Here is a 57,671-nt window from a genome sequence, read left to right as displayed (position 1 = left end):
CATCAAGAACCGCCCTGCCTTGTCCCGGTGGCATTCAGACTGTGCCGAGAGCTTCGCGGCGTTTGAGAACCCGGGGCGCAGTCTCGAAAAGGACCGCGCGCTGTAGCGGAGCATGCAACGGTGCGCGTGTGCTAAAGCGTCATGCGAAAAACCTGAATCACGTAACGCTGCCTGAAATCAAGGATTTCAACGCGTTACGTGATACTCGATGTTTCAGGTATTTCGTCAGACGCTCTAGGCTAGCCGATTTGAAAACCGGAAACGAACAGTTTTCCGTTGAGGAAGGCTGCGACCCTGTCGCGGAACTCCCATCAAGGCTACTTTTTTCACGCAGCGAAAGAAATGCCGGTTTCGCGAGATACCTGCTGCCCGCGCTCAGTGCGCCAGCGGGCCCTTGATGACGACGATAACCTGCGACACGTGCCAAAGTCAGACGCGGCAGAACAGATAACGCCATGGTGTTGCGCCTTCCGTCGCCCGTCATGGTCATGCAAATGCGCGCACTTCCCAATTATCGCGCGATGAAAGCACGATGAATGACACCTTCAATGGGAGGGTTCGCAGATGTGTTAATTAAAGATCAAAAATAGTGATATGCTGACAGACGCGGCGTGCGACAGGGTCGTTGCCGCGCGATAACGTGAAGGGAGTTTCCACTTGGCGCATGAAATTGGGAAAGAGACGGGGTGCCTTTCCAAGCCCCCTCGGTCCGTCGCAATCATTGGGTGTGGCCTTATCGGTCAGGCTTGGGCGACCGTTTTTCTGCGCGCTGGGATGCGGGTTACGCTTTATGACGCGGCATCCGGACTTGTTGAACAGGCAAAAGCGCAGGTGATTGAGCGGATGACTGAGTTTGCGCGCTTCGATCTTGTCACCCACGAAACGCTGGAGAGGGCCCCTGCACATATTGAACTGGCGGACACTCTGGAGGACGCGGTTTCAGCCGCCGACTACATTCAAGAAAGCGGATCAGAAGCCCTTGATGTCAAAATCGAACTGACACGCGAGATTGACCGTTTTGCAGCGCCCCATGTCGTCATTGGAAGCTCAACCTCGGGTATCACTGCCTCCCGCTACTCCGAGACCATAAAGGGTCGTGAGCGTTGTCTCGTGGTTCATCCGATCAATCCCCCGCATCTGGTGCCGCTGGTTGAGGTCGTCCCTGCGCCGTGGACTGCGCAGTCAGCCGTTGATACGGTTCATGATCTGCTGTCAGCGATCGGGCAGGTGCCAATCCTCCTCAATCGCGAAATAGACGGTTTTGTGGTCAACCGTCTTCAGGGTGCTCTTTTGCGAGAAGCATTTCATTTGCTGGACCAAGGTGTTGCCTCGCGCAAGGACATCGACAAGGCGATCAGTGATGGGCTGGGCCTGCGATGGTCCCTGATGGGACCGTTTGAAACCATCCATCTGAATGCACCGGGTGGTGTGTCTGATTACGTGCGCAGGTTCGGACCGATGTATCGCGATATGTTTGCAGATGATCCTGATCCGGTTGACTGGGAAACTGTGGTCGATGCAGGCTTGGAGGCTGATTTGACCGCATCACAGCCCTTGTCCGGGATTTCAGCCGCGCAGAAAACGCGCGACTCGGCATTGCTGCGCATGCTGGCGCAGAGGTCCCGGAAAGCCAACGCAGCCTCGAAAGACTAGAGACTGCATGCCGACGGATTTGTTCGTCATGCTGACAAAAGCGTCTGGTTTGGTTGATTTGGAAGGCGGCGTGTTTGAGACCGAAAACCAATTCAAAGGGAGAAACGGAACACTAAGGTGGTTGACCGTTTGTGTGCCATGGGCGCGTAGGGTGGCCGCCACTTTGGCCTCAGGTCGACCACAAGGGCGGCAGACATGTCCGATGTGCCCACGTTGACCCCGAAGGATCTGACACATCGCGCAGATAGCGCGAGGCGCATGGATGGACTACTGCGGAATATGAGCGGCGGCGATGTCGGGGGCAACCCTTTCTGGTGATGGTGCCCACAGCGCGAATGAACCCTGTGCATCCGCGCGGTGCCTGCCCCCCAGCGAAATGTATCTCGCTCTGGAAGATGGGCGGAGCTGTTGTGAAGCGGTTTGCGATGCGGGGATGTACGGCCTGATCGGGTCGCATGATCTGGCGGGGCATCATACCTTTCGTCGGCGCACAACTTACCGGGTTTGCTCTGTTGATCCTTTGGCCAGAACTGGTTCTATGGGTGTCACGCGCAGTCTTTGGGAATTGAGAGCATGTCGAAAAATAGAAACGCACCCGCTTTGCCGCCCTTGCCGGGGGTTGCAGGCCAGCACGTGCTGATCACGGCTGGCGCCAGTGGCATCGGATTTGCAATCGCCCAAGAACTACACGCGCAGGGAGCGCGGGTGGCGATCTGTGATGTTGATCGCGCAGCGCTGGCGCATGCAGCGGACAGCTTGACCGGTTGTCTTGCCTGCCATGGTGATGTGACTGACGCCGGCGCAATGGACGCTGTCTTTGGCGACCTGATGCAAAGGTTCGGGCAGCTTGACGTTCTTGTAAACAATGCCGGCATCGCCGGGCCGACGGCGCAAATCGAGGATATTTCCGAAGAGGAATGGCGTGCATGTCTCGACGTGTGTCTCACCGGGCAATACATGGCTACCCGCCGCGCGGTGCCTTTGCTGAAGGCCGCTGGAGGTGGTGCGATTGTGAACATGTCATCGGCGGCGGGAAAGCACGGCTATGCCTATCGCACGCCCTATTCAGCCGCAAAGTTTGGGGTGATTGGCCTCACACAGAGCCTCGCGAAAGAGCTTGGTCCCCACAACATCCGCGTGAACGCGATCTTGCCGGGCTTTGTGGAGGGCCCGCGCATGGATGGTGTGATCGCGCGCAAGGCGGAAGTAGCCGGTTTAAGCGTCGATGCCATGCGGGACGAATATCTGGCGGCGGTCTCGTTGCGCCGGATGGTGAGTGCTCAGGATGTTGCCCGTACTGTCTGTTTTCTGGTTTCAGACGCAGGCGCGAACCTGTCGGGGCAATCACTGGCTGTCGACGGGAATGTCGAATACTTGACGTAAGAGGGAGCGATACATGCCCAAACCAACTGACCAAGGCGGCAAAGTCATCATCACCTGTGCCGTCACAGGTGCAATTCATACACCATCCATGACACCATATCTGCCCATTACACCGGACCAGATCGCCTCTGAAGCCATCGCCGCTGCCGAAGCGGGCGCTGCAATCCTGCATCTGCATGCGCGCAATCCCGAAACGGGACAGCCAGATCAAAGCGTCGAAGGATTTGCCGAATTTCTTCCCCGGATCAAGCAGGCAAGCGATGCCGTTGTCAACATCACAACCGGCGGCAGCCCGTATATGAGCGTCGCAGAGCGCGCCGCCCCCGCGGCGCACTACCAGCCCGAGGTTGCGTCGTTGAACATGGGATCAATGAACTTTGGGCTCTACCCCATGCTCAAGCGATTCAAGACATTTAAATTCGATTGGGAAAAAGCCCATCTGGAAGGTTCCAAAGATTTGGTTTTTCGCAATTCGTTTCAGGATATCGAATACGTTTTGGAGACCTGTTACGGCAATGGGACACGGTTTGAATTCGAATGCTACGACACCTCACATTTGTACAACCTTGCGCATTTTGCGGATCGGGGCCTCGTCAAGGCACCTTTCTTTGTTCAGACCGTGTTTGGTCTCTTGGGGGGGATTGGTACGCATCCCGAAGACGTGATGCATATGAAGCGCACTGCTGACCGGCTTTTTGGCGATGACTTCAGGTGGTCCGTCTTGGGTGCCGGCGCCAGCCAGTTGCGTGTCGCGGCGCAATCGGCTGCGCTTGGGGGGAACATACGTGTCGGGCTCGAGGACAGCATCTGGGCCGGAAAGGGTGAACTGGCAACGTCAAACGCCGTTCAAGTCACCAAGGTGCGTCAGATTGTTGAAGGGCTTGGGTTGACGGTTGCAACGCCCGCAGAAGCGCGGGAGATATTGTCCCTCAAGGGCGGTGACCTCGTGAATTTCTGACGGCATACAGACACAGCAAGATACCCGGTGTGCGTCAACCGCCCGTGCCTGCGCCCGGTGGGGCCATCGCATCCGGTGAATAACCCGTGGCTCGGGCCGTTTCGTTGTGCAAGGGGGCAAGTTGTTCTTCAGGTGTTTCGCCTGAGCCTTTAAAGCGTCATGCGAAAAACCTGAATCACGTAACGCTGCCTGAAATCAGAGATTTCAACGCGTTACGTGATACTTGGTGTCTCAGGTATTTCGTCAGACGCTCTAGCTGCCATCAAGCACCTCACCGACAAGGTGAAGCATGGCTTCAGTGTAGATCACCCGGTCAGCGCCATAGGCAATCTCAAGCGCCGCGCGGTCGAAGGCCGCCGAAAGCAGGTTGGTAAGCGCATCAATGTGCGCCGTTGAATGTTCGGGCAGTGCGCGGGTCAGCCCGTCGTGAAGTTCTTCACTGCCATTTGCACGGGTCAGGGCCACCGCATCGCTATGGCCCAGAACGGCGGGGGCTTCTTCCAGTAACAGCCGCACCCTGCCCGGCACCAGCATTGCTTCGAAGAAGGCGTTTGATCCGATCAGCATGGCTTGCTCGGGATCGGCCACGTCGCGGGTTTCCCGGTCGATGTGAACGGAAATCGCCTGCGCTTCTTCTTTGACAAGCGCCCGGAACAGGTCTGATTTGTCCGCGAAGTGATGGTAGAGCGCACCCCGCGTTACCCCCGCCCGGCGCACAATCTCCGGTGTGGGCGTCTCGGCAAAGCCCACTTCCGTGAAAAGATCACGCGCAGCCGCCACCAACTTTGCCCGCGTTTCGGCGCGTCTGTCCGCCTGGCTGCGTCGTTTGTGTTTTTCCACAGTCATGTCAGCGCCCCTCATCTTCGAACAGAAACACTTTACATACATCTTGCATGTTTTTGCAAACTCATGTTACATACATACTGCATGTAAGTAAGAGGAGTTACAAAATGCGTGTCAAACAATACTACCCCGTCATCCAGTCCAAGGAGGTTGCCACTACAGCCGAGTTTTACAAGCGCCACTTCGGATTTCGTGCGGCATTCGAGGCTGACTGGTATGTGCACCTGCAAAGCGAAGCAGACCCCTCGGTCAATCTCGCGGTCGTCCAGTCCGAACACGAGACCATTCCGGAGGGATCACGGGGTGCAACAAAGGGCATGATCCTCAACTTCGAAGTCGAGGATGTCGATGCCATTGACCAAAAGCTGCGCGGCGAGGGTGTGCCGGTGGCCAAGGCCCTTGTCAGTGAACCCTTTGGCCAGCGCCACGCCATCTATCGCGATCCAAATGGCGTGCTGATCGACGTCATTACGCCTATTCCCCCGTCAGAGGAGTTTCTGGCCCAATACGCGCCTGATGCCGTTCCGGTCTGATCGGAAATGGCCCCGGGTCTCAAGGACTGGTTCAATGGTGATTGCGCGACCTTGCTGGCGTCGCGCAATCAAGGCCACCCAAATGGGATTCGACATCACGTGCCAGCCGCACGGCACCAGCGCGCAGTCTATGGCGACCAGATCGGCCTTGAGGTCACGAGCGGCTTTCATTGCGAACTGCTGCTGGCCCGCTATGTCCGCCCGCTTCCTGATTGTACAATGAACGACGATTGAGTGTCCCATGCCCAATTGTGATTCACAGGGGCGGGGGGAGTCAGCCAGATTTTTGGTGCGTTTGATCCATACCGCCGGGTTTTTTTGCTGTTCGACGTAACCGGACAGGAGTGCTCAAATGCTCGCTGCGCAAAGCTGGGTAACCGATGCCGGAAGAATTGACGGTCACGAATGTGATGTAGGTTACTGAAGCTTTGCGCTGCGGTCGGTACACAGAAGCATTATTCATGAAAAGGAATGTCTGATGTTTAGAATTTTGATTGCGACTGGCGCGCTGTTTTTTTTATCGCTCTCTGCCTCGGCTCAAACGGTGACGATGTATGATGCGTGCAATTATTCCGGTAATTCATATACGTTCGAGGTCGGAAAAACTGACATGAGGGAATTGATTGCCTCAGGTGTTGGAAACGACACAGTTTCTTCCATCAAGCTCAATGGTGCTGAAGTCTCCGTTTTTTCAGATGCTGGTTTTCGAGGTAAAGAGCTCCCCATCAAAGGAGATATAGCTTGTTTTTATCACAGTGACCGCGAGTGGAATGATGTCATTTCCTCTTTCGAAGTTGTTGCCAGTGCCGCGCCTGCGACGAACCTTACGGCTTACTCTGGAAGGCAATGCGTCCATGCAGTTACCGGCATTGGCTTTGCTGTAACGACACGTTGGTACTGGCCCACGGATTTGGTTCTGAACACTGCCACGAATGAGCTGGTGCTTCGTGAAGGCGCAAAAACTTACAAGGAAAGTGATGTTCCTGTTTGGCAGAGCAGTTGCGTGGAAACGGGCCAGAAAATGGTTGCACAACTCTCTGTACTTTGGGGAGATGAATTGAACACGACGGTGACACTCGCCGCAGGTACCGTTGTCGGGGCTGTTGGCGTTGTAGGCAGCACAGTAGGTTGCGTTGGGTCCGCAGGAACGGCTTGCCCGCTTGTGGTTGGCCTTTCGACGGTCGCTGTGAGTGCAACTGTCGGCGCAGTGGGGCAAGCCTTGCCGGACGCTGGTGGAACCTTCTACCTCGGTTCGGCGGAAAATCTCAACGTTTGGGGCACGGCTTGGGACCCGCAAACAGCCGAAGACTAAACCCTGACGTGTTCGGGCTTGCTTCCGTCTGAATGGGTTTCAATGGTTTCGCGCAAGTCGACGGTTTTCACGGAACTTGCAGAAAGCTGAAATGGTCTGGAACTTCGCAGTGTGTGCCACCGAAACAAACGGTGACACGCACTGCAAACATGTTAAGCACTTGATCTGTCGCATATGTGTGCCGCTTCATATGATCGTTGAGGCGACTTTCCATTCGATTGCTACGCGCACGTCGCGCGCTGATTTTTGCGGGCAGAAACTCCGCGAAAGGTCCTGCCGGGATAATGCGATGGACCACGATGGCATTGGCAGGATAAGCGAAAGGCCCGATCCTCTGACCGGGCCTTTTGCGTCTTATTCGGGGCGTTCCTGTCGCACGGCGCGGTCGCGCGACGAGAGTGACAAGGCGTTACGGTTCAAAGCAAGCGCGACCTGCTCAATCTTCCTTGGGCAGGGAGCCGGAGCCATGCCCGGCCATGCCGCCCGAGACTTCTTCGGTCGCTTCGCCTGTCAACTCTTCGGGCAATACCAGATTGAGCACGATTGCGATCAACGCGGCGGGCAAAATCCCGGAGGTTGCCAGAACACGCAACGTATCAGGCAAATGCTGCAGGGCACCGGGTTCAAGCTGCAAGCCAAGCCCAAGGCTGAGCGCGATGGCAAAGATCACCATGTTGCGCCGGTTCCAGTTTACGTCAGACAGCATGGAAATCCCTGCGGCCACAACCATGCCGAACATCACGATCACACCGCCCCCAAGCACTTCAATCGGGATGGAGGAGATCACGGCACCGATTTTCGGGATCAGCCCGCAGAGGATCAGGAACAGCGCACCGACTGTCACAACGCCGCGGCTCATCACGCCTGTCATGGCGATCAGCCCCACATTCTGGCTAAAGGAGGTATTCGGCAAGGCGCCGAAAAAACCCGAGATGGCCGTGCCCACACCGTCCGCATAGGTCGCGCCCTCGATCTCGCGGTCCGTTGCTTCGCGCCCGGCGCCGCCTTTGGTAATGCCGGAAACATCACCTACGGTCTCAACCGCGGAAACAAAGGACATCAGACAAAAGCCGATCACGGCGGCAACCGTGAATTCCATGCCGAAATGCAGCGGGTTGGGCAGGGCAAAGGAGGCCGCGCGTCCCACGTTGCTGAGGGACACTTCACCGAGCAGAAAGGCAAAGGCGTAGCCTGCCAGCAATCCGATCAGCACAGCCGATACCGACAGCATGCCGCGTGCAAAGAATTTCAGCCCCAGCGTGACGAAAATCACCACAAGCGCCATGCTCCAGTTGATCAGCGATCCGTATTCGGGTGTGCCAATCGCCGGAACACCGCCCGCTGCGTATTGAACACCGACCTTGACCAGCGCCAGACCGATCATTGTCACAACCAAACCGGTCACAAGCGGCGGCAGCGCAAAACGCAGCCTGCCGATGAACAGGCCGAGAAACGCGTGAAACAGACCACCGGCCACAATGCCACCCATCAACACGGCAATGGCCTCCACCCCTTTGCCCGCAACAAGCGGGATCATGATGGGAATGAACGCAAAGGACGTGCCCTGAACGATAGGCAGGCGCGCGCCAACCGGACCCAGACCGATGGTCTGAAACAGCGTCGCGATGCCCGCAAAGAACATCGACATCTGGATCATGTAGATCATCTGCGGAAAATCCGGGCTGTTGGAGCCAAAGCCGAACCCCGCCGCCCCGCAGACGATAATCGCAGGTGTGACGTTTGAGACGAACATGGCCAGCACATGCTGAATGCCGAGGGGCACGGCCTTTACAAGCGGTGGCGTGTAATTGGGATCGCGCAGCTGTTCTGCCGTGCCGATAGCTGTATCTGACATCAGTTAAGTATCCTCTGCTGGATGGTCCGGCCTGCTGGCCAGTATTTATTTTGGACTGTCGATCGTTAACGGGTGGTCGAACCAGTATTCTTCAAGATTTGATCCCGGACCGATGCGATCCACGACCGCAAAAAGGCCGGGCGCATGCAGCGGCGTGAGCACGCCGTGCCAGGTACCCTTGTGGTAATTCACGCCCTGACCCGGTTCGGTCAGGAAGGCGCGCATGTTCTTTGGATGCCCGGCCGCATCTTCGGCCACAATGACCAGAAAGGGGTGCATCGACATGGGGATGAAGGCCTGACTTCCCTCTGGATGCCGCTCGACCATCTCAAGTTTCAGCGGCAACTGGCGCGGCTGCGCCGAAAACAGGCTGATACCAGCGCGACCCTGCGTGAAATCCATCGTGGCAAGATCGTGAAACCGGCCACAAAGCCCCTGATTGATGATCTTGTCCGGCGTGCCTGTGGCCTCCAGCACATCGCCAAAGGGCGCGAAAGCTTGCGCGCTCAGCGGTTCGAGGTGCAGTGTCTCGCTCATGCGCCGAACTTGTCAAACAGGCGCAGCGCGGCGATGCGTTCGACCTGCGCGCAGGCTGCGTCAAGCTCCGTTGCGGGGTCGTTCTCGAGCCGTTCGTGAAATGCCGCCAAAATACTGTCTTTGGTGTTGTCCCGCACGGCGATGATGAACGGAAAGCCGAATTTCGACGTATAGGCTTCGTTCAACCGGGTGAAATCAGCGCGCTCGGCGTCCGTCAACTGGTCCAGTCCGGCGGAGGCCTGCTCGGCGGTAGAGTCGGTTGTCAGGCGTTTGGCGGCGGCAAGCTTGCCAGCCAGATCGGGGTGCGCCTTCAGAACGGCAAGCCTTTGGTCGGTGCTGGCGGCGCGAAAGACACGGGCCAGCGCCTGATGGACCCCATGGGCCGTGTCATGGGTCGGCCCCAGTTCAAGCGCATGTGCAGCTTCGGCGATCCATGGGCTATGTTCGAAAATACCGCCAAACTCCGCCACAAAGGTCTCCTTGTTCATCTCAGACGGGGCGGCTCTGTTGACTGGCGGATGCGTCTTTGCCCAATGCTCGGCAATCTCGAGCCTCGTGGCGAACCACACACCATCATGGGATTTGAAATGCTCGATCGCGCGTTTCAGCGCGACGGCACGGCCGGGGCGCCCGATCAGGCGGCAGTGTAACCCGATGGACAGCATCTTGGGTTGACCGGCCATACCTTCTTCGTAGAGCACATCAAAACTGTCCTTGAGGTAGCTTTCGAACTGATCGCCAGCGCTGAAACCGGCCTGAATGGCAAAGCGCATGTCGTTGCAATCCAGCGTATAGGGCACGATCAGCTGGTCACGCGCGCCCTCCCTGATCCAATAGGGCAGATCATCGGCATAGCTGTCCGCGACATAGTCAAACTGACCGGTCTGCGCGACCAGCCGCACGGTGTTGTTTGAACAGCGGCCGGTATACCAGCCGCGCGGCGGCGTGCCGACAACTTCGCGGTGCAGCTTGATGGCCGCCTCGATCTGTGCGCGCTCTTCATCTTCGGGCATGTCTTTATGCTCGACCCATTTCAACCCGTGGCTGGCAATCTCCCAGCCTGCGGATTTCATCGCTGCCACTTGTTCAGGGGCACGGGCAAGGGCGGTCGCCACGCCATAAACCGTCAGCGGCACGTCCTTCAGCAGGCGGTGCAGGCGCCAGAAACCTGCGCGCGCACCGTATTCGTAAATGGATTCCATGTTCCAATGCCGCTGACCGGGCCAAGGCTGCGCACCGGTTATCTCGGACAGGAACGCCTCAGAGGCGGGGTCGCCATGCAGGATGTTGTTCTCTCCGCCTTCTTCATAGTTCAAAACGATCTGAACGGCGATCTTTGCGCCGTTTGGCCATTTCGCATGCGGGGGTGTCTCTCCGTAACCGGACATATCGCGGGGGTAACGCTGCACAGTCATATCCTTCTTGTTTGATCAACGTATAAATCAAAACAATCCAATCTTTTTTCAAAAAAAATGCGAAGCAGCCTTTTGTGAAGGGTCCTTTGCCGATTGCCGGTTACCCTGCATATTAATCAGGCAAAGCAATGCGAGGAAAGTATGACCGGCTATCTGACGACACATGTGCTCGATACGGCACGCGGCTGCCCTGCAAAAGGCATCCGGATCGATTTGTTCCGCCTTGAGGGGGAGTCGCGGCAGCATCTTGTCGCGCTGGTGACAAATGAGGACGGGCGCACCGATCAGCAGATGCTGCCGGCAGAGACGTTTGAGCAGGGCACCTACGAGATCGTCTTTCACGCGGGAGAGTACCTTGATGCAACCGGTGTCGCGCCCGAAGCCCCGCGTTTCCTCGATGTCATTCCGATCCGTTTCGGGATGTCTGAGGCCACGCATTACCATGTGCCGCTCTTGCTGTCGCCGTTTGGGTATTCCACCTATCGCGGCAGCTGAAACGTCGTGCGAAAGACCTGATGCACCCGCCGATGTGCGACATCAGACATTCCGTCAGACGCTATAGGTCGGATCCGATCCTTCGCGCACGGATGCGGCAATGTTTTCGATCACGAAATCCATGAACAGCCGCGTTTTCGGATCCTGCCCTTTTCGGTGCGTGAAGAGGCAGGCCATCTGGCTGGGCTCTGGCGGCGTTTCCACCGCCACCGGCACCAGCCGACCGGCTTTCAGGTGGTCACTGATTTCGAACACGGGCTTGAGCGTGATGCCATGCCCGGCCAGCGCCCAGTCTGTCAGAACATCCCCGTCATCAGATTCGTACCGCCCCGTTACGCGGAATTTCTTCAAACCCTCCGCCGTTCTGAGCCGCCACTGAAACTCCGTCGCGCCGGGAAACCGCAGGTTGAGGCATTCATGCCGGTCCGCAACCAGTTCATCACCAGACATTGGGTTGCCGCGCGCCGCGATATAGCTGGGGGCCGCACAAAGAACGCGCGGCACATCCGCGATTTTTCGGATGCGCAGGGTGCTGTCCGCAGGCTGGCCGAGGAAAAACGCCAGATCCAGCCCCTCGGTGGTCAGATCAACCTTGCGGTCGGTCAGGCGCAGACGGATGCTGACCTCCGGGTAGGCCGCGAGAAATGCAGGCACCTGCGGCGCGATCAGGCGGCGGCCCAATCCAAGCGGCGCCGCAATATAAAGCGCGCCCTTGGGGTTTTCGGTGATGTCCACGACCTGCGCTTCGGCATTTTCGACCGAACTGAGAATTTCGCAGGCCCCGCCGTAGAACGCCTTGCCCTGTTCGGTCGGGGTCAGGCTGCGTGTGGTGCGCTGAAACAGGCGCACGCTGAGGTGGTCCTCAAGTTGCGAGATACGCGAGGATGTCACCGCAGGCGAAATACGCAGGTCACGCCCGGCGGCGGACATGCTGCCTAATTCGTAGACACGGACAAAGGTGCGAATGTTATCCAGATACGACATTGTTTTGATTTTTTTGATGCTCTTTGGTCTTTTGTGACAATAGCAGAATAATCAGGCACCGCATAGACTGGCCGCACCTCATTAACACAGGAGACAGACCATGTACGATCTGGCAATCATTTGGGACTGGATCGCCTTTTCGGTCCGGTGGCTGCATGTCATCACCGCGATGGCCTGGATCGGTGCATCGTTTTATTTCATCGCCCTTGATCTGGGGTTGCGCAAGGCGGCGCAGATGCCTGCGGGATGCCATGGTGAGGAATGGCAGGTGCATGGTGGCGGGTTTTACCACATCCAGAAATACCTCGTTGCGCCGGAAAACATGCCCGAACATCTGATCTGGCACAAATGGCAAAGCTATATCACCTGGGTGTCGGGCGCAGCACTTTTGATGATCGTCTACTGGGTCGGAGGGGAGCTTTACCTGTTGGATCCGACCAAGGCTGAGCTGTCCTTGTGGCAGGGCATCCTGATCTCCGGCGGCTCACTGGCGATTGGCTGGCTGTGTTATGACTTCTTGTGCCGCTCCAGGCTGGGCGAGCGGCCTACCGTTTTGATGCTGCTGTTGTTTTTGATCCTTGTGGTGATGTCGTGGGGATATAATCAGATATTCACCGGGCGTGCGGCGCTGCTGCACCTCGGTGCTTTCACCGCGACGATCATGACCGCGAATGTGTTTTTCATCATCATGCCCAACCAGCGGATCGTGGTCAAAGACCTCAAGGAGGGGCGCACGCCGGATGCGAAATACGGCAAGATTGCCAAATTGCGCTCCACACATAACAACTACCTGACGCTGCCCGTTATCTTTTTGATGCTCAGCAACCATTACCCGCTGTCCTTTGGCACGCAATATGCGTGGATCATCGCCAGTCTGATCTTTTTGACCGGGGTCACGATCCGGCACTATTTCAACACGATGCACGCCACCGGCAAGGGGCCGCATTGGACATGGGCGGTGACAGTCCTGCTGATGATACTCATTGCTGCGCTTTCCACCGTGCCCGGTCACGAAACATGGGAAGAAGCAGAGGCGCGTCCGCTGAGTGCCTATGAGCAGCGGTATGTCGTAGCGGATGGTTTTGAGGCGGCCTATGACACGGTCGTTGGCAATTGTTCGATGTGCCACGCGCGCGAACCGGTCTGGGGGCGCATGCAATGGGCGCCCAAAGGGGTTTATCTGGAGACCGAAGCGGATGTGGCACGCCACGCCGGTCAGATTTACCTGCAAGCCGGGGTCAGCCACGCAATGCCGCCCCCCAATGCCTTGCAGATGGATGCCGAAGCGCGCGAAACGCTTGTGGCTTGGGTCCGTGCGGCCCGCAGCCAGTAGTCGTTTTCCCGGATGTGCCCTTGCTCAAACCATTGATCTGATTGCATCTCGGGTAGCGAGGGGCAGGGCAGGCGGCGCTCTTTTGCGCTGAAAAAGTCGCGAAACGCCGCGCAATGTCACCGTGCGCTGCTGGCGCAGAGATGCACTGCCGTGCAGGTTGTATTTTGAATTTTCACGATTTCGGCTTAAGGTTGCGCATCATTTAGATACTTTTTTACAATTTCAGAGGTGCATTATGCTTTCTATTTCCAATGATTTTGCTGACAGCGCGACAAGAATTACGAGTTTGGGGGCCGGTAACCCGATGACGCCAACGCGCATCGTTGTGCATTACACCGCCGGTTCCAGCCTGTCAGGGGCCGTTAACGCGCTTAAATCCCGCGGTCTTTCCTATAATGTGCTGGTCGATCTGGATGGCAGCCTGCATCAGGCGCGTGCGTTCAACCGGCGTGCAGGTCACGCGGGGCGCAGTAATTTCAAAGCGACATCCGGGCTAAAGAACCAATCGTCCCTGAATGGGTCAACCATCGCGATCAGCCTCGTCAATCTGGGCTTTCATGAACATTTTTCCGGCGGGCACTGGTGGTATGCCAGATCCAAAGGCAAGCTGCGCGGGCCAAAAGTGGTGGATGTCGAGGCCAACAAGATGTCGTCGATCTACAATCCGGGTTTGGTGATGCACTGGGTGCCCTACACGGACGCGCAGGTGGCGTCCTGCGAGGCACTGATCGAAGCGCTGGTGGCCAAATACCCGAGCATCACCGAAATCGTCGGCCATGATGATGTGTCGATCAACGCCAAACTGGATCCCGGCCCCGCCCTGCCGACCCAAGCGTGGCGTGAGAAGTTCAACATGCAGGGCGACCTCGGGCTTGAGGCGGCGGTGAATTCTCCCGATGGAACGCTGAATATGCGCGACCGGCCCGCGTACCTTGGCGGGCGCGTGGTCAAGGTGCTGTCGCAGGGGGACAAGGTTCATATCCGTTCTGTTGCTTATTCGAGCGGGCGCAGCAGTGCGGCGCTGATCAATTCATCCGGGCGGGCACTGACCGGTTGGGCGTCTGTTGATGTGCAAGGCGACAATAAACACCACGGGTTCGTCTATATGGGCTATCTGACGAAAACGCCGCTGCACGCTGACTATGCGCGCAAGCTTCTGGAGGGTGCGGCGGTTTTCTGAAGACACTCTTTCACAGATCTGGGGTGGTACACTGCTGAACAGCCCCTGTTGCGTGTTTCAGCAATGCCTCACAGCGCGCGGCTTTGCAGCAGGTCGCGCAAGATCGGATTGGGAAAGCGGCGCGTAATCGTGACCGCGTAAAAGGTCTCACCGATGTCGGGGAGTTGCCCTGCTTCGATCAGCCGGCCGCTGTGTAGTTCATCCTGCACGACAATCGGTGGCAGAACCGCGAGGCCAACGCTCTCGCGTGCGAGCAGGCGCATCATGGCCATATCGTCAACCTCTGCGGCGATCTGGGGTCGGATCCCCAGTCGTTCCGTCCACGCATCAAATCCGATCCGAATACCGGTGTCCGCAATTGGCAGAATGACCGGCTCCGTGCTCAGCAACTCCATCACGCTGCGGTTCCCGGTGAGCCGCTCAGGCGTACCCACAAGGCTGACGGGTTGTTCGGACAAGCGGTGCGACACAAATGGGGTCACCGCATCGCGCGCCGGGGGCTGATTGATCAGCACGATATCGAGGTTCAACGCCTCAAGCGCGCGCAACAGATCGGCGCTGTTGCCGGAGCGCAGGATGATGTCCACATCCGACCGGTCCAGAATCGGGCGCAGGAACTCCATCTGAAAGTTACGCGATAGGGTGGCCAAAGACCCGATGCGGATGGCCTGCCGCTCGCGTCCCTGTTCCTGCAACGTCCCCAGCAGTTCGCGCCCGGCTGAAAAAATCGCATCCGCATGGTCCAGCGCGATCCGCCCCGCTTCTGTGAGGATCAACTGGCGTCCCCGCCGCTCAAACAGCGCATGGCCAAGCTGCGCCTCAAGCTGCTTGATCTGAATGGAAACGGCGGATTGCGACAGGTTGAGCCGCTCTGCCGTGCGGGTCAGATTACCGTCATGGGCCACCGCCCAGAAATATCGCAGATGGTGATAATTGAATTCGGACATATACATTTATTAAACAGAACGAAAAAGAATAAACAATGAATTTTATTTATATCTGTTGTCGGACTACCTCTTGGCCTGAGCATCCGCCTGCGAGAAGGAGTCTTCGCTTTGTTACACGCTGTCCTGCCGTTTCTGGCCCCCCTTGCCCTGATCTTTGCCGCTGTCCTCGCCTTTCGTGGACAGCAGTTACGACCTGTTCAGACGTTGCGCGGTGTTGAGGCTGCGTCGCTCGCCGCCCTGGCCGTCGCCGTTGTTTCCGGTGTGTTACTTATCTTGAACGGTCCGATAACCAGCGGGTTGATCGGGCTCAATGGCATGGGATTGTCTGTGCGGCTTGACGCGGTGAGCGCGGTCATGCTGCTGCTTGTCACCTTTGTGGGATGGGTTGTGGTGCGTTTTGCCGCGACCTACATGGATGGTGAGCCGCTGCAGGGGCCGTTTACCGGCTGGCTCTGTGCGACCTTGGGGGCTGTGATGCTCCTGGTGATTGCGGGCAATATCGTGCAGCTGACGCTCGCGTGGGTTGCAACAAGCATGTTCCTGCACAAGCTGCTGCTGCATTACCCTGACCGGGTCGCAGCACAACGGGCCGCACGCAAGAAGTGGCTCACCGCACGGGCCGGGGATGTGGCGCTGCTGGTCGCGGCTGTTCTGCTCTATCGTCAGTATGGCACCGGTGACATCGCGGACATCCTCGCCGCTGCCAGAGCGGGTGAGGGACTGGACACCGCCGTCTACATCGCAGGTGCGCTGATGCTGGCGGCCATCCTCAAGTCGGCACAGTTTCCCATGCATGGCTGGCTGACCGAAGTCATGGAAACACCCACCCCGGTGTCGGCGCTGCTGCATGCGGGTGTGATCAATGCGGGGGGCTTTCTGCTTATCCGCTTTGCAGATGTGATGATCCTGTCGCCTGCCGTGCTGGCCGTCCTGATCATCATCGGTGGCTTTACCGCGCTGTTTGGTGGTCTGGTGATGCTCACGCAGTCGGCGGTCAAGACGTCACTGGCGTGGTCCACCGTGGCACAGATGGGGTTCATGATGCTGCAATGCGGTCTGGCCCTTTTCCCGCTTGCGCTGCTGCATATTGTGGCCCACTCGCTTTATAAGGCGCATGCCTTTCTGGCCTCTGGCATGGCGGTGGATGGGGTGGCCTCCATTCGTCGCCCCGGGCCCGTCGCCATCCCGAATGGCAAGGCAGTCGGGCGTGCCTTTGTGATTGCGCTGGCAATCTATGCGGTCGTCGGGTTCATCTTTGGTGTCGCCGGAAAGTCGCCGCAGGCCATCGTGCTGGGGGCCATCCTGATTTTCGGCGTGGCTTACCTGCTGGCGCAGGGGCTGGCGGATGCGGCCCCAAGGGTCCTGACACAGCGTACCGCCGCTTATTCGGTCGCCGCCGCATTCGGGTATTTTGCGCTACAAACCGCGGCGGAGTGGCTGATGTTTGGCACATTGCCCGCCACACCGGCTCCGGGCCCACTGGAATGGGCGCTGATCGTCCTGGCCCTGCTCAGCTTTGGCATCGTTGCGATTGCGCAGGCGATGTTCCCGCTCTGGGCCTATCACCCTGCCGCCGCCGGATTGCGGGTGCATCTGTCCAACGGGCTTTATGCCAATGCCGTCTTCGACAAGCTGCTGCGCAGCTGGTCAACCAAACGTGCTTCCTGAACGCAGCAAAGGATCAAGATCATGAATACCAATTCCGAACTTTCGCTTGAAAACCTCAATGCTGCCGGTGATGCCGCCGCGCGTGCGATCCCGCCGCTCTGGCCGCTCGCGTCCTCAGTTGCGGTCAACCCCTACCTCGGTCAGACCGCTGAAACGCTGGCGCTGGCGGGGGCGCGGCTGGGCCGTGTCGGGGGCGTGCCGGTCACGATGCCGCGCGCGTGGTACGCCGCGCGGATCGCTGATGGCACCATCACCGATGCGGACCTGTCGGCGGCGCTGGCCGTCAACCCGACAGCAGCGGCTGATCTGGAAGCCCTGAAAGCACATGCCGAACAACCCGAGAGCGCGCAGAAACCCCTGCCAACGCTGGCTGACCTTGCCGCCGACGCATCCGGCATTGACTGGCCCGGCATCCTCGCGGATCGCATTGGTCTCTGGGCGGCGGGGTATTTTGATCAGGGTCAGGCGCTTTGGGCTGCGCCCCACAGACGCGGGGCCTATGATGCATGGCGCCAATACGCGACCCATGACCTGACGCCTGAAATCGCCGGGCTGAGCGGTTTTGCGCAATTTGTCAGCGAAACGCCCGATACGGCGGATCAGGCAAGCACGCGGGCGGCAAACCGGTTGGGGCTGAGCGATGCCGCGCTTGAGACCTACCTGCATCAGCTGTTGTTCACGCTCGGCGGTTGGGCGCAAGTAGCGCGCTACCGGCTGTGGCAGGCAGAGCTTGCCGGCAAGAGCGATGCGACAATCACGGATATGCTGACGATCCGCCTTCTCTGGGAAGAAGCGCTTTTCGCCCAGTACGAGGAAGAGATCGGAGCCGAGTGGGAAAAGGTCGTGGCCGCACATGCCGCTCCCGTCGCCTCGGATGCGGATTTGCAGGTGAACGCGGTGCTGCAAGAGGCGTGGGAGCGGGCAGGTCAAAGAGATCTGGCGGAGACGTTTTCCATGCCCGCGCCCAAGGCTGATGACACGCGCCCTGCGTTGCAGGCAGCCTTTTGCATCGACGTGCGTTCAGAGGTCTTCAGGCGTGCACTCGAAAGCCTGACGCCTGACATCAAGACCCTCGGCTTTGCCGGTTTCTTCGGGCTGACGCCCGCGCATAAGGGTTTTGCCTCGGATGTGGATGAATTGCGCCTGCCGGTTTTGCTCAACCCCGGTCTGACATCCACATCGCAGGGCGATGATGCAGAGGCGGATCAGACGGCCCGTTTCAAGGCCCGCGCCAGCCGGGCATGGGGCCGGTTCAAACTGGCAGCGGTCTCTTCTTTCGCCTTTGTGGAGGCGACGGGGCCAATCTATGCGGGCAAACTGGTGCGCGATGCGCTCAACATGGCCCCGAATGACGTGCCGGGCGGGCCGATGCCCCGGCTGGACCCGTCGGTTGATCTGGCCGCGCAAACGGATGCGGCGGAAACCATTCTGCGGGCCATGTCGTTCACCGACAACTTTGCACGGCTTGTCGTTCTGGCGGGACATGGAGCCAATGTGGTCAACAACCCCTTTGCAAGCGGTTTGCATTGCGGGGCCTGTGGTGGGTATTCGGGTGAGGTGAACGCGCGTCTGCTGGCGGGTTTGCTGAACAATGTGGACGTGCGCCGCGGGTTGGTTGAACGTGGGATTACGATCCCAGACGACACGATCTTTGTCGGCGCGTTGCATGATACGACCACCGATGCGATGACGCTTTATGAGGCGGATCATCCGTCAAAGGCACATGCCGCTGACCTCAAACAGGCCAAGGCGTGGTTCCTGTCCGCAGGGTCCGTCACCCGCGCGGAACGTGCGCTGCGCCTGCCGCGGGCGGAAGGGACTGACGACATAAACCTGCGCAGCCGGGACTGGGCGGAAACCCGGCCGGAATGGGCCTTGGCCGGATGCAAGGCCTTTGTCGCGGCCCCGCGCCAGCGCACAGCGGGCAGGAGCCTTGAAGGGCGGGCGTTTTTGCATGACTACGATTGGCAGCAGGACAAGGGGTTCGGCGTGCTGGAGCTGATCATGACCGCACCCGTCGTCGTCGCCAGCTGGATCAGCCTGCAATACTATGGCTCGACCGTGTCGCCTGATGTGTTCGGCTCCGGCAACAAGCTTTTGCACAATGTCACCGGCGGCATCGGCGTGGTTGAGGGCAACGGCGGCACGCTGCGCACAGGTCTGCCATGGCAATCCGTACATGAGGGCGAAGACTTTGCCCATGAGCCTTTGCGCCTGTCGGTCTGCATCGAAGCGCCGCGCGAAGCGATGAGCGATATTCTCAAGCGTCATGACGGGGTGCGGGCCTTGTTTGACAACCGTTGGCTGCATTTGTTCGCGCTGGATGAGAATGGCCAGATGGCGTGGCGTTACGAGGGCGACCTTGAATGGTCGCAGATGCCAGTCGCTTCTGAGGCCATCCCCGAAACCGAGGTGGCTGCGTAAAGCCACCGACTGTGCGGCGCGGTCCGTATCGGGCTGCGCGGCCAAAGGATGCAACTGCGCGGCTGTCTTAGCCGGTCAGATCCTGTAGCACACGCGCCATCATTGCATCGCATTGATCAAGTTGCGCAAGGTCGAGACCCTCATCCGCTTTATGCCCATCGCGGGCCATGTCGCCCGGCCCGATCACCAGCGTGTTCAACCCGAGGTCAGCGAAAAATCCGGCCTCGGTGCCAAAGGCAACCTTGGTCGTCTCACCGCCTTCGGTCATCTTGCGGGCCCAGTCAATCGCCGGGGCGTCCTCTGCGACGCGCAATCCCGGGTAGCTGTTGCGGACATCCACGTTCACAGCACTGCGCGGGCCGAAAACTTCTGCAGTGCGTCTGGCGGCGGCGTTGATCTCGGCCAGAATGCCGCCCGGTGATGCATCGGCAAGATGCCGGAATTCCATGGTGAGCGTCACAAGGTCTGGCACGATGTTCAGCGCCTGACCGCCGGAAATCTGCCCGACATGGATCGTGGAATAGGGGATGTTATAGGCATCATCGCCAACCCCCTCGGCCAGCTTGGCCTGAAGTGTTTGCAACTCGGTCACGAAATGGGACGCCACATGGATCGCATTCACGAATTGCGGGGCCAGCGCGCTGTGGCCTGCCTGCCCGTGGCATGTGACCTCCAGCGCCGATTTGCCCTTGTGCCCGACGGCGATCTGCATGGCGGTCGGCTCCCCAACGATCACCACATCGGGTCTCGCGATGAGGGGCTTCAGTTCTGGCAGCATCTCGCGCAGCCCGACGCAACCGATCTCTTCATCGTAGGACAAAACGAGGCTGAGCGGGGCTTTGAGGCGGCTTGTCTGCGCATGTTCCGCCATGGCGAGGGCAGAGGCCAGAAATCCCTTCATATCCGTCGCCCCGCGCCCGAAAACGCGCGCCCCCTCTTGCGTGAGCTTGAAGGCAGGGCGGGTCCAGTTTTGCCCCTCGACAGGCACAACATCGGTATGACCGGACAGGCAGATGCCCCCGTCGATCCGGGGTCCGATCCGCGCAAAAATCCCCGCCTTGTCGCGCGCCGGCGACCAGATGCGCATTACCTCAAAGCCGCAGCCGCTCAACTGCGCCTCGGCCCAGTCGATCAGATCAAGGTTGCTGTCACGGCTGACCGTCGGAAAGGCCACCAATCTGTCGAGCAAAGCCAGAGTGCGGGTCGGGTGCGGCATGAAGGCTCCGGTTTAATCTCGTGCAAGCTCGGTTATTTCACGGCGGAAGGGAAGGGCATCGCCGATGTCGTCCCCGTCGAGTTCGCGCGCATATCTGTGACCTGCGTAAGTGGCCCATGCGATAGGGCCGGGCGCATTGGCATCGCCGATCAGCTTGACCGATTTTATGCCCGCATCCGCCCACTCATCTTCGCGGGACTTGAGGTCCAGATAAACGCCGTTGTTCTCAAGCTTTGAGGCGACCATCACGACGGCCTCGCAGGCGCAATTGCGGATCGCATCCGTGTAAACGCAGTTGGCTTTGACATGATCCTGCGCGATTTCAGCAACGCCGTGGTTGAGGATGATTTCCACGCCCATCCCGGCCAGTTTCTTGTGGATCGCATGTTGTTCAAGCGTGTTCACCGTCCAGTCCGACAGATAGGCAGAGGGCGTGATGATCGTCACATCGCAACCTTCCTGCACCAACAATTCAGCCAGAACGCCGCCCATGTAATAGTGATCATCATCATAGATCACGACCTTGCCGCCGGGTTTTGTGCCCCTCATGATGTCATCGGGCGTATAAAGCGGCATGCCGGCATCCAGCGGCATCGGGACCACGTGCTGTCGGCTCACCCCATCGCGACGCCAATGCGCCCCCGTTGCGATACAGACGTTTTCAAAGCCGAATTCTAGGATGCTGCCCGCGTCCAGTTCGCTGTCAAAATAGGTTTCGACGTTGGGTTTCTGGCTGATCTGGTATTCGCGATAATCCACGACCCGGCCCATGCGCTCAGCCCCGGCAACTGCCGCTCGCGGGTGACACGGCCGCCTAAAACGGTGCCCGCTTCGGCAAGCGCCACGTTATATCCGCGTTCAGACAGGGCGCGCGCCGCCTCCAGACCTGCCGGGCCGGACCCCACGACGAGCACGTTCTCGCTGACGCCTTTGGCGTTCATCTGTTCGGGGTGCCAGCCTTTGCGCCATTCTTCCATGAAGGTGGGGTTCTGCGTGCAGCGGCTGATCGACATGGTCATATCCCCCGTGATGCAGATGTTGCAGCCAATGCACTCGCGGATATCTTCGATCCGTCCCTCTTCGATCTTTTTGGGCAGGAATGGGTCGGCGATGGATGGGCGTGCGCAGCCGATGAAATCAAGCGTGCCTGTGCGGATCATCTTGGCCATTACGTCGGGCGAGGTAAACCGCCCGACACCGACGATGGGCCTGTCCGTCAACTCGTGAATGCCGCGCACCAGTTGCTCTTGTGCTGCTTCTTCCTTGAAGCGTGAGGGGCCGGAGCAATCCTCCCACGTGCCTTGGGCGAGATCCCACAGATCTGGCAGATCGCAGTTCATCTCGATAAAGTCGCGCACCTCCGCGTTTGAAAACCCCAGATCACCGATTGTCTCGTCCAGCGAGACACGCAGTGTGATGCCCATCGTGTCCCCGACGGCATCCCTTATGTCGGCAATCACCTCATTGATGAACCTTGCGCGGTTCTCAAGGCTGCCGCCGTATTCATCGCTGCGCTGGTTGGTGGCGCGGCTCAGAAAGTGCTGGAAAATGCCAAAGCCATGCGCGCCGTAAAGGCAGATCAGATCAAACCCTGCCGCCTTGGATCGCTTGGCTGCGTTCACAAACCACCGCCGCAGATCGCGAATGTCGGATTTATCCAGCGCACGCGCCTGAACCGGGTCATTGGTGAAGGTGCGGATCGGCATGGCAGACACGGCCAGCGGAACCTCCTTGGTATAAAGGTTCGGGCCGTTTATCCCTGAATAGGCAAGCTGGATACCCGCCAAGGCACCGTATTCCTTCATCTTTTCCGACATTTTGCGCAGTTGCGGGATGTCTTTGTCTTCCCAGAGGCGCAATTCGATGAAGGGCGTGATTTCGGAGGTGTGGTGCATCTCGCATTGCTCGGTAAACACAACGCCCCATCCCCCCTGCGATTTGATGCCCCGCATGGCGGCGGCGGCAGACGGGTCGCGATACCCCCCGCCGTTGCAATGGGGCACCTGATAGAAACGGTTCTTTGCAGTGACTGGTCCGATCTGCATCGGCTCGAACAGAATATCGTAGCGTGGATCGCGCACTCTTCTCTCCCGGGGGCTGCATTTGGGGCAGTCTATCCAGCAGCCCGTGACCTCAACAGTCGGTGTTGCAAAAGCCTTGGTTAGGGCGGTCCTAAGTCCGGGCGTCTCAAGGATCGCGGATCAGGTTCAAACCGGGGACCTGCCCGTCCTTATGTTCATTTTTGCAATGCTCGATAAAGGTGCGGATGACATTGACGCTTTCGGCCTGCGATGAGGTCAAAAACCCCAGTTGCATCGGGCGCGTGTCCCCCTCCAGCGGGATGAAACGCAACGGCTTGCCATCGGGGGAGCGGTCATTCAGCGGGCGCACATTCACGATGGAAAATCCGAAACCATTTGCAACAAGGCTGCGCATCACGGCCATATCGCGGGTCCTTTCGGCGATCTGCGGCTTGAGGCCCGTGGCCTCGAAAAACGACAGGAAGTATTCAGAACTGAACGGCAGGTCGAGCAGAACCATCGGGAATTCCAGCAAATCCGCGACGCTGACACGCGCGCGCCCGGCCAAGGGGTGATCGTCGCAAAGGATCGCATAGGGTGGCAGTGTCGCAATTGGCTGGAACTTCAGATCGCTTGGCAAATCAAGGTCATAGGTCAGAGCCACATCAATTTCACTGCGTCTGAGCATCGAGAAGATCTGCGCCTGATCCAATTCGTGCTGCGTTACACGCACATCCGGATAGCGTCGTTCGAAACTGGCCCTGAGGGCCGGGACGACCACCTGCGCAAAGGTCAAAAGCCCGCCAATCGACAAGGGGCCCTGCACGTTGCCGGAAATATCTGCCGCCAGATCAATTAGACCTTCGGCGTTCTGCAACACCAGTTTGGCCTGTTTGAGCATCTCGCGGCCCGCGAGCGTCGGGGACAGCCCTTGGGCATGCTGGCGCACAAAGAGGGGCAGGCCGAATTCCTTTTCCAACTGATTGATTGCTGCGGAAATCGAAGGCGAGGACACGTTCACCTTGTCTGCTGCCAGCGCAATGCTGCCCATCTCGCCAACCGCGACGAAGTATTCCAACTGGCGTAGGGTGAATCTGAGCATGGGTTTGGTCGTTCAATCTGGGATACGCCGTTCATTCAGGATGGCGCGAGGCGTTACACATCCATGCATGCACCGAAAGAACCTATCGAGGCCAGCGTGTTTCACGCAACGGGCTGAGAAATGTGCCGCGGCTGCGCTCACGTGGGCAGATGAAAGGCAAAACAGACCTTGGGTCGCCCTTCGCCAAAGGCGCAACCGTCAGTCGTCGCCCGGCACGCCATAAGACGGCGCCTCGCGCGGATCGAGGGCGCGTTGGACGTAAGCCTCCAGTTGCGGTTTGTAGACGTCCCACGCGGTCGCGACGTTCTCAATCGGGCACTCGGTCGTCCAGTCGCAGCGCAGATCCGCAACGGGCCAGCTGACCTTGTCGACAATCATCATCCCCGCTGAATGGACCGGCCCGGCTTCTCCACCCGCTGCCAGACCTGCGCGCAGGGCTGCGATCAAACGATCACCGATATGGCCCGCGCTGCGCAAAAAACCGTCCAGCATCGCCTGTGGGACGCCATCATTGTCCAACAGGTTCCCGCCGGAAGCTGCGTTTTGCGCCGTCGCCTGTGTCCAGATGCCCAGTGAGTTTGGGCCGGAGTGAATGGCCGTGCGCCCTGCGGCGTCAACGGCCAGAACCTGACGGTAGTCGATATGCTTGCCCCGTGCGCGCACCTGTTCAATCGCTTGCGCCGCGTCCAGACCCTGCGCCATCAAATCCAGCGCCAGCGGCCCCAGACTGGGGTCGGTGATGTTTTGTGAAGCAACCGCGCCAATTCCGGCACGAGCATGGGAACATCGTGCAGCCACCGCCGGCGAAGAGGAGGAGATTGCAACGCCGAACATGGCCGTGTCAGCGCAGCGGGCGACAATGGAAAAGGTCATTCCGGGATCACCGCCGTGCCGTCAATCTCAACCAGCCATTCGGGGCGGGCAAGCGCCTGGACCACTAGACCCGTCGAGACAGGATGCACGCCTTTGATGTATTCGCCCATGGTGCGATAGACGGCCTCGCGGTGGCGCACATCGGTGATGTAGACGACGACCTTGACCAGATGCTCCATCCCGCCACCTGCTTCTTCGATGAGTTGTTTGATGTTCTGCATGACCTTGTGGGTCTGTTCCACGGGGTCATGGCTGTCAAGATTGACCGCGTCATCAAGGTTCTGCGGGCATTGGCCGCGCAGCCAGACGGTTTTACCGCCCTGCGTGACCACGGCCTGACACAGATCATTGTCGAGGTTCTGCTCTGGGTAGGTGTCGGATGTGTTGAATTTCCGGATGCGGGTATGCGCCATTCTCATGTCCCTTTGTGCCAGCCGTAGCCGCACGCGCGGCCAGATTGCGTCGGAGCGTGCCGCAAATCACCGGCAGTGTCATGGGCTTTTGCGCCGACAAAGCGCACGGTCTGCCTCACTGGCGCTTAGCCTGAAGCTAAGGGCGCATCACCCACATGGCCCCTTTAGGTTCAGCCTAAGCAGTGCTGAATGATTTACTGTTTTCGCAGGCCAGACCTGCGCCCTAGGCTGGCAGGCCAAGACCCTGCGCCGCAAAAACCCACGAGAGGATAAATCCATGCCTGCTGAAAGAACGGATACTCTGGTTGTCGGTGCCGGTCAGGCCGGTATCGCCATGAGCGAGCATCTGAGCGCGCACGGCATTGCGCATGTCGTGTTGGAGCGCGACCGGATCGCGGAGCGTTGGCGCACATCGCGCTGGGATTCGCTGGTCGCCAACGGCCCGGCCTGGCACGACCGCTTTCCGAACCGTGATTTTGATGACCCCGATCATGATGCCTTTATCCCCAAGGAGGCCGTTGCCGACTACTTCGTCAATTACGCGGGCCAGATCGACGCGCCCGTGCGCTGCGGGGTCGCGGTGGAACAGGTCACGCGGCGCAAATCGGGTGGCGGTTTCGATGTCAAAACAACCGGTGGTGACTTTGAGGTCCAGCATATCGTTGCGGCAACCGGCGCGTTTCAAAACCCTGTCATGCCGGATCTTGTGCCGCCTGCGGATGGCCTTGTGCAAATTCATTCAAACACCTACCGCAACCCTGCGCAATTGCCACAGGGGGCGGTGATGGTCGTCGGGGCCGGGTCATCCGGTGCGCAGATCGCCGAAGAATTGATGAACGCGGGCAGGCAGGTCTATCTGTCGGTCGGCCCGCATGACCGCCCGCCCCGCGCCTACCGGGGGCGTGATTTCTGCTGGTGGCTGGGTGTGCTGGGCAAGTGGGACATGCAAACCCCCGGTCCGGGGACCGAACATGTGACCATTGCCGTCAGCGGTGCAAATGGCGGACGAACCGTTGATTTCAGGCGGTTTGCTGCGCAGGGCATGCAGCTTGTGGGTCGAACGCAGGCGTTCCGGGAGGGCCAGTTGCATTTTGCGGATGACCTGCGCGCGAACATCGCGAAGGGGGATGCAAACCACCTCTCCCTGCTGGATGAGGCGGACGCCTATATCGAACGTCTGGGTCTTGATCTGTCGCCGGACCCGGAGGAGCGCAAGCGCTGGCCTGACCCCGCCTGTCTGACGCAACCGATCCGCACGCTTGATCTGGCTGAGGCGGGGGTGACGTCGATCATCTGGGCCACCGGGTTTTCCTGCGACTACAGCTGGTTGCAAGTCGATACCTTTGATGCAAACGGCAAGCCGATCCACGCACGCGGTGTTTCAAGGGAGCCGGGGGTCTATTTTCTCGGGCTGCCCTGGCAGTCGCGGCGCGGCTCCTCGTTTATCTGGGGCGTGTGGCATGACGCGAAATTCGTGGCGGATCACATTGCGACGCAGCACAGCTACCTGACCTATCGCCCGTCGCAGCGCTCACAAAGCGAAGACACCGTGAACAAGGTGGCCACCGCCTGAGCGGTGCCGGATCACCACGCGCATGCGCCGATCCGGCCCAATCGTTTATGAGGCATTCGCGCGTTCGAATCCTTGCAGAACATTGACCGCATTGACGCCGATCTCATCGACGTCATAGCCCCCTTCCATGATGAAATGGGTCGGCAGCCCCGCGCTGGCGACATCCGCACCCATGGTCAGGAAATCATCGCTTTTCAGTTTGAAAAAACTGATTGGGTCGGTTTCGAACGTATCAACGCCGAGCGAGATGATCAGCACATCGGGTTTATATTCGGCGATGCGCGCAAGCCCTTTGTGCAAGGCTGCCTGCCAGACATCAAAGGGTGTATCGGGTGGCATTGGGAAGTTGAGGTTAAAGCCTGTGCCGGCACCGCTGCCTGTCTCTTCGGCGTGTCCAAGATGATAGGGGAAGGTCTCCAGCGGATCGCCATGCAGCGAGATGAAAAGCACATCGCTGCGGTCATAGAAAATATCCTGCGTGCCGTTCCCGTGGTGAAAATCAATATCGAGGATCGCAACGCGTTTGGCCCCGTGATCAAGGAAATGCTGCGCGCTGATCGCGGCGTTGTTGAAGAAGCAATAGCCGCCATACATATCCGCCGTCGCGTGATGGCCCGGTGGACGGCAAAGCGAAAAGACGGCCCCCGCACCGGAACGAATACGGGCCGCCCCTGTCAGTGCGACCTGCGCACTGGCGTAGGCGGCCTCCCATGTGCCCTCCGTCAGGCTGGTTTCACCGGCAAGCGCATAATAGCCCAACTGGCCTTCAACGTGGTTGGGCCGGATGTGTGACATGCGCCGCCCGACCCATGTTGTGGGGATCGCCTCACCGTTAAACCCCGCCACTTTCCAGCGCGCGGGGGCCGTTTTCAGAAATTCGACAAACTCGGCGTCATGAATGGCAAGGATCGGGCCCATGCCGAAATCATCGGGATCGCTGACCGGTCCCAGACCGGTTTCGCGGACGCGATCCAGCACGTATTCCGCACGGCTGGGCCGCTCGAAAGGTTCGACCAGTTCACCGCCACAGAGCTCCGTCTTGGCGTCGCGCAGTTTGTGTTTTTCCGTATAGATGGTTTCCATCTGGGGTCTTTCTCCGGCATGCGTGGCATCGGGCGGTGCAGGATGCAGCGCCCGGTGCCAGTGTCCCTATTTCTTGAGGTTGGTCCAGATGCGGTCATAGACGGCTTGAACTTCCTGCGTGCATGTTTCGACAAACACGCCCTCAATACCTGCTGGTGGGTTGCCTTCGGGTTCCAGCGCGAGGGCCGGATCATGAAAAGCCTCGCTGCCTTCAATCGCATCACGATACCGGGCGTAGTTGGTCACGGCGGCGATGTTTTCAGGTTCGAGCAGGAAGTCCATGAACAGGATCGCGTTGTCCCGGTTGGGCGCGTCTTTGAGCAAGACAACGCTGTCCATCCAGTTGACCCAGCCCTGTTTGGGGAAGGCATATTGGAGAGAGGCGCGATCTTCGCGCGCCTTGGCGCCAAAACCGTTAAAGATCATGCCCGCCGCCACATCGCCGGCGGCCAGAACTTCCTTGGCCGTGTCCGAGTTGAAAGACGCCCAATGCGGTTTGGCGGCCTGTAGCATGGCATCCAGCGCCTTGAGCTGTTCACGGTCGCTTGAACACTGCGGGATGCCCATATGCACAGCCGCCAGAGCGAGAACCTCGCCCTGACTGTCGATCATATTGATCTTGCCCTGCAATTCCGCGGGCGGGTTGAAGATGATGTCGGTGGTGTTGATGTCCCCGGAATAGGCTGCCGTATCCACCGAAAAGCTGGTCGTGCCCCCTTGATAGGGGATCGAATGGCGCAGGCCGGGATCATAGGCGGGGTCGCGGAACCCGGCTTTGATGTTGTTCATGTTCTTGCGCTCGCCTTCGGCGATTTCATCCGCCATGCCTTCCGCAATCAGGATCGAAACCATGTAATCAGTCGGAACAACCACGTCATAGCTGCCCAGGGCCCCGGCTTTCAGCGTGGCCAGCATCGCTTCGTTGGAATCGTAGGTGTCCATGACCACTTCGACATCATGTTCTGCCGCGAATTTATCGAGCAATTCTTGCGGAATATACTCAAACCAGTGATAGATGGAGAGCTTTCCCTCGGCCTGTGCGCCGCCCGTGGCCAAAATGAGTGCCACGATGGCGGCTGTTGATCTGAGTAGTGGTTTCATTGGTTTTCCCCGTTGGTTTACTTCTTGTCGCCGGATTTACTGACGAAATATGAGATCGTGACCATCACGATCGAGAATGCCAACAACATGGTTGAAATGGCCATGATATTGGGTTTGATGCCCTGTTTGACCGCCCCGAAGATCGCCGTCGGCAGCGTTTCCACACCTGCGCCTTTTACGAAATTCGTGATGATGAAATCATCCAGCGAAATGATGAAAGCGAGCAGAAACCCCGAAATGATACCGGGCATCATCAGCGGCAGCAGGATCTTGGTAAACGCCTGCCGCTTGGTGGCATAAAGGTCCATGGCAGCCTGTTCATAGGTATCTTCGATGCCCTGCATGCGCGCGGCAATGGGCAGGTAGGCGAAGGGAATGCAAAAGGCGATATGCGCCAGCAGAATGGTCAACAGCCCACGTTCAAAGCCGATGGAGTTGAAGAAAATTAGGGTCGCAACGGCGGTGACGATTTCCGGCACCATCAGCGGCAGTGAAATTAGCCCAAGTGACACAAGTCGCAGTCGAAACCGCCCGCCCCGGATCATCGCCGTTGCCGCAAAGGTCGCGATCGTCGTGGACACCGTGGCGGCGATGATGGCGATGACGAAACTGTTGCGTGCCGCGACCTTGAACTTGGCGCTTTCCGGTCCGACAAAGACGTCCTTGTACCATCTGAGGGAAAAACCTTCCCAGACCACGATGGATGCGGAGGCGTTGAAGCTGTAGATCATGACCACCATCAGCGGCACATAGAGGATCAGCAGGCAGAGCACCGTGATCTGGGCGAAGCCGGGATAGGCTTTGACGTCGAATTTGCGCGCGGCCATGGCTCAACCGCTCCCGCGATTGGCGCGGGCCTGCTGGCGCGCGTAAAAGAGCAGGATCAGCAACACGAGGGTCAGCAGGATCATCGAGGCCGCCGCTCCAAAGGGCCAGTTGCCAGCGTTGCCCTTGAACTGCTCTTCGATCAGCGAGCCGATCATGAAATTCTTGGCCCCGCCCAGCAGGTCGGGGGCGAGAAACGCGCCCAAAGAGGGTACGAACACCAGAATGCAGCCCGCGATGACGCCCGGTTTGACCGAAGGTAGAATGATCCGGCGCAGCGTCGTCCATTTGGAGGCATAAAGATCCGATGCCGCCTCGCTGAGCGAAAAGTTGTAGCGTTCAACAGCGGCGTAGATCGGCAGGACCATGAAGGGCAGGTAGGAATAGAAAAGACCGATCTGCACGGCGAAATTGGTGTTGATCATCTGCAGGGGGCTGTCGATCAGGCCGCTCCACATCAGGGTATTGTTGATCGGCCCTTCCTCGCGCAGCATGAACCGCATGGAGACCGTGCGGATCAAAAGGTTGACCCAATAGGGAATGGTGATCAAAAACACCCAGAGCGGGCGTACATTTGCAGGGCGCGTGGCGATGAAATAGGCGGTCGGAAAGCCGATCAGCAGGCTGAGGATGGTCGCCAGCCCTGCCTGCCAGATCGAGCGCCAGAAGATCGTAATATATGTCCATTCGATGGTGCAGGGTTCATCACCGAAAAGGCCCCGGTCGCAAAAAAACTGGTCATAGGCTGCGAAGGAAAACTCCCAGATGACGCCGCCGCGAAACTCCTTGGTCAGGAACGAATAGACCAGCATCAACGATACAGGCAGCAGCACAAGCACGACCAGCGTGACCCAGGCGGGCATCAAAAGCCATGTGCGTGCTTCCTTGTAAGTGTCGCCCTGTGTGCCGCCGCTGGCAGTGCCGCCCGCCATCAGTTCGCCAGCAACCGGGCAGAGCCGAATTCGACATCGACGAAAACCTCCGCGCCGGGTTCAAATGTCATTGACCTGCCGATCTCGGAGTTCTGCGTGCGCACGGCCAGCGGCATTCCGCCCTGCAGATGCACAATCGTCTGCACATCGGTTCCGGCATAGATATTTTCGACGACCTGTGCCTGAAAGTTCTCTGTTTCAACCTTGCTGCTGCGCAGTTTTATCCGCTCAGGGCGGATGGACATATGCACCCGATCGCCGACGTCCATGCCCGCCACCGCGTCACAGGTCAGGGTAAGGCCATTTAAAAACGCACACAGCACGCGGGTGCCGTCACGTGATTTGATTGTCACCTCAAACAGATTGGTCTCCCCGATGAAATCAGCGACAAACCGGTTCGCAGGCTTTTCATAGATGTCGCGGGCATCGCCGAGTTGCTGTAATTCGCCTGCGGACATCACCGCGATCCGGTCCGACATCGTCAACGCTTCGTCCTGATCATGGGTCACAAAGATGAATGTGATGCCCGTTTCGCGTTGCAAATGCTTTAGCTCTAGCTGCATCGCTTTGCGCAGTTTCAGATCGAGGGCCGACAGTGGCTCATCCAGCAACAAGACCTTTGGTTGCGGGGCCAGCGCGCGGGCCAGCGCCACACGTTGCTGCTGACCGCCAGACAGTTGCGACGGTTTGCGATTGGCGAATTGCGACAGTTGCACCAGTTCCAGAATTTCGCCCGCCCGCGCGCGTGCCTGCGCTTTGGGCTTGCCCAGCATTTCCAGTCCGAAGCCCACGTTTTCCATCACGTCCATATGCGGAAAAAGCGCGTAGTTCTGAAAGACCGTGTTGACCGGGCGCCTGTTGGGCGGCAAATCCTCGATTTCCTCACCATAGAGGAAAATTTCACCCTCCGTGACATCTTCGAAACCGGCGATCATCCGCAAAAGCGTTGTTTTTCCGCAGCCTGACGGACCAAGCAGCGTGAAGAATTCATTGTCCCGGATCGACAGCGAGATCGTTTTGAGGGCGGTGAAATCACCATAACGCTTTACCGCGTTTCGCACGTCAATCGCGTTTGGAACCTCATGCGACACCTGTTTTCCCCACGTGCGTCAGACCTTCTGAAACCATATTGAGCGGGTTTCCTTGGCGTAAGCAATCTCTGCCTTAGTCTGCATTAGGCACAGCCTAAGAACATCCTTTGTTTCCCATGTGCATAATGGTCATTCCTTGTGCGATGCGCGCGGATTGGCGGCAGTCACCACGCTTTTTCTACCTGTGGTTTGTGTTTTGGCGGGCCTACACGTGGCGCAAGTGTTGCAAGATGCTCAGGCCAGCGATGAAGCGGTTGGTGAATTTTTCATTGAAGGTCGCAAAACCTGCGATTTTCTGCTTTGATTTGATGCAAAGCGACAAAAACGATCATCAACATGGAGAAAAAGACATGAAGCTGCTCAATTCCACTGCCCTCGCCACCGCATTGTTTGCCACCAGCGTGGCTGCCGAGGGCGAGTTGGTTCTTTATCATTGGTTTGGGTACATGCCGCAGGAATTGCTGGAAAAATTCACCGCTGAGACCGGCATAAACGTCACCATGGATACATATGATTCAAACGAGGCGATGCTGGCATCCCTCAAGGCCGGTGGCATGGGGACCTATGACCTTGCCGTTCCGGGCGACTATATGGTTGAGATCATGGAGGGCGAAGGGTTGCTCGACACGATTGCGGATGGTGAACTTGCCAACAAGGGCAATATCGCGCCGGAATGGGCGGACCCGAGCTTTGATCCCGGACGCAAGCATTCAATTCCCTATCAATGGGGCTCAACCGCGTTTGCCGTCGATACCGATGCCTTCAGCGGGAATATCAACACGACGGATATTCTGTTTAACCCGCCTGCCGAACTGTCGGGAAAAATCAACATGCTCGACAGTCAGGGCGAGGTTCTGGCCATGGCGGCCCTGCATATGGGCATCCCGCAGTGTTCAACGGATCGCGCGCAACTCAGCGCTCTGAACGATATGCTGCAGGAGGCCAAAACGCATTGGGCGTCTTTCAACTCTGACACCGCCAAAGAGGTTCTTGTGTCCGGTGATGTGGATGTTGGCATGATCTATGACGGTTTCAGTGCCAAGGCGCGCGCGGAAAAAGCGTCGATCACTTATGCCTTCCCCGCCGAAGGATACGTTGTCTGGATGGACAATGTGGTCTTGTTGAACGACGCGCCTAACCGGGACAACGCCATCAAATTCATGGATTTCCTGCTGGAACCTGAGAACATCGCGGCTGTGTCGAATTATGCCCGCTATGGCAACGGCGTGACGGGCACCGGCGAATTCCTCGACCCGGAACTGGCGACACTGCCCGAGTCAAACCCACCGGCAGAAGCGGGTGCGGGCGCCTTTATTCAGGTTTGCGATGAGGCGACACAGGCGGTGTACGACCAGATTTGGGTCAACCTGAAAAAGTAGTCAGGCGACAGGCAGGATCCGGCGAGTTTTCGTGCCGCCGGATCCCATAGCGATAGCTGATGACCTCCGCCATGCGCAGGTGTTCTGCGGCGCAGGCTGGCGCAAGAACCTTGCCCAGAGCTTGCAGCGACAAAGGCTGCCGGATCAGGCCATGAAACTGTCCAGATAGATCAACCCGTCTTGCAGCGCGAGATACCCGGCAACCTCGTTTGTATGGTCCACTTCAGTGTCCGCAGACCGTTCTTCCTGCACAAACATCGACACACCGTTTGCGTCGATCTCGCTCAGGCGCAGCGTGGCCGTATCAACGCCGTCTGTGGTTTGCATGTCTGCGATAAAGACGGGCGTCTCGGTAAAGGGTTGCGTGAACACAAAGCTGTCGGCGCGTTCATCAAGCTGATCGCCTGTGCGCACGGCTTCCAACCCGCCGCTTGCGCCGGTTTCAATGGCGATCCAGGAGACGGTCTCGGCGACATGGGCGCCTCCCGCTTCCTCCTCTTCGATCTGAACTTCGAACCCCTGATCGGTAACGCTGCGGATGCGCGTGGCAAGGGCTGCGGCGTCATTCACCGTGGTGGTTTCCGCAAAGACAATGGCATCGTCCAGCGTTTCCCCAAAGGCGACAGCGGCGAACCCAACGCCAACCGAGGCTATTGACGCGACAATGGTCTGGCCATTGCTGAGGGTGTGCGAGCCTTCGGCAATGGCCAGCCAGCCGATATCCTCCACGCCATGGACCCCGTCCAGATAATCCCATTCGTCGATCTGAAACTCGAAACCGTTGTCGGTGACATTACGCACACGCGTGGTCAATTCTTGCGCGTCGTTACTGGTCGCCGGGCCCAGCACCACAACGGCATTGTCGATTTGCGTGTCAAACGCCACGCTGTGCCACTGATCTGGTTCCGTTTGGGCAACAGACGCGACCCCGCTTTGCCCGATGGCTTCCGTCAGCAACGGTTCGTCCATTCCGTTGATCGTGACTGTCACGGAAGCGCTGGATACGGCCCCATCCGCATCCGTGACGGAATAAACAAACTGATCCGTCGCGGTCTGCCCTGTATCCAATGCATCAAATGCGCCGTTCTGATCATAGGTGAGGGTCTGGTCGGTATCCCATTTGACGCGTGCGCCCGAAGCAAGCGTAATCGTCTGACCAATGGCAATTGGCTGACCTTCGATGCCGGACAAAGCCAACACATCACCATCTGCGTCCACGTCATTGGCCAGAACATCCAGCGACAGCGCCACGTCCTCGGTCACGGTTGCGGTATCGTTCTGCGCCACGGGTGCGGTGTTTGGCGGGTCGTTGACAAAGATCAGGCCACCTTTGAGCGCCACGACACCAAGGGTTTCATCCGTATGGCCAATTTCGGTGTCTTGAGATTGCTCTTCCTCTACAAAGAGAGAGACGCCCGTGGCATCAACAGCGGCGAGGCGCGTGGTTGATGTATCTGCGCCATCGGTTGATTGCATGTCGGCCAGAACCACCGGCGCGGTCACAAAGTCGGCGTTGAAATCGTAGCGCGCCGCTGTCTCGTTCACCTCATCCGGGGTGATGAACGCATCGAAATTCGCGTTTTGACCCGTTTCAATCGCGATCCATGACACGGTTTCATCCACATGCGCGCCGCCTGCTTCTTCTTCGGTGATCTGCGTCTGAAATCCCTGCTCGGTGACGTTGCGGATGCGGGTGGTCACGGCACTGGCCTCATTGAGTGACGTAACCTCGGCCAGAACCACGGCGTTGTTCAGCGTTTCACCAAAGCTGAGCGTTTCAAGGCCGGTGCCAACGGATGCGGTCGCGGCGACGATCGTCTCGCCGCTGCTGAGCGTATGGGATCCCTCGGATATGGCCAGCCAGCCGATGCTCTCGCTTGCGTGGACTCCATCCAGATAGTCCCATTCGTCGATCTGGAACTCGAAACCTGTGTCCGTGACATTGCGCACGCGCGTGCTGAGCGGGGCGTCGTCAAAGTCACTTGCCGGGCCCATTACGACGACAGCGTCCGCGATTGCCGTTGCAAAGCTGACCGTGTGCCATTGATCAGGGTCGGCTTGCGACACGGTGGCCACGCCACTTTGCCCGATGGGTGCCGCCGCAGGGCTGTCATCCACGCCATTTACCGTGATCGTCACCGTGGCCGTGTTCGATTGGTCACTCTCATCGGCTGCGGTATAGGTGAAACTGTCGGTGGCCGATTGCCCCTCGGTAAGGCCATCAAAGGCGCCGTTGGGGTCATAATCGAACGTCCCATTCGGATCGACTGTCAGCAATGCGCCAGAGGCGAGGGTGATCTGGTTGCCGACATTGGCGGCTTCGTTGTTCACGGTGGCGACGCTGAGCGGGTCGCCATCGCCGTCGCTGTCATTGGCCAGAATACTGGCCGCTGCAAGCGGGCTGGCCTCGTCGGTTGAAAAGGCATCGTTGCTCGCAACGGGTGCCAAATTGCTGCCCAGCCCATCCAGAATGTTCTGAAAACTGAAGGTCTGATCATCAAAGCTGAGGAATTCAACGGTGTTTTCCACAAGGTCCATCGCGACATTGATCACGGAAAGGAATGTGCCGCTGATGCTGAAGGAATAGTTTGAAAACAGACCGAGAAAATCGACCGTGTCGGTGCCAGCGCCGCCGTAATAGGTGTCATCCCCGAGACTGTCGTTAAAGGTGTCGTTACCCCCATTGCCCCTGAACACATTCGAGGCGTCATTGCCAAAAAACGTATCCGATCCCGACCCACCGATGGCGTTTTCGATGATCGTGCCCTCGGCCAGCGTCAGATTGCCCGTCAGACCACCGATGTTGGAGATAGAGGGTGCTGTCGCGAACTGGCTGGTAGGGGTCAGGTTAATCACTTGGTTTGCGGAATACCCGCTGAAATCAAGGGTGTCGATGCCGCCTGCATCCACAATCGTTGAGGCGGTTCTGTTTGCATAGGTGGCAAACTCGGCCCAGATGTTCGACGTGCTGGCGGAGATATTGGTGTTGAACCCATAGACCGTATCGCCCAGAAACGCGTTGGTGATGCCAAAATTCGTGCCGCCAAAGCTCTGATCGCCGTATATGTCCTGCAAGGCGATCCAATCCACGGCCATTGGCGTCTGAAGAAAGGCAAAACTGGCGGGGATCGTGGTGTTTTCGTTCTGGCTGAAATAGGACATCATCGTCGCCTGCCAGCTGTCATTGTCAAAATCCGCATCACCCGGAAATGAACCGCTGCCATTGTAGAGGCCCTGATGCCCCAATCCCAGGGCATGGCCCACTTCGTGGAAAATCGTCTGCAGTGTATAGTCGTTGTAGGTCGACGTACCCCCGGACCAGTCTTGTCCGATGTTGATCCATGAATATTGAATGCCCGCAGAAAACCCGGTCGAATTTGCGTAGGCGCGACCTGCGTCGGTGTCCTTGAAGAAGATATCCGTGAAACTGGCGTCCGAGGAACTCGTCTCGACAAATGAGATGCCCAGCACCTCACCAAAGACATCCATGACATCGCGCACGAGATCGGCGCGCGGCGCGGTGAGCCCATTTGTGTCCGTGCCAGCACGGTTCACATTCGAAAACCCGGTGACGTTGTAGTGCAACACGCCGCTCTTTGGGTTGAGACCTGAATCCGTCAGATTGAACTCGCGCGGGACGGTGCCGAATTGGCTCCAGAAATCAGTCGTCAGAAAATCCGCCAGATCGCTCAGCTGTGAAGGGGCGGACAAATTGTCTGTCCCAAGCTCATTTCCCGGATCATTCGCGGCGATGGCTCTTTTGAGAACGAGGTCTTCGGGGGGCATGCCGCCGCAGCCGATACAAGCGCACCCGGTCAGATGGTTGATCTCGACAAAAGGGATCGTGTCTTCTGTTTCGCGCGCCCCGAACAGGCCGGGCGTGAAAGACACAGCCGGCGTGGCATCACCCCCCACATTGTCCGCGGCTGCGGGGGGCGCGTCGGAAAGCGACGACGCCAGTGGCAACGTCTGGCCATAGGTGCCCAGACTGTTTTCAAAAGCCAGAACGCTCTGGCCCAAGGTGCCGGTTTTTATGACATTTTCACTCATGAAAGGGCCACCGATTGGTCACTCATCTTACGGTCCATTCTATTTTGATATTACTGTTTGATAGCCTCGTATGGTCCCGAAATTTGTAGAAGGAGACGAACGATTGGCGCAATGTTTCAATTGTCGGTCAAATATATCGGCAGTGTTTCGCGGCTTTCAGCCATTTTTCAAATGAATCGGGCGGATTGTTGCGCGTCTGTCCCGACGAAAACGGATGCGACAAAGAGCGTTCTGGAAAAGTCGCATATGGCGCGCACGCCCGTTGGTTTTATTGTTGCCGAAGGTCTCCTTTCCGAGGGCCAAAAGGCGTAGATGTGGATATGTTAACATATCTGAGCCTTTTCTTAGTCTTATTACAGGGCTGATAAGGTTAATCACTTGTTAATGCCTTTATACGGCTTGGTGTTTAAGCAAGTGTCGTTTCGTCGCACGGCACGGCGCGGATGACCCATGCGCGCCTGTTTGGCTTTTGCGCCGCTGAGACGGCGCGCTATAGTGAAACGGCATGCTGGAAAGGCTGGTATCAGGGGCCTGCTGTGGTGCGCGGAGTATTGCCGGTTAAAAAAGAGCAAATAAAAACAACACCCTAAATGTCTACTAAATATTTAGTTTGACACAATTGCTCAGATAACAGTAGCGTGATCCCGCTGGCATAGGTCGGCGACTTTAAAAAATTTGGGAGGAGAAAAGATGCGCAAGTATCTGCTCTCCGCGACTGCGGCTATGGCCGTCATCGCGGGGTCTGGGACCGCTTTTGCCGATACGGCTGCGGCTCAGAAATGGATTGATCAGGAATTCCAGCCATCGACCCTGACGAAAGAAGAACAGCTCGCTGAAATGGAGTGGTTCATTCAGGCGGCGGAGCCTTTCGAGGGTATGGAAATCAACGTCCTGTCCGAAGGGATTCCGACCCACGGATATGAATCCGAGGTGCTGACGAAAGCCTTCGAAGAGATCACCGGGATCAAGGTAAACCACCAGATTCTTGGTGAGGGCGAAGTCGTGCAGGCGGTGCAAACGCAAATGCAGACCCGTCGCAACCTTTATGACGGGTATGTTAACGATTCCGACCTGATCGGGACGCACTCACGGTTGCAGCTGGCCTATAATCTGACCGAACAGATGGCCGGTGAATGGGCGGATACGACGTCGCCGACGCTGGACCTTGATGACTTCATGGGCATTCAGTTCACAACGGGTCCCGACGGGAACCTTTATCAGTTGCCCGATCAGCAGTTCGCGAACCTCTATTGGTTCCGCAAGGACTGGTTTGACCGCGAAGACCTCAAAGCGGCCTTCCGGGAAAAATACGGCTATGAATTGGGTGTGCCGGTCAATTGGTCCGCCTATGAGGACATCGCCGAGTTCTTTTCCAATGATGTGAAAGAAATCGACGGCGTCAGAATTTATGGCCATATGGACTACGGCAAACGCGCCCCTGATCTGGGCTGGCGCATGACTGACGCGTGGCTGTCCATGGCCGGAGCGGGGTCGGTCGGGGAACCCAACGGCGTGCCGATTGATGAATGGGGCATCCGGATGGAAGCGGGAACGTGCAACCCGGTCGGCGCATCCGTAACCCGTGGCGGTGCGGCGAACGGCCCAGCGGCGGTCTACGCGATCCGCAAATGGGATGAGTGGCTGCGCAACTATGCACCTCCCGGCGCGGCAAGCTATGATTTCTACCAGTCGTTGCCAGCGCTTGCGCAGGGTAACGTGGCACAGCAGATCTTCTGGTATACGGCCTTTACCGCAGACATGGTGAAACCGCAGTCGGAAGGCAACAACACCGTTGATGCGGATGGCAACCCGCTCTGGCGGATGGCCCCGAGCCCGCATGGTCCCTATTGGACCGAAGGACAGAAGGTCGGCTATCAGGACGTAGGCTCCTGGACCTTCCTGAAATCAACCCCGTCTGATCGTGCGCAAGCGGCGTGGCTTTATGCGCAGTTTGTCACCTCCAAGACCGTTGACGTCAAGAAATCGCATGTGGGTCTGACCTTTATCCGCGACAGCACAGTGAACCACGAAAGCTTCACCGAACGCGCGCCCAAACTGGGCGGTCTGGTGGAATTCTACCGCTCGCCCGACCGGACTGCATGGTCGCCGACCGGCATCAACGTGCCTGACTACCCCAAGCTGGCGCAGATCTGGTGGCAGCAGATCGGTGATGTGAACTCCGGTGCATTCACACCGCAGGAAGCGATGGACCGTCTGGCCGAAGAGATGGACATCACCATGGCGCGGATGCAACAGGCGGATGAAGCGGCTAACGTCTACGGCGGCTGTGGCCCGCGCCTGAACGAAGAGCGTGATGCCGAGTTCTGGTTCGCCAACGGTGGTGCCAAGCCCAAGCTGGAAAACGAAAAGCCGCAAGGCGAGACGGTCAACTACGACGATCTCGTTGCGCGCTGGAACCAGTAAGCCAATCCGTGGCCTCGTGACGGGCGGGGCCACGGAACACTACCGGAGCATCCGATGCGGTGCTCCGGTTTCAAGGACCGAGGGCGCAAGGTAGAAGATGAGCATCGAACTGATAGACGCCACCAAGGTGGTCCGCGGGATCACCCATGTCAAACCCACATCACTGGTCCTGCATACTGGGCATTTCAATGTGCTTTTGGGGCAGACGGGTGCAGGCAAGACATCCCTGATCAAACTGATGGCGGGGCTTGATCCGCTGGCGTCCGGCAAGATTCTGATGGATGGGCAGGATGTATCGAAACTCTCGACACAAAAGCGCAACATCGGCCTCGTACATCAGTTTTTCGTCAACTACCCCCATATGACGGTTTACGACAATATCGCCTCGCCGCTGAAAGTGGCAGGGATGGCCAAGTCAGAGATCGCAGGACGGGTGGAGGAGGCGGCCGATATTCTGCAACTGCGCCCGATGTTGCACCGCCGCCCGCAGGAATTGAGCGGCGGGCAACAGCAGCGCTGCGCCCTTGCCCGCGCCATCGCCAAGGAGAGCCGCGCGGTGTTTCTGGATGAGCCGCTGGCCAACCTCGATTACAAGCTGCGCGAAGAGCTGCGCGAGCAATTGCCCGAGCTTTTCGCCGGGCGCGGCACGGTGGTTGTTTATGCCACATCCGAACCCGAAGAGGCGTTGTTGCTCGGCGGCAAGACGGGCCTCATGGATGACGGTGTTGTCACGCAGTTCGGCCCCACCGCCGAGATTTATCGAAAGCCCGCGACGCTGACGGCCGCGCGGGTGTTTTCCGACCCGCCGATCAATGCGGCACAGATCACCAAGACGGGCAATACCGCATCGCTGGACACTGGCGTGAAATGGCCGCTGTCGGGTCCTGTCGCCGATCTGGCCGACGGCACCTACACGGTGGCTGTGCGGCCCCACCATGTCACCCCGTTTTCCGCCTCGCCAAATGAGGTCGAGTTGAACGGCGTGGTACAGGTGACAGAGCTTTCGGGGTCGGAATCCAGCGCGCATTTCCAGATGGGAAATGAGGGTTGGGTGTCCCTCGCCCATGGCGTGCACCCCTATCAAGTCGGCGAGGAGCATCGTTTTTTCATGGACATCAGCAAAGCCTTTTACTTTGCGCCGGACGGGAGCCTTGTTGCCTGATGGCTAAGATCACGCTTTCAAATCTGCGCCATTCCTATTCTGCGAACCCTTCAGGACCTGAGGATTACGCGCTTAAGTCCATTGATCTGGATTGGCAGGACGGGGGCGCCTATGCGCTTTTGGGGCCGTCAGGGTGCGGTAAGTCCACCTTGCTGAACATCATTTCGGGGCTGCTGGTTCCGTCGCAGGGGCGCATCCTTTTTGACGGCAAGGACGTCACCGACCTGGCACCTGACCAACGCAACATCGCGCAGGTGTTCCAGTTTCCGGTGATTTACGACACGATGACGGTGCGCAACAACCTTGCGTTTCCCCTGCGCAACCGTGGTGTGCCCGAGGCAAAGATCGCAGAGCGCGTGGCTGAGATTGCGGGCATGCTTGATGTGGAAGACATGCTGGATACACGCGCAGCACATCTGTCGCCGGACAACAAACAAAAGATTTCCATGGGGCGGGGCCTGGTGCGCGATGATGTGAATGTGGTGATGTTCGATGAACCGCTGACCGTGATTGACCCGCATCTGAAGTGGAAGCTGCGTTCCAAGCTCAAGGAATTGCATCAGCGTGTGCGGGCGACAATGATCTACGTGACCCATGACCAGACCGAAGCGCTGACTTTTGCGGATCAGGTTGTCGTAATGCAGGACGGTGAGGTGGTGCAGATCGGCACCCCGGTAGAACTGTTTGAACGGCCCCAACACACCTTTGTGGGCCATTTCATCGGCTCGCCGGGCATGAACGTCCTGCCGGTGGTCGAAGAAAGCGGTGGCGTGCGTTTCGAGGGCCACCCGATCGCACTTGAAGGCGCCATCGCGGGGCAGGGCGGCAAGACCGCCATCGGCATCCGCCCCGAATTTGTCACGCTCTCCGATGCGGGTTTGCCGGCGCGGGTGCGCAAAGTGTCCGATGTGGGCCGCCATTCCGTCGTTGAGGCCATGGTGGGTGATACATCCGTCAAGGCCGTCGTCGAAGGCGAAGTGCCACTACAGGGCGCGCCCGTGCATCTGGCCTTTCGTCAGGATCAGACGCGGCTTTACCGAAACGACTGGATCGCGACGGAGGCCGCATCATGAAGACCGAAAACCAAAAAGCATGGTTCTTTGTGCTGCCGGTACTGTTTCTGGTGGCGTTCAATGCGCTTGTCCCGATCATGACGGTCGTGAACTATTCCGTGCAGGAGACGTTCGGCAACAACCTGTTTTTCTGGCAAGGTCTGGACTGGTTCGAACAAATCCTGCGCTCGGAACGGTTTCACGCAGCCCTCGGTCGCCAGTTTCTCTTTACCGGCCTGATCCTCGCGATCGAGATACCGCTGGGCATCATCATCGCGCTTTCCATGCCCAGACGGGGAATCTGGGTGCCGGTTTGCCTTGTGCTGATGGCCCTGCCCATGCTGATCCCGTGGAACGTCGTGGGTGCCATGTGGAACATCTTTACCCTGCCCAAGATCGGGATGATGGGCTATTTCATCAATGACGTTCTGGGCGTGCACTATGACATGACGCAGGACCCGCTGGCCGCATGGATCACCATCATCGTGATGGATGTCTGGCACTGGACATCGCTGGTCGTGCTGCTGTGTTACGCGGGCCTCGTGTCGATCCCGGATGCCTATTATCAGGCGGCCAAGATCGACGGCGCGTCCCCTTGGAAGGTGTTTCGCTACATCCAGCTGCCCAAGATGAAAACCGTTCTGACCATCGCGATACTGCTGCGGTTCATGGATAGCTTCAACATCTACACCGAACCCTTCGTGCTGACAGGCGGCGGGCCGGGCAATTCCACCACACTGCTGTCGATTGATCTGGTGAAAATCGCGCTGGGCCAATTCGATCTGGGGCCAGCGGCGGCGATGTCGCTTATCTATTTCGCCATCACATTGCTGGTGTCGTGGCTGTTTTACACATTGATGACCAAGGATGACAACAAATGAGAAAACGTTCCCTCATCCCCATTTTCTACATTCTGTTTCTTATGTTGCCGATCTATTGGCTCGTCACGATGAGCTTCAAGACTACCAACGATATCCTCGCAGGGTTCAGCCTCTTTCCCGAGACGTTCACCTTGGACAATTACCGCGTCATCTTCACCGATCCGACGTGGTATTGGGGGTATATCAACTCGATCATCTATGTGTCGCTGAACACCGTGATCTCCATCTGTGTGGCTCTGCCTGCGGCTTACGCGTTCTCGCGCTACCGCTTTCTGGGGGACAAGCAGCTGTTCTTCTGGCTGCTCACGAACCGGATGGCCCCTGCGGCGGTATTCGCGCTGCCGTTCTTTCAGCTTTATTCATCCGTCGGATTGTTCGACACGCACCTCGCGGTGGCTTTGGCGCATTGCCTGTTCAACATCCCGCTTGCGGTCTGGATCCTTGAGGGGTTCATGGGCGGTGTGCCCAAGGAACTGGATGAGACGGCCTATGTGGATGGCTATTCCTTCCCGCGCTTTTTCGTCACGATCTTTCTGCCCACGATCAAGGCGGGTGTCGGCGTTGCCGCCTTCTTCTGCTTCATGTTCTCGTGGGTTGAGCTTTTGCTGGCCAAAACCCTGACGGCTGTGGACGCCAAACCGATCGCCGCCACGATGACCAAAACAGCCTCCTCCGCCGGATACGAGTTGGGTCTTCTGGCAGCGGCAGGCACCCTGACCATCATCCCGGGCGCCATCGTGATTTACTTTGTACGCAACTACATCGCAAAGGGCTTTGCCCTGGGGAGGGTATGATGAAACGGCTGATCGCCTTAGTGGCGCTGCTTGTGGCAAGCCCGGCCCTCGCACAGGGCTGGGGCAACGTCGCCCAACAGGAAGAGGAAACCGGGTTTTCATGGACCAACCCGCTTTGGCCCGAATTCTGGATGGCATGGACGCCTGCAACCTTTCTTGTGTTTTGCGGCATATTTGGCGCGATGGCGATCCTCACCATCCTTGAGATCCGCAGACCCGGCGGAGACGAACGGCGCGGCATTCTGGGCCTGACCACAACACGGGGGGACAGGCTGTTCATTTCGCTGCTGGGAACCGCATATATCTTCCTTGCATGGCTCGGTTTGGTGGGCCAGCCCGTGTGGTGGCCCTTGGGCATTTCAATCCTCTGGGCCGTTTTTTGTTTTCGAAAGGTGTGAGAAATCTCTTTGGGATACGAAAGTCTTGGTATTTACTCACAGGCGTTCTGGCATGAGCCGCGCCCAGGAATGGTTTTTTCATGAGAGAACGCAAAAAAAGTGAGCTTCTGACCGAGGTGGAGTTGGAATTCATGAACGAGCTGTGGGCCTTGGGGGAGGGGACCGTGCGCGACGTGCTAAGTCAATTGCCCACGGAACGTGATCTTGCCTACACATCCGGCGCGACCATCCTGCGCATCCTCGAGCAGAAGGAATTCGTGACCAGCCGCAAGGTGGGCAAACAGCTTGTCTACAAACCTGAACTGCAAAAGGACGCCTATCAATCCCGCTCGCTCAAGGATCTGTCGCGCAAGCTCTTTGACGACACCCCGGAATCCCTTGTGGCACGGTTGGTCAATGATGACGCCCTGACCGAAGAAGCCCTTGGCGAAATCCGCGCACTTGTAGACCGGAGGCTGAAAAATGATACCGGCGGATAAGCTGCTAGACGCCTATGTGAATGCCAATATCCTTTTCGTCTGTGCCTATGTTTTCTGGGTCTTGGTGCGCGGGCGGCTCGCTCTTTTCGGGCTGGAGCGGGCCTATGGCGCGCAGTTGCGACTGCTCAACAGTATATTCCTGACCATCGTGCTGGCCCCTTTGATCGCCTTGGCGTTTGGCCTGCTGCAACAGATTGGCGTTGCCAAGGGCATGACGCTGAACCTGTCTGACATGGTGGTGTCCTATTACCTGAACGGCGGTTTGCAGATGCGCGCGACAGAGTTTGAAGCGCTCGTGACGCTGCGCAACACGGTCACGCTGAACATCGTGTCCGGTGTCGGCTGGTTTGCCTGGCTGACCCTCGCGGTGCTTGGGGCCGGTTTTGTCACCGGGCTGGCGCGCCTTGTCATATCCATGACAAGTCTGCGCCGGATTGTGCGGGGCAGCTATGTCTGGCGTCGTTTTGGCAGGGTGCAGTTGCGTCTGTCGGACAAGACGCTTGTGCCGTTTTCGACGCGCGGTCTCTACACTTACTACGTGGTCATCCCGTCTCACATGCTGACGGAGGCGCACGAACTCAAGGTGACGCTGGCGCATGAGTTTCAGCACATCCGGCAGGGTGATCTGGAATGGGAAATCCTGATCGAGGCGCTCAAGCCGTTCTTTTTCCTGAACCCGGTCTATCACGCATGGAAGCGGCAGGTTGAAAACCTGCGCGAGTTGAACTGCGATAGTCAGGTGCTGTCGCGTGGCCGCATTGACGTGCGCGAATACTGCGACACGCTTTTGTCGGTCTGTCAAAAGACGCTGAGCCGGGATCGCGCCTTTGTCATCGCCGTGCCCAAGGTGACGTTGGTGACTGCGGAACGGCCGAGGGTGCGGCAAGGCGGCAAAAGCGTTCTGGAGGCGCGTATTCGCTCGCTCACGAACTTGCGGGATGCCAAGCAATCGCGGCTCGCCGTTCTGGCATTGGTTTTGCCTTTCGTTGCGGCAGTAGCGCTGCTGTCGCTGGCGATCCAAACCCCGCCAGATTGGAGCCAGGATCGCTTGATGCTCTCCACGGTCGTTAACCTCGAACGGCTTGATGAAATAAACCGCTTGTCCGCATTTGGCCGTAACTAAGCGAGCGTCAGACCCGGTTAAACCGCAGCAGGGTCAGCACCGATAACCTGTTCAAGGGCTGTCGCCAGCTTGCCGACCAATTCATCGATCTGGTTGTCTTCGATGATGAAAGGCGGTGCCAGCAGCACGTGATCGCCCGCCCGTCCGTCGCGCGTGCCCGCCATTGGATAACAGATCAGCCCTGCGTCGAAGGCTGCTGTTTTGATTTTCGCGGCATATCCCTTTGCAGGGTCAAAGGGTGTTTTAGTTTCCCTGTCCTCAACGATTTCGATGCCCTGAAACAGCCCTCTGCCGCGGATATCGCCCACATGTGGATGTTGACCGAATTGGTCATGCAGCGCTTTTGACAGCACCTCGCCTTGCCGCCGGGCCCGATCGCATAGTCCGTCGCCAACAATCTTGCCCACCACCGCCAGCCCGGCAGCGGCGGCAACCGGATGGCCGAGATAGGTGTGACCATGCTGAAAAAAGCCTGTTCCGTTCTTTATTGTTTCGTAGATTTCGCCCGTGCACAGCATCGCCCCAATGGGTTGATAGCCCGCGCCAAGCCCCTTGGCGATGCACAGGATATCAGGCGCGATCCCATCTGCATCGCAGGCAAACAGATGGCCCGTCCGACCCATGCCGCACATCACTTCATCAAGGATCAGAAGCACGTCGTAGGTGTCGCAAATCTCACGGATGCGTTTGAAATACCCTTCAACAGCGGGAACAGCACCGAGTGTTGCACCCACCACAGGCTCGGCCATGAAGGCCATGACGGTTTCAGGCCCAAGGCGCAAAATCTCGTCTTCCAGCTCCTGCGCAGCCCGCAGGCCATAAGCGGCGGCACTCTCGCTCTCTTCGCGCAGCACATATTCGTAACAGGGTGCGATATGATGAACGTCAAACAGCAAAGGCGCAAATTGCTGCCGCCGCCATTCATTCCCGCCTGCCGCCAATGCGCCCAGCGTATTGCCGTGATAGCTTTGTCGCCGCGCGATCAGGTGCCGTTTTTCCGGCTGGCCTTTTTCGACAAAATACTGCCGGGCGAGTTTGATCGCAGCCTCCGTCGCCTCAGAACCGCCGGAGACGAAATAGACCCGATCAATGCCCTTGGGGGCGTGTTCGATCAACAGATCGGCGAGCGCTTCGGCTGGTTCAGACGTCAAAAACCCGGTATGTGCAAAGGCAAGATCCGCGACCTGTTGCTGTATGGCGGCGATCACATCCGCGTCACCATGCCCGAGGCAGGAAACAGCAGCACCGCCTGATCCATCCAGATACGCCTTGCCCGTGCTGTCATAGAGATAACACCCTTCGCCACGCACGGCGGTCGGGACGGGCTTTTTACAATGACGCGGAAACACATGCGACATCAGGTTTCTCCTGTGCAAAGGGGAATGGCAAAGTGAGCGTTGGTTTTTTCTAGATCATGGCGCGTGCAGAATCCATCTGCGTCTGCCGGGACGGTTTGGTTGATCATGGGCGCATCCGCGCGCCGCTTGGATCAAACGCCGCTGCAAACTGCATGCGCCCGCTGTATCTGGTTCCGGCGATATCGACCTCGACTGCCCCACCGTCAACGGCGGGATTTACATGCGCCAGTGCTACAGGTGCGCTAAGCCGATAGCCATAGCTGGCAGAGGTGATCTGGCCGATGATGTCCGGGCCTGCGTAAACCGGTTCGTGCCCCAGCGGGACGGCGGTTTCATCGTCAAAGACAATCGTGACCAGAGAGCGTTTTGACGTCTGCACGCGATCTGCCAAGGCTTGCGCACCGATGAACCCGCCGGTCTTTTTCGCCATGTGGTGCAAGCCAGCTTCAACCGGGCTGAGATCGCTGTCGAGCTCGTGTCCCATGGCGGCAAACCCTTTTTCGATCCGCATTGAGGTTTGCGCATATAGGCCCGCAGGCACCGCCCCTGAGGATTTCAGTGCGGTGTAAATCGGCAGGGCGTTTTCGGCCTTGCAGGTGATCTCCCAGCCTGCTTCGCCGACGTAGGACATGCGTGCCGCACGCACATGTTTGCCCGCAATGAAAGCGGGGCCGACCTGGAAATACCCAAGCTGGCATAACTCCGGCGCACCGGTTGCCGCGATGATGCGTGCAGCATCCGGCCCCATCAGGCACAGGACAGCGTAGTCTTCGGTGCTGTCTTTCAGGGTGACGTCGAACCCGTCGCGATGACGCAACGCCCACGCCAGATCGCGTTTGATCGCATTGGTGCCGACAAACAGCCTGTAGTGATCATCGGCAATGCGTTGGGCTGTGATGTCGCTTTCAAAGGTGCCGCGCTCATTCAGCAGGGCGGTGTATATTGCCGTTCCGGTCGGGCGGTCCATGTTGCGCATCGCCAGATGTTGCAGGAACGCGCAGGCATCGGGGCCTGTCACTTCGATCTTGCCGAACGGGGATGCATCAAAAATGGCGGCGCCCTCATGGGCGGCACGGACCTCGGCGCGCACATTTTCAAACCAGTCGGGGCGTCCAAAGGTCATGCGCGGTTCCGCCTGTTTGCCAAAATAAAGCGGCCTTTCCCACCCGTAGACCTGACCGAAATGCGCATTGGCCCGGGCGTATTCCGCATGCAGCGGCAGCGCGCGCAGATCGCGCGCGGTTTTGAGTTGGCGACCGGGGTAGGCGATTTCATAATGCGTGCCGAGGATTTCGGGCGCGCGGGCCATCAGGTGGTCAACCGAGTTGAACACCGGCGCGAACCGTTTGGCGTCCGCTTCGCCAAGGTCATAGGCGGTGTGCCCGTGCACGATACTATGGGCGAGGTTCATGCCCGCCCCGCCACCGGAGGCCATGCCGACCGAATTCATACAGCAGCCCAGAAACAGCCCGCGCGTTTCTGCCGTTTCGCCAAGCATGAACATGCCGTCCGGCGTGAAACTTTCCGGTCCGTTCAGCAGCATTTTAACCTCGGCGTTTTTCAGACAGGGCAGGCGGTGCAGCGCATTCAGCATCATGGGTTCAAAATGATCCCAGTCCTCGGGCAGAAGGCCAAATTCGAAATTCTGATCCAACACACCGGGCGCAATCGGCTTGCCCATGGATTCAAAACATCCCACCAGCAGGCCCCCGCTATCGTCGCGAATGTAGAGATGGCTGTCATGATCGCTGAGCGTGGGCACATTGCCGGTGATCCCCGCAAGCGGCTTGGTCAGCAGATAGAAATGTTCGCAAGCCAGAGCGGGCACCTCGGCCCCGGCCATGGCTCCCACCTCGCGCGACCACAGCCCGGTGCACAGCGCCACGGCATCGCAGGTGACGGTGCCGTTCGTCGTCTCGACCCCCGTGATGTGCCCGTTGCGCGTCAGAATGCCGGTCACGCCCGTATTCTCGAAAATGCGCGCACCGAGGCTTTTGGCCGATTTGACCAGTGCGGCACAGACATCAGATGGCGAAACACGGCCATCCTCCGGAGACCAGACCGCACCGAGCACATCGCTGGTGTTCATCAGGGGCCAACGTTCCTGTGCCTCGCCTGCGCTGATCCAATCGGCCTTGATGCCAAAGGCATGCGCGAGCGCTTCCTGCCGCCTGACGTGCGTCACTCGGTCGGGCGTGGTTGCGATGGACAGCGAGCCTTTCTGGATCCAGCCCACCGACTGGCCGGTTTCCTCTTCCAGCTGCGCGTATAAATCAACGGAGTACTGGATCATGCGGGTCAGGTTGCGGGAGTGCCGCAGCGCGCGTACCTGCGCCGCGGAGTGCCAAGTGGTGCCGGAGGTGAGCTTGTTGCGTTCCAGCAGGAGTGCGTCGGTAACGCCCATCTTCGCCAGATGGTAAAGTGTTGAGCAGCCCATGATGCCGCCACCGATGACAATCACGCTGGCATGTGCGGGCAGGTTGGACGCAGTCATGGCGACTCCCTTTGTGTCGCATCAGTTGAAGCACGTGTCCGAGCCGTTGAGAATAGAAAAATGAAAATGCGCCGGGTGATCGCCGCGTCATCATATGTGCATCATCCTGACGTGGCCATAGTGCCGAGCCCGCGTCGTTCCTGAACACGCATGGCCGCGAGAGAGGCGTAAAATCAGCCGTGAATTCAGAGAGTACGACATCACGCGCATTGCAATTTGGTGATCGTCCCTTCATCTTGACGCGGTAGAGCCTTCAGTTCTTTTCATCCTATGCTGCAACACTAGTATCACTGGAGACAAAAAATCTTTGCTCATCCGCCGCGCCGGACAGGACGCGGGGAATCGGATACGCGCCGCATAACAAACCATTGAGTGTCTTGGAGAGAACTGGACGCCATAAAAAACCAACTTGCAACATATAAAGGGAGATCAAACACATGTTCGCAAAACATTTTCTGACAGGGGCGGCAATGGCTGCTTCGCTTGGCATGGCGGGCGCCGCACATGCTGAGCAGACGTTCATCACGATTGGCACCGGCGGTGTCACGGGCGTTTACTATCCCACCGGTGGCGCGATCTGCCGTCTGGTGAATAAGGACCGCAAGGAACACAACATCCGTTGTTCAGTGGAATCCACAGGTGGGTCTGTTTACAACACCCGCACCATCCGCGAGGGCGAGTTGGACTTTGGCGTGGTGCAGTCCGACGTGCAGTCCGCGGCCATGGAGGGTGTGCGCGCCTTTGAAGGGGATGAGCCCTATGCCGACCTGCGCGCGGTCTTCTCGGTGCACCCGGAACCCATGCACGTGATGGTGCGCGAGGATGCAGGCATCAATTCCGTCATGGATATGAAGGGCAAGCGCGTCAACATCGGTAACCCCGGTTCGGGCACGCGCGTTCTTGCGGATGTCCTGATGGAAGCGGCTGGCGTAACGCCGGACGATTTCTCGCTCGCGGCGGAATTGAAATCGTCAGAGCAGGCGGCCGCGCTTTGCGACGGCAAGATTGATGCGGCCATCTGGGCGGCGGGCTTGCCAAATGGGTCCACCATGGAAGCGACCTCCACCTGCGGGATCAAGATCCTCGATCTGACGTCTTCGGGTATGGACAAGGTACTGGAGACCAACCCGGCCTATGCGGCAGCGACAATTCCCGGCGGGCTCTATCCGGGCAATGACGCCGATGTCGCGTCCTGGGGGCCCAAAGCCACCTTCGTGGCAGATGCCAACACCCCGGATGAAGTGGTCTATGTGCTTGTCAAAGCGGTTTTCGAGAACTTTGAAGACTTCAAGAAACTGCACCCCGCCTTTGGCCGTTTGACCGAAGAAGAGATGATCAAGGACGGCCTCAGCGCCCCGCTGCACCCCGGTGCCGCGAAATACTACGCTGAGCGCGGCTGGATGTAAGCCTGCGATGCTCAAAACGGGCCCCGGCGCGCGGCGTGCCGGGGCCACCCAGAATAAAAACAAAAATCAATTGATATTCCCACAGGGGGGACAGCATGACAGATGCACAGTCAAAGGGCCAGGACACGGCCCTTGAAGATATCGTGGCCGATGCCGATACCGGCGGACGCAGCCCCAACGACGCATTTGGTCGTGCCGCCCTGTGGTATCTGCCCCTCGTCTGGGCAATCTATCAGCTTTGGATCGCATCGCCGTTGCCCTTCATGCTGGGCATGGGTGTTTGGAACGATACGCAGACGCGCGCCATCCACCTCGGCTTTGCGGTTTTGCTGGCCTTCCTCGCCTTTCCGGGGCTGAAATCAAGCCCGCGTAACCGCATTCAGGCGATAACATGGGCCGTGGCAATCGTTGCGGCCATCGCGGCGTCCTACCTCTGGTGGGACTATCGCGGTGTCGCCCAACGCACCGGTGCGCCAAATATGACCGACATCGTGATTGCGGGCATCGGCATCGTGCTGTTGATGGAAGCGGCACGCCGCTCTCTCGGCTTCCCGCTGATGGGCGTGGCACTGTTCTTTCTGGCCTACGTCTTCTTTGGCTCATGGTCGGGCCTGCCGGAGGTCGTGCAGTGGAAAGGTGCATCCTTCGAAAAAGCGATGAGCCATATGTGGCTCACGACCGAAGGGGTGTTCGGCGTCGCCCTTGGCGTGTCATCGGGCTTCGTGTTCCTCTTCGTGCTGTTCGGCGCATTGCTCAATCAGGCGGGGGCGGGCAATTATTTCCTGAAGCTCGCGTTCGCCGCACTCGGCCATTTGCGCGGCGGCCCGGCCAAGGCGGCCGTGATCGCCTCGGCGGCGACGGGCCTGATCTCAGGCTCCTCGATTGCGAATGTGGTGACAACGGGCACATTCACCATCCCGTTGATGAAGAAGGTCGGCTTTCCCGCCACCAAGGCCGGTGCCATCGAGGTGTCCTCTTCGATCAACGGCGTATTGACGCCGCCCGTCATGGGGGCTGTGGCCTTTCTGATGACGGAATATGTGGGCATATCCTACGTCGAGGTTGTGAAAACCGCGATTGTGCCTGCTGCCATTTCCTATGTGGCGCTGGTCTATATCGTTCACCTCGAAGCGCTGAAAATGGGCATGACGGGCACCAGCCGCATGCACCCGGTCAAGTTCATCCTTGGCGCGATCTTCATCATCGCGATTTCCATCGTGATCGCCGGTGGCACGCTGTTCTTGTGCGGGTTGATCGTGGATCTGATCGGCGGGGCCTTTGGCGGCGCCTCCATCTGGGTCATTCTGGCGGTCATCCTCGTGTCCTATATCGCCGCCGTGCGCTACGCGGCACAGGGCCCCGATCTGGACATGAGCATCGAGTCCATGCAGCACCTGCCGCCCACGCGCGAGATTTTCAAGACCGGTGTGCATTACCTGATGCCGATCCTGTTGCTGATGTATCTGCTGATGATTGAACGCAAATCACCGGGGCTGTCGGCCTTCTGGTCGACGATTTTCATGCTGTTCATCCTTCTGACGCAAAACCCGCTGAAGGCGTTCTTCAGAGGCGAGGGCGAGGCCCTGCGCCATATCCGCGAAGGTCTGTCCGACATCGCCGAGGGTATGATTGCAGGCGCGCGCAACATGATCGGACTGGCCGCCGCGATGGGCGTGGCCGGTATCATCGTGGGTGCGGTGACCCTGACGGGCATCGGTCAGGTCATGGCCGAATTCGTTGAATTCCTGTCTGGCGGGAACCTTCTGGCGATGCTTTTCTTTGTCGCGGTGATCTCGATCATTCTCGGCATGGGGCTGCCGACAACGGCGAATTATATCGTCGTGTCTTCGCTGATGGCGGGCGTCGTTGTTGAACTGGGCGCGCAGTCTGGTCTTATCGTGCCGCTCGTTGCTGTGCATATGTTCGTCTTTTACTTTGGCATCATGGCGGATGTGACGCCCCCTGTGGGGCTGGCGAGTTTCGCAGCCGCCGCCATTTCCAAGGGGGATCCGCTCAAAACCGGGTTTCAGGCGTTCTTTTATTCCATCCGCACGGCGCTGTTGCCTTTCCTGTTTATCTTCAACACCGACCTTCTGTTGATTGATGTGGGGCCGGTGCAGGCGATCTTCGTGTTTATCGTGGCCCTTATCGCCATGCTGTTGTTTGCCGCCGGGACGATGAATTACTTCATGGTGAAATCGCGGCTCTATGAAAGTGCCGTGTTGCTGTTTGCCGCCTTCATGCTGTTCCAGCCGGGGTATTTCCTGAACCGGATCTCGCCTGAATTCGAAACGGTGCCGGGCGCGCAATTGTTTGAAATGGCGCAAGCGGCGGAAGATGGCGCGTCGCTCAGGGTGCGTCTGGTGGGCGAGAATCTGATGGGCGATATGATTGATGCCCGCTATCTGTTGCCGGTCGGGGATGCGGGCGCTGACGGTGCGACCCGCCTGTTGGAGGGCGCAGGAATCGAGTTCCGTGAAGAGGACGGACAGATATTTGTCGACAACCTCAACTTCGGCGGACCGGCGGAACAATTGGGCATAGATTTTGACTGGGAAATCGTCGAATTGGACGTTGAAGCGGACCGGATGCCCAAGGAACTGTTCTACCTGCCCGCCTTCCTTTTGGTTGGGGGGGTGTACCTGCTGCAAATGGGCCGCAAACGCAAAGCAGAAGCCGAGGAGGCCGTGGCATGACCGATCATATCCTGTGTTCTGTTGATCTGACCCACGAGGATGAAGCGGCCAAACTGCTCACTGAGGCGCACAAACTCGCCGGCTTCTATGGCGCAACGCTGAGTGTTGTGACGGTGCTGCCGGATTATGGCTCGTCCTGGGTCGGGTCCTTCTTCAAGGAAGGTGCGATGCATGACGCCGCCGAAGCGGCCAGCGATGCGCTGCACAAGCTGGTCAGCAAGACACTGCCGGATGCCACGGGCGTCCAGCATATCGTCGAAATCGGTGTGGTCTATGAAAAGGTCCTCGAAGCCATCGGGCTAAGCAAGGCTGACCTTGTCATTGTCGGCGCGCATAAACCTGATTTCGCGGATCGCTTTCTGGGGCCGAACGCAGCGCGGATCGCGCGTCATGCAGGCATATCGACGCTGGTTTTGCGGATCTGACAGCGCAGGCCTGCGTGCAGGATCAGACAGACGCAGCAAGGCGCGCATCGTTTTGCCTTTCGATTGCAGAGCGTTTTTGCTATCGCCTCGGATGGCAACAATCTGGATGAATACCTGACGTGTCTGTTCTGTTTCAATTGATGCTCGGCAGCTTCTTACTGGTGCTCTGCACCTTCATCCATGTCGGTGTCATGGTGTGGCTCACCAAGCGGCTCAGGGTGATCATGGGCGCGCTGGAGCATACGACCGCGAAGAAGTATTTCACGATCCATGCAGGTGTCATTCTGGCACTGATGCTGTCGCATACGATACACCTCTATATCTGGGCGCTGTCGCTCTGGGCACTCGGGGCCTTGCCGGGCCATGAGGAACCGATCTATTTCGCGCTCGTGACCTACACCACTGTTGGCTATGGCGATACGACGCTTGGCCCTGCCTTCCGCATTTTTGGCGCGATGGCCTCAGTGAATGGCATTCTCGCCTTTGGTATGACCACGGCCTTTCTGGTCGGTCTGTTTCCGCGTTTCATCGGGCTGCCGAACGACAATGATGACCGGGACCGGTGATGCGCGTTCGTTGTGCAAACCCTGCGCCGCCTGATGGCTCTTTTATGCCACGGTGTGCCCACTTGATGTGCAAACCGCTTGTGTGTCAGGGGGCTGTGTGCAGCTGAACCCCACATGGGAATTCGTGTCTGACCGTGTCATGGGCGGTGTGTCCGAAGGTGCGCTGTCCATCGCGTCGCACGAGGGGCAGCCGGTCGCCCGGTTGACCGGGCGTGTGTCTCTGGAAAACAACGGTGGTTTTGTCCAGATGGCATTTGATGTGACGCCCGACGGCAGTGCGCTGGACGCCTCAAAATGGGCCGGGTTGGAAATCACGCTGCGGGGCAACGGCGAAACCTATGACATCCGCCTGCGCACAGCGCAGCTCACCCGCCCGTGGCAGTCCTTCCGAACGCAGGTCACGGCCACGCCCTCATGGCGCATTGCACGCCTTCCCTTTGATCGGTTTGAACCGCATCGCACGACGCAAAGCTTTGACCCTGCGGCGCTGCGCCGGATCGGCGTTCTGGCGATAGGCAAGGTTTTTGAGGCGGATATCAGTGTCGCGCAGGTCGGTTTCTACCGATAGCCTTGCCTTGACTGGCCTGTGCAAGAGGTTAATTTTTGAGCAAAGTGTTAATTTTTCAGTAAGTTAGCCACGCCGACAGGGGCTTTGCAGAAACTTGGTTGCGCCCTTGATGTGGTCGGTTACGCTAGAGCGATGACAAAAAAGATAAATCACTTCAGTGAGATGACGGCAGGGGATGATGTGCGCGCACCTTACCGTCACTATCAATCATGGTTTGACGGACAGGATGTTGACAGGTTATCGCGCAAGGCACAGGAAGCGGAAGTCTTCTTTCGCCGCACCGGGATTACCTTCAACGTCTACGGCCAGTCCGACGCCGAAGAACGTCTGATCCCCTTTGATCTGGTGCCGCGTATCCTGTCCGGGGCGGAATGGAGCAAACTGTCACGGGGCATTGAGCAGCGCGTGCGCGGGATCAACGCGTTTCTGCACGACATCTACAACCGGCAGGAGATCCTGCGTGCGGGTATCGTGCCTGTTGATCTGGTTGCAAGAAACGACGCCTTTCTGCCGCAGATGATGGATTTTACACCGCCCGGTGGCGTTTATACGCATATCGTCGGCACTGATATCGTGCGTACGGGCGAGGATGATTTTTATGTACTCGAAGACAATGCACGCACCCCTTCCGGTGTCAGCTACATGCTCGAAAACCGCGAAACCATGTTGCAGATGTTTCCCGAACTCTTCAGCAAGATCAAAGTGCAGCGGGTCAGTGATTATCCCAAGAACCTGCGCCGCTCGCTTGAGGCATCCGCCCCTGCCGGATGCACCGGTCGGCCCTGCGTCGTGGTGCTGACCCCGGGCATTCACAACTCCGCCTATTATGAGCATAGTTTCCTTGCGGATCAGATGGGTGTCGAACTGGTGGAAGGGCACGACCTGCGGGTGATTGATGGCCATATCGCGATGCGCACCACGCGCGGTTATAAGGTGATTGACGTGATTTACCGGCGCGTCGATGACGATTTTCTCGACCCGCTGACGTTCAACCCGACCTCCATGCTCGGTGTGCCGGGGATCATGGATGTGTATCGCGCGGGCAATATCACCATCACCAATGCGCCGGGGACAGGGGTTGCGGATGACAAGGCGATCTATAGCTACGTGCCTGAAATCATCGAGTTCTACACCGGCGAAAAGGCGATCCTGAAGAACGTGCAGACGCACCGCTGTTCAGAACCGGACACATTGAAGTATGTGCTCGACAACCTTTCGGATCTGGTCGTCAAAGAGGTGCATGGCTCGGGCGGATACGGCATGCTTGTAGGACCTGCGGCGAGTAAAAAGGAACTGGCGGATTTCGCAGATAAACTCAGGGCGGACCCGGCGAATTATATCGCGCAACCGACCCTGTCGCTGTCCACCGTGCCGATCCTGACGGATGCAGGCCTTGCCCCGCGGCATGTGGATCTGCGCCCCTTTGCGCTGGTCTCGCCCAGTTCAATCGACATCGTACCGGGTGGCTTGACCCGTGTGGCGCTGACCGAAGGCAGTCTGGTTGTGAACTCAAGTCAGGGTGGCGGCACAAAAGACACCTGGGTTTTGGAGAGCTGATATGCTGGGCAAAACCGCAGGTGGCTTATATTGGATGTTTCGCAATCTCGAACGTGCCGGCAACACGGCGCGGCTGATCGAGGCCGGGTTTCGCATCGCGCTGACGCGCTCAAAAGATCCGGAGTCCGAATGGAAATCGGTCATTGTCACGTCGGCGTCGCAGTCGGCTTACACCGCCAAACACAGTGGCTATGACAGCGCTAGGGTAACGGATTTCCTGCTGCGTGACCCGGATAACCCGAACTCCGTGCTGTCTGTAATCAAGGGCGCGCGCGACAATGCGCGGCTGGTGCGTACGGCGCTGACGACCGAGGTCTGGATGGCGGTGAACGAAACCTGGATGGTGCTGACGCAGGCCCTGAAGGACCCCGTACCCGAAACCGACCTGCCCGAAGTGCTGAGCCTGATCCGCCAGCAATCGGCGTTGGTGCGCGGGGCGCTGCATGGCACGATGCTGCGCAATGACATCTATGACTTCTGCCGTCTTGGGAATTTTACCGAACGGATGGACAGCACGGCGCGGATCATTGATGTGAAGTATCACGCCCTGCTGCCTGCTACGTCTTTCGTGGGCAGCCGTATGGATAACGTACAGTGGGAAATGATCCTGCGGTCTGTGTCAGCGCATGCGTCGTTTCGCTGGGCGGTCGAAGGGGAGTACAACGCGCCCAACATCGCCAGCTTTCTGATTCTTGACAGACGCCTGCCGCGATCCCTTGCCTTTTGCGCGTCACAGATCGTGGATCACCTGAGCTATCTTGCAGAGGAATACCGCGACCGCCCCAAAAGCCTTGATCTGGCGCAGGATCTGAACGCACGCCTGAAAAACCGCGACATCAGTTCGATTTTTGACGAAGGGCTGCATGAATTTCTGAATGCGGTGATCCGCGATAACAACACCCTTGGTCGCCAGATCGAGCATGACTACAGGTTCAATGCATAATGGAACTCTCGATCACACATAAGACTGAATACGCCTATGAGGCGCCGGTTGATTTTGCCCTGCAAAAGGTGCGGTTACGTCCGTTGGACTCGGCGCTGCAAAGCGTGCAGCGCTGGAGCCTCGACATTACCGGCGGCAAGGTCGAGGCGCATTACAGTGACCACTA

At 58.4% G+C, this 57,671-nt stretch carries 47 protein-coding genes and 1 pseudogene (2 of these 48 only partly in view); 29 read left to right on the top strand and 19 right to left on the bottom strand.

The genetic code is table 11. The annotated features are described in order from the left end of the window. The 4 genes from RD1_RS19030 to RD1_RS19015 form a co-directional block, all read left to right on the top strand. On the top strand, positions 1-106 hold the final stretch of the coding sequence (locus tag RD1_RS19030) for an SDR family NAD(P)-dependent oxidoreductase (RefSeq protein WP_081432935.1). The gene continues 488 nt to the left of window position 1, outside the view; only the last 106 of its 594 coding nucleotides appear in the window; the start codon falls outside the window, past its left edge; it ends in the stop codon at positions 104-106. Positions 107-657: 551 nt separating this feature from the next. Further along, entirely contained in the window at positions 658-1,653 is a 996-nt protein-coding gene (locus RD1_RS19025) for a 3-hydroxyacyl-CoA dehydrogenase (protein ID WP_011570210.1), read from the top strand. A gap of 573 nt (positions 1,654-2,226) precedes the next feature. Continuing rightward, on the top strand, positions 2,227-3,036 hold the full coding sequence (locus RD1_RS19020; protein ID WP_011570209.1) for an SDR family oxidoreductase: 810 nt from the start codon (positions 2,227-2,229) through the stop codon (positions 3,034-3,036). A gap of 13 nt (positions 3,037-3,049) precedes the next feature. After that, on the top strand, positions 3,050-3,994 hold the full coding sequence (locus RD1_RS19015; protein WP_011570208.1) for a 3-keto-5-aminohexanoate cleavage protein: 945 nt from the start codon (positions 3,050-3,052) through the stop codon (positions 3,992-3,994). 252 nt (positions 3,995-4,246) lie between these two features. Here the strand turns inward: RD1_RS19015 and RD1_RS19010 are convergent, their stop codons facing one another. Continuing rightward, positions 4,247-4,840 carry a TetR/AcrR family transcriptional regulator gene (locus RD1_RS19010; RefSeq protein WP_011570207.1) on the bottom strand — a complete coding sequence of 198 codons (594 nt, stop codon included), beginning with the start codon at positions 4,838-4,840 and terminating at the stop codon, positions 4,247-4,249. Between the two features lie 104 nt (positions 4,841-4,944). Here RD1_RS19010 and RD1_RS19005 point away from each other — a divergent pair, with 104 nt between their 5' ends. Together RD1_RS19005 and RD1_RS18995 are read left to right on the top strand one after the other, a co-directional pair. Next, positions 4,945-5,370, top strand: coding sequence for a VOC family protein (locus RD1_RS19005; protein WP_011570206.1), 426 nt, complete (start codon positions 4,945-4,947; stop codon positions 5,368-5,370). A gap of 478 nt (positions 5,371-5,848) precedes the next feature. Continuing rightward, positions 5,849-6,682: a hypothetical protein gene (locus RD1_RS18995; RefSeq protein WP_011570204.1), complete on the top strand. Its 834-nt coding sequence runs from the start codon at positions 5,849-5,851 to the stop codon at positions 6,680-6,682. A 436-nt stretch (positions 6,683-7,118) separates the two neighbouring features. On the opposite strand, the gene RD1_RS18990 is transcribed toward RD1_RS18995, so the two are convergent. From RD1_RS18990 to puuE, 3 genes are read right to left on the bottom strand one after another with little or no spacing between them, the layout of a single operon-like run. Next, positions 7,119-8,537 carry a uracil-xanthine permease family protein gene (locus RD1_RS18990; protein ID WP_011570203.1) on the bottom strand — a complete coding sequence of 473 codons (1,419 nt, stop codon included), beginning with the start codon at positions 8,535-8,537 and terminating at the stop codon, positions 7,119-7,121. 45 nt (positions 8,538-8,582) lie between these two features. Next, positions 8,583-9,074, bottom strand: coding sequence for an ureidoglycolate lyase (locus RD1_RS18985; RefSeq protein ID WP_011570202.1), 492 nt, complete (start codon positions 9,072-9,074; stop codon positions 8,583-8,585). Then, complete coding sequence (gene puuE / locus RD1_RS18980) at positions 9,071-10,489, bottom strand: allantoinase PuuE (RefSeq protein WP_011570201.1); 1,419 nt, start codon at positions 10,487-10,489, stop codon at positions 9,071-9,073. The genes RD1_RS18985 and puuE overlap by 4 nt, the downstream gene beginning before the upstream one ends. Before the next feature lie 141 nt (positions 10,490-10,630). On the opposite strand from puuE, the gene uraH reads away from it, so the two are divergent. Then, positions 10,631-10,984 carry a hydroxyisourate hydrolase gene (gene uraH / locus RD1_RS18975; RefSeq protein WP_011570200.1) on the top strand — a complete coding sequence of 118 codons (354 nt, stop codon included), beginning with the start codon at positions 10,631-10,633 and terminating at the stop codon, positions 10,982-10,984. Between the two features lie 54 nt (positions 10,985-11,038). Here the strand turns inward: uraH and RD1_RS18970 are convergent, their stop codons facing one another. Beyond that, positions 11,039-11,968 (bottom strand): LysR family transcriptional regulator, encoded by a 930-nt coding sequence (locus RD1_RS18970; protein ID WP_011570199.1) that lies wholly within the window; start codon positions 11,966-11,968, stop codon positions 11,039-11,041. Positions 11,969-12,068: 100 nt separating this feature from the next. On the opposite strand from RD1_RS18970, the gene RD1_RS18965 reads away from it, so the two are divergent. Continuing rightward, the gene (locus RD1_RS18965; RefSeq protein ID WP_011570198.1) at positions 12,069-13,301 is read left to right on the top strand and encodes a urate hydroxylase PuuD; all 1,233 of its coding nucleotides are present in this window, start codon (positions 12,069-12,071) and stop codon (positions 13,299-13,301) included. Positions 13,302-13,605: 304 nt separating this feature from the next. Further along, positions 13,606-14,481: an N-acetylmuramoyl-L-alanine amidase gene (locus tag RD1_RS18960; RefSeq protein ID WP_245897324.1), complete on the top strand. Its 876-nt coding sequence runs from the start codon at positions 13,606-13,608 to the stop codon at positions 14,479-14,481. A 68-nt stretch (positions 14,482-14,549) separates the two neighbouring features. Here RD1_RS18960 and RD1_RS18955 read toward each other — a convergent pair whose 3' ends face one another. Continuing rightward, positions 14,550-15,434, bottom strand: a complete 885-nt coding sequence (locus RD1_RS18955; protein ID WP_202944223.1) for a LysR family transcriptional regulator — start codon at positions 15,432-15,434, stop codon at positions 14,550-14,552. 102 nt (positions 15,435-15,536) lie between these two features. Here RD1_RS18955 and RD1_RS18950 point away from each other — a divergent pair, with 102 nt between their 5' ends. Both RD1_RS18950 and RD1_RS18945 read left to right on the top strand, forming a co-directional pair. Continuing rightward, positions 15,537-17,096 (top strand): proton-conducting transporter membrane subunit, encoded by a 1,560-nt coding sequence (locus RD1_RS18950; protein ID WP_011570195.1) that lies wholly within the window; start codon positions 15,537-15,539, stop codon positions 17,094-17,096. Between the two features lie 21 nt (positions 17,097-17,117). Then, complete coding sequence (locus RD1_RS18945) at positions 17,118-19,520, top strand: YbcC family protein (RefSeq protein WP_011570194.1); 2,403 nt, start codon at positions 17,118-17,120, stop codon at positions 19,518-19,520. A gap of 67 nt (positions 19,521-19,587) precedes the next feature. Here the strand turns inward: RD1_RS18945 and argE are convergent, their stop codons facing one another. The 5 genes and pseudogenes from argE to RD1_RS18920 form a co-directional block, all read right to left on the bottom strand. Beyond that, on the bottom strand, positions 19,588-20,736 hold the full coding sequence (gene argE, locus RD1_RS18940; protein WP_011570193.1) for an acetylornithine deacetylase: 1,149 nt from the start codon (positions 20,734-20,736) through the stop codon (positions 19,588-19,590). A 12-nt stretch (positions 20,737-20,748) separates the two neighbouring features. Further along, a pseudogene (locus RD1_RS18935) lies at positions 20,749-22,817 on the bottom strand (FAD-dependent oxidoreductase). Between the two features lie 106 nt (positions 22,818-22,923). Then, positions 22,924-23,859, bottom strand: coding sequence for a LysR family transcriptional regulator (locus tag RD1_RS18930; protein ID WP_011570190.1), 936 nt, complete (start codon positions 23,857-23,859; stop codon positions 22,924-22,926). Between the two features lie 198 nt (positions 23,860-24,057). Next, positions 24,058-24,732: a DUF1028 domain-containing protein gene (locus tag RD1_RS18925; RefSeq protein WP_011570189.1), complete on the bottom strand. Its 675-nt coding sequence runs from the start codon at positions 24,730-24,732 to the stop codon at positions 24,058-24,060. Then, positions 24,729-25,145: a RidA family protein gene (locus RD1_RS18920; protein WP_011570188.1), complete on the bottom strand. Its 417-nt coding sequence runs from the start codon at positions 25,143-25,145 to the stop codon at positions 24,729-24,731. Before RD1_RS18920 ends, RD1_RS18925 begins: the two co-directional genes overlap by 4 nt. A 277-nt stretch (positions 25,146-25,422) precedes the next feature. Here RD1_RS18920 and RD1_RS18915 point away from each other — a divergent pair, with 277 nt between their 5' ends. After that, positions 25,423-26,718, top strand: a complete 1,296-nt coding sequence (locus tag RD1_RS18915) for a flavin-containing monooxygenase (protein ID WP_011570186.1) — start codon at positions 25,423-25,425, stop codon at positions 26,716-26,718. A gap of 45 nt (positions 26,719-26,763) precedes the next feature. On the opposite strand, the gene RD1_RS18910 is transcribed toward RD1_RS18915, so the two are convergent. The 5 genes from RD1_RS18910 to RD1_RS18890 all read right to left on the bottom strand — a co-directional run bounded on the left by RD1_RS18910 (position 26,764) and on the right by RD1_RS18890 (position 31,750). Next, positions 26,764-27,801 (bottom strand): histone deacetylase family protein, encoded by a 1,038-nt coding sequence (locus RD1_RS18910; RefSeq protein WP_011570185.1) that lies wholly within the window; start codon positions 27,799-27,801, stop codon positions 26,764-26,766. Positions 27,802-27,867: 66 nt separating this feature from the next. After that, entirely contained in the window at positions 27,868-28,902 is a 1,035-nt protein-coding gene (locus tag RD1_RS18905) for an extracellular solute-binding protein (RefSeq protein WP_011570184.1), read from the bottom strand. A gap of 17 nt (positions 28,903-28,919) precedes the next feature. Then, positions 28,920-29,729: an ABC transporter permease gene (locus RD1_RS18900; RefSeq protein ID WP_011570183.1), complete on the bottom strand. Its 810-nt coding sequence runs from the start codon at positions 29,727-29,729 to the stop codon at positions 28,920-28,922. Positions 29,730-29,732: 3 nt separating this feature from the next. After that, positions 29,733-30,659, bottom strand: a complete 927-nt coding sequence (locus RD1_RS18895; protein WP_011570182.1) for an ABC transporter permease — start codon at positions 30,657-30,659, stop codon at positions 29,733-29,735. After that, positions 30,659-31,750 (bottom strand): ABC transporter ATP-binding protein, encoded by a 1,092-nt coding sequence (locus RD1_RS18890; protein ID WP_011570181.1) that lies wholly within the window; start codon positions 31,748-31,750, stop codon positions 30,659-30,661. Before RD1_RS18890 ends, RD1_RS18895 begins: the two co-directional genes overlap by 1 nt. Before the next feature lie 350 nt (positions 31,751-32,100). Here RD1_RS18890 and RD1_RS18885 point away from each other — a divergent pair, with 350 nt between their 5' ends. Beyond that, positions 32,101-33,129, top strand: coding sequence for an extracellular solute-binding protein (locus tag RD1_RS18885; protein WP_011570178.1), 1,029 nt, complete (start codon positions 32,101-32,103; stop codon positions 33,127-33,129). 144 nt (positions 33,130-33,273) lie between these two features. Here RD1_RS18885 and RD1_RS18880 read toward each other — a convergent pair whose 3' ends face one another. Then, a complete protein-coding gene (locus RD1_RS18880; protein ID WP_011570176.1) occupies positions 33,274-37,179 on the bottom strand; it encodes an Ig-like domain-containing protein in 3,906 nt (1,301 codons plus the stop codon). A gap of 690 nt (positions 37,180-37,869) precedes the next feature. On the opposite strand from RD1_RS18880, the gene RD1_RS18870 reads away from it, so the two are divergent. The 8 genes from RD1_RS18870 (at position 37,870) to RD1_RS18835 (ending at position 45,492) form a co-directional block, all read left to right on the top strand. Then, entirely contained in the window at positions 37,870-39,603 is a 1,734-nt protein-coding gene (locus tag RD1_RS18870; protein ID WP_011570173.1) for an ABC transporter substrate-binding protein, read from the top strand. 97 nt (positions 39,604-39,700) lie between these two features. Then, positions 39,701-40,765, top strand: coding sequence for an ABC transporter ATP-binding protein (locus RD1_RS18865; RefSeq protein ID WP_011570172.1), 1,065 nt, complete (start codon positions 39,701-39,703; stop codon positions 40,763-40,765). Next, the gene (locus RD1_RS18860; RefSeq protein WP_011570171.1) at positions 40,765-41,838 is read left to right on the top strand and encodes an ABC transporter ATP-binding protein; all 1,074 of its coding nucleotides are present in this window, start codon (positions 40,765-40,767) and stop codon (positions 41,836-41,838) included. The genes RD1_RS18865 and RD1_RS18860 overlap by 1 nt, the downstream gene beginning before the upstream one ends. Then, positions 41,835-42,698 (top strand): carbohydrate ABC transporter permease, encoded by an 864-nt coding sequence (locus RD1_RS18855; protein ID WP_011570170.1) that lies wholly within the window; start codon positions 41,835-41,837, stop codon positions 42,696-42,698. The genes RD1_RS18860 and RD1_RS18855 overlap by 4 nt, the downstream gene beginning before the upstream one ends. Continuing rightward, positions 42,695-43,492 carry a carbohydrate ABC transporter permease gene (locus RD1_RS18850; RefSeq protein ID WP_011570169.1) on the top strand — a complete coding sequence of 266 codons (798 nt, stop codon included), beginning with the start codon at positions 42,695-42,697 and terminating at the stop codon, positions 43,490-43,492. Before RD1_RS18855 ends, RD1_RS18850 begins: the two co-directional genes overlap by 4 nt. Further along, positions 43,489-43,890, top strand: coding sequence for a DUF2160 domain-containing protein (locus tag RD1_RS18845; protein WP_245897322.1), 402 nt, complete (start codon positions 43,489-43,491; stop codon positions 43,888-43,890). Before RD1_RS18850 ends, RD1_RS18845 begins: the two co-directional genes overlap by 4 nt. A gap of 80 nt (positions 43,891-43,970) precedes the next feature. After that, on the top strand, positions 43,971-44,369 hold the full coding sequence (locus RD1_RS18840; protein ID WP_011570167.1) for a BlaI/MecI/CopY family transcriptional regulator: 399 nt from the start codon (positions 43,971-43,973) through the stop codon (positions 44,367-44,369). Continuing rightward, on the top strand, positions 44,353-45,492 hold the full coding sequence (locus tag RD1_RS18835) for a M56 family metallopeptidase (protein ID WP_011570166.1): 1,140 nt from the start codon (positions 44,353-44,355) through the stop codon (positions 45,490-45,492). Before RD1_RS18840 ends, RD1_RS18835 begins: the two co-directional genes overlap by 17 nt. Before the next feature lie 17 nt (positions 45,493-45,509). On the opposite strand, the gene RD1_RS18830 is transcribed toward RD1_RS18835, so the two are convergent. Both RD1_RS18830 and RD1_RS18825 read right to left on the bottom strand, forming a co-directional pair. After that, positions 45,510-46,850 carry an aspartate aminotransferase family protein gene (locus RD1_RS18830; protein ID WP_011570165.1) on the bottom strand — a complete coding sequence of 447 codons (1,341 nt, stop codon included), beginning with the start codon at positions 46,848-46,850 and terminating at the stop codon, positions 45,510-45,512. Between the two features lie 103 nt (positions 46,851-46,953). Beyond that, entirely contained in the window at positions 46,954-49,344 is a 2,391-nt protein-coding gene (locus tag RD1_RS18825) for a GcvT family protein (RefSeq protein ID WP_011570164.1), read from the bottom strand. A 437-nt stretch (positions 49,345-49,781) separates the two neighbouring features. On the opposite strand from RD1_RS18825, the gene RD1_RS18820 reads away from it, so the two are divergent. From RD1_RS18820 to RD1_RS18785, 8 genes are all read left to right on the top strand, one after another. Beyond that, complete coding sequence (locus RD1_RS18820) at positions 49,782-50,750, top strand: TAXI family TRAP transporter solute-binding subunit (protein WP_011570163.1); 969 nt, start codon at positions 49,782-49,784, stop codon at positions 50,748-50,750. A gap of 95 nt (positions 50,751-50,845) precedes the next feature. Then, positions 50,846-53,446, top strand: a complete 2,601-nt coding sequence (locus RD1_RS18815) for a TRAP transporter permease (RefSeq protein WP_011570162.1) — start codon at positions 50,846-50,848, stop codon at positions 53,444-53,446. Beyond that, on the top strand, positions 53,443-53,871 hold the full coding sequence (locus RD1_RS18810; RefSeq protein ID WP_011570161.1) for a universal stress protein: 429 nt from the start codon (positions 53,443-53,445) through the stop codon (positions 53,869-53,871). Before RD1_RS18815 ends, RD1_RS18810 begins: the two co-directional genes overlap by 4 nt. A 119-nt stretch (positions 53,872-53,990) precedes the next feature. Beyond that, positions 53,991-54,437: an ion channel gene (locus RD1_RS18805; protein ID WP_011570160.1), complete on the top strand. Its 447-nt coding sequence runs from the start codon at positions 53,991-53,993 to the stop codon at positions 54,435-54,437. 97 nt (positions 54,438-54,534) lie between these two features. Continuing rightward, the gene (locus RD1_RS18800; protein WP_011570159.1) at positions 54,535-55,005 is read left to right on the top strand and encodes a CIA30 family protein; all 471 of its coding nucleotides are present in this window, start codon (positions 54,535-54,537) and stop codon (positions 55,003-55,005) included. Positions 55,006-55,137: 132 nt separating this feature from the next. After that, positions 55,138-56,562, top strand: coding sequence for a circularly permuted type 2 ATP-grasp protein (locus RD1_RS18795; RefSeq protein WP_044033271.1), 1,425 nt, complete (start codon positions 55,138-55,140; stop codon positions 56,560-56,562). Position 56,563: 1 nt separating this feature from the next. Beyond that, positions 56,564-57,505, top strand: coding sequence for an alpha-E domain-containing protein (locus RD1_RS18790; protein WP_011570157.1), 942 nt, complete (start codon positions 56,564-56,566; stop codon positions 57,503-57,505). Next, positions 57,505-57,671, top strand: the start of a protein-coding gene (locus RD1_RS18785; RefSeq protein ID WP_011570156.1) for a transglutaminase family protein. 631 nt of this gene lie beyond the right edge of the window; the window shows 167 of its 798 coding nt (coding positions 1-167); it begins with the start codon at positions 57,505-57,507; the stop codon falls past the right edge of the window. Before RD1_RS18790 ends, RD1_RS18785 begins: the two co-directional genes overlap by 1 nt.

It is taken from the genome of Roseobacter denitrificans OCh 114, assembly GCF_000014045.1.
Lineage (GTDB): Bacteria > Pseudomonadota > Alphaproteobacteria > Rhodobacterales > Rhodobacteraceae > Roseobacter > Roseobacter denitrificans.
Note: the sequence above shows the minus strand (reverse complement) of the source record. Positions and strands in the feature narration are given on the sequence as shown.

Coding starts and splice junctions, on each gene's coding strand:
- RD1_RS19020 (WP_011570209.1), top strand. CDS start 2,227: ATGTCGAAAAATAGAAACGCACCCGCTTTGCCGCCCTTGCCGGGGGTT.
- RD1_RS19015 (WP_011570208.1), top strand. CDS start 3,050: ATGCCCAAACCAACTGACCAAGGCGGCAAAGTCATCATCACCTGTGCC.
- RD1_RS19010 (WP_011570207.1), bottom strand. CDS start 4,840: ATGACTGTGGAAAAACACAAACGACGCAGCCAGGCGGACAGACGCGCC.
- RD1_RS19005 (WP_011570206.1), top strand. CDS start 4,945: ATGCGTGTCAAACAATACTACCCCGTCATCCAGTCCAAGGAGGTTGCC.
- RD1_RS18995 (WP_011570204.1), top strand. CDS start 5,849: ATGTTTAGAATTTTGATTGCGACTGGCGCGCTGTTTTTTTTATCGCTC.
- RD1_RS18990 (WP_011570203.1), bottom strand. CDS start 8,537: ATGTCAGATACAGCTATCGGCACGGCAGAACAGCTGCGCGATCCCAAT.
- RD1_RS18985 (WP_011570202.1), bottom strand. CDS start 9,074: ATGAGCGAGACACTGCACCTCGAACCGCTGAGCGCGCAAGCTTTCGCG.
- puuE (WP_011570201.1), bottom strand. CDS start 10,489: ATGACTGTGCAGCGTTACCCCCGCGATATGTCCGGTTACGGAGAGACA.
- uraH (WP_011570200.1), top strand. CDS start 10,631: ATGACCGGCTATCTGACGACACATGTGCTCGATACGGCACGCGGCTGC.
- RD1_RS18970 (WP_011570199.1), bottom strand. CDS start 11,968: ATGTCGTATCTGGATAACATTCGCACCTTTGTCCGTGTCTACGAATTA.
- RD1_RS18965 (WP_011570198.1), top strand. CDS start 12,069: ATGTACGATCTGGCAATCATTTGGGACTGGATCGCCTTTTCGGTCCGG.
- RD1_RS18960 (WP_245897324.1), top strand. CDS start 13,606: ATGACGCCAACGCGCATCGTTGTGCATTACACCGCCGGTTCCAGCCTG.
- RD1_RS18955 (WP_202944223.1), bottom strand. CDS start 15,434: ATGTATATGTCCGAATTCAATTATCACCATCTGCGATATTTCTGGGCG.
- RD1_RS18945 (WP_011570194.1), top strand. CDS start 17,118: ATGAATACCAATTCCGAACTTTCGCTTGAAAACCTCAATGCTGCCGGT.
- argE (WP_011570193.1), bottom strand. CDS start 20,736: ATGCCGCACCCGACCCGCACTCTGGCTTTGCTCGACAGATTGGTGGCC.
- RD1_RS18930 (WP_011570190.1), bottom strand. CDS start 23,859: ATGCTCAGATTCACCCTACGCCAGTTGGAATACTTCGTCGCGGTTGGC.
- RD1_RS18925 (WP_011570189.1), bottom strand. CDS start 24,732: ATGACCTTTTCCATTGTCGCCCGCTGCGCTGACACGGCCATGTTCGGC.
- RD1_RS18920 (WP_011570188.1), bottom strand. CDS start 25,145: ATGGCGCATACCCGCATCCGGAAATTCAACACATCCGACACCTACCCA.
- RD1_RS18915 (WP_011570186.1), top strand. CDS start 25,423: ATGCCTGCTGAAAGAACGGATACTCTGGTTGTCGGTGCCGGTCAGGCC.
- RD1_RS18910 (WP_011570185.1), bottom strand. CDS start 27,801: ATGGAAACCATCTATACGGAAAAACACAAACTGCGCGACGCCAAGACG.
- RD1_RS18905 (WP_011570184.1), bottom strand. CDS start 28,902: ATGAAACCACTACTCAGATCAACAGCCGCCATCGTGGCACTCATTTTG.
- RD1_RS18900 (WP_011570183.1), bottom strand. CDS start 29,729: ATGGCCGCGCGCAAATTCGACGTCAAAGCCTATCCCGGCTTCGCCCAG.
- RD1_RS18895 (WP_011570182.1), bottom strand. CDS start 30,659: ATGGCGGGCGGCACTGCCAGCGGCGGCACACAGGGCGACACTTACAAG.
- RD1_RS18885 (WP_011570178.1), top strand. CDS start 32,101: ATGAAGCTGCTCAATTCCACTGCCCTCGCCACCGCATTGTTTGCCACC.
- RD1_RS18880 (WP_011570176.1), bottom strand. CDS start 37,179: ATGAGTGAAAATGTCATAAAAACCGGCACCTTGGGCCAGAGCGTTCTG.
- RD1_RS18870 (WP_011570173.1), top strand. CDS start 37,870: ATGCGCAAGTATCTGCTCTCCGCGACTGCGGCTATGGCCGTCATCGCG.
- RD1_RS18865 (WP_011570172.1), top strand. CDS start 39,701: ATGAGCATCGAACTGATAGACGCCACCAAGGTGGTCCGCGGGATCACC.
- RD1_RS18860 (WP_011570171.1), top strand. CDS start 40,765: ATGGCTAAGATCACGCTTTCAAATCTGCGCCATTCCTATTCTGCGAAC.
- RD1_RS18855 (WP_011570170.1), top strand. CDS start 41,835: ATGAAGACCGAAAACCAAAAAGCATGGTTCTTTGTGCTGCCGGTACTG.
- RD1_RS18850 (WP_011570169.1), top strand. CDS start 42,695: ATGAGAAAACGTTCCCTCATCCCCATTTTCTACATTCTGTTTCTTATG.
- RD1_RS18845 (WP_245897322.1), top strand. CDS start 43,489: ATGATGAAACGGCTGATCGCCTTAGTGGCGCTGCTTGTGGCAAGCCCG.
- RD1_RS18840 (WP_011570167.1), top strand. CDS start 43,971: ATGAGAGAACGCAAAAAAAGTGAGCTTCTGACCGAGGTGGAGTTGGAA.
- RD1_RS18835 (WP_011570166.1), top strand. CDS start 44,353: ATGATACCGGCGGATAAGCTGCTAGACGCCTATGTGAATGCCAATATC.
- RD1_RS18830 (WP_011570165.1), bottom strand. CDS start 46,850: ATGTCGCATGTGTTTCCGCGTCATTGTAAAAAGCCCGTCCCGACCGCC.
- RD1_RS18825 (WP_011570164.1), bottom strand. CDS start 49,344: ATGACTGCGTCCAACCTGCCCGCACATGCCAGCGTGATTGTCATCGGT.
- RD1_RS18820 (WP_011570163.1), top strand. CDS start 49,782: ATGTTCGCAAAACATTTTCTGACAGGGGCGGCAATGGCTGCTTCGCTT.
- RD1_RS18815 (WP_011570162.1), top strand. CDS start 50,846: ATGACAGATGCACAGTCAAAGGGCCAGGACACGGCCCTTGAAGATATC.
- RD1_RS18810 (WP_011570161.1), top strand. CDS start 53,443: ATGACCGATCATATCCTGTGTTCTGTTGATCTGACCCACGAGGATGAA.
- RD1_RS18795 (WP_044033271.1), top strand. CDS start 55,138: ATGACAAAAAAGATAAATCACTTCAGTGAGATGACGGCAGGGGATGAT.
- RD1_RS18790 (WP_011570157.1), top strand. CDS start 56,564: ATGCTGGGCAAAACCGCAGGTGGCTTATATTGGATGTTTCGCAATCTC.